Source organism: Clostridium phoceensis (assembly GCF_001244495.1).
GTDB classification, from domain to species: domain Bacteria; phylum Bacillota; class Clostridia; order Oscillospirales; family Oscillospiraceae; genus Lawsonibacter; species Lawsonibacter asaccharolyticus.
This window is the reverse complement of the sequence record NZ_LN866274.1, coordinates 624,570-670,989: the sequence shown is the minus strand read 5'-3', so window position 1 is coordinate 670,989 and position 46,420 is coordinate 624,570. Positions and strand designations below refer to the sequence as shown.

The following is a 46,420-nucleotide window of genomic DNA, read 5'->3' as shown; positions in this document are numbered from 1 at the left end:
CCCGCCCTGCTGCTGGAGATGCTCAACCAGGGGGTCCGGGGGCCCACCATCCCCGGCTGCCCCCCGTTCAAAAAAAACCGGGGCTGTTTTTCCCGCTTTTTCCACAAGCTGAACCGGCGCCCCCGCCTGTGGCGGGGGCGCCGTCTATTTCAATTTTCAAGGTCCGGCTGGCGGGTGGAGGTCCGCCGGCCGGGCCGGTTTTCATTGGCTCTGTGCTCTCTTTACAGGATCGCGTCCAGGATCACGTCTTCCAGCTGGAGGGGGTCCAGCTGGCCCCGGTTGCACCGATCGGCCAGCCGGTCCATCTCTCCCCGGTCAATGGAGACGTCCCGGTACTGCGCCACCGGCGGCGCGTCTTTCCTGTCCCGCCGATAGCAGTCGATCCCGTACACCTGCCGTGCCCCTGCCTCCTGAAAGGTCATCTGGCACTCATTCGGGCGGTAGAGATACTGCATGAGTCCCTCTCACCTCGCTTTTCAACACATCTAAACTGATATTTGATTCGCTGGCGATATGGATCACCGTGGACAGCTTGGGGTTGACCCGGCCGGCCTCCATGTCCAGATAGTGCCGGGGGGACACCCCGCACCGCTCGGCCGCTTCCTCCTGGGTCAGCTCGTTCTCCCTCCTCCAGGTGTACAGGAGCCTGGAAAAGCGCCATTTTAGCGCCATCAGCTCCCCGCCGGTCTGAAGGATCAGCCCGTCCTCCGGCCCGCACCCGTCTGCCACAGAAGCAGCACAGACAGGACCAGAACGGTCTGTCCGCTCCACCTCCGTGTCACCAGCGGGGCGAGTCCGCTCCATATGGTGTACCATCCGTCATCTTTTGGCCGTCACCTCGTTGGTGTAGACGGAGCGGCCGTCGCTGCCGCCATTCCGCTCGGCGTACACACCAACCAAGGCACGGTAGTCCCGCCCGATAACGGTATCTTCAAAATCGAAGGTCCCATAATATGCGGGAGTATCTTCTTCATACATATCTAAATCTTCTTTAGTGAAGGTTTCTAATGTTGTCCACGTCTTTCCTCCATCTTTGGATTCTTGAATTGTCATGTAAGCCACACCGACCTCATCCGAGGTGCGAACAGCTTCCACATCTGCATGAATCCGAATTACGCCGTCGCTCTTGGCACTCGCCCACACACTGTATATGGCCAAATAGTCGCTGGCACGGGCAAAGGCGGTGGTCATCAGCAGTCCGGCCAGCATGGCACAGGCCAGCAGCACAGCGCAGCCGCGGGAAATCTTCTTTTTCATCGGTTCTCTTTCCTCTCTGTTCTCTTTTCTAAGTATAAATGGAGTCGATCATCTGCTCCAGCTCCTCCTCCGTCACATCTCCTATAATCGATACTATATTGAGCCCATTGGTCCATGACGCGGTATAAATCGCTCTGTTTTGAGCAAGAGAATGTTCCACACCGCCTCTAATGTATTTTTCATCCTGCTGCCCGTTTTCTTTTTCAACAGATACCCTATCAAGTGCTTCCTCTGAATTATATCGGCGAATTGTTATTTTAACTTGTCGCTCGTTATATTCATATATCGCAATAATTCTTAAAAACTCAGAATCAAAGTTGGTCATAACTTCGCTACATTCAAACCCCTCCGGCACCCACTTGGGCGCCAGCGGCTCGGTGATGCCATACGCATCCAGCGCCTCCTGAAGAGAGGTGAACTCCAGCTCCTCCAGGGGCGGCTGGGCAGAGGTCTGGCCGGACTGGCTGGCCCCGGGGGGGACGATCTGAAGCGTGCCCTGGGTCAGATGGACCACGGACTCCCACAGCCTGGAACTGCCGGCCATGCTCCCCAGGCCAAAGAGGACGGCGACCACGGCGGCAGCGATCAGTGTGCGCGGAAAATGGCGGAAACGGCGGAGGCCGGCAGGACGGGACACTGCCGCTTGGGCCGCCGGCTCCTCCGGCGGCGTGGACCTGCTTTCCTCGCCGGCGCGCTCCTCCAGGAACCGCTGGAGGGATGCCTCCGGGTCCAGTTCCAGGCCCAGGGGCTCCTTCTCCTCCAGGACGTCCAGATAGAGGCGGATCAGCTCCGGGTCACAGCTCTGATCCGTCATCTCCTCCATCCGCGCGTCCAATTCCTCCAGGATCTCGCCGGCAGATAAATTTTCCAGATGCCGCTGGATTAAAACCAAGTCCCCACTCCCCCCGTCCGGCGGGGCGACTCGCTTTTCCGACATCTCGACACCTCCTTACTTTTTATATCCTTAAAAAACTTCATTTCGTTACAGGTTCCCCAAAGTTTCTTCAAATTTTTTCAGCTTCTCCCTCAGACGAAACAGGCGTACCCGGCACTGGATCTCCGTCATGCCCATCTTTTCCGCGATCTCCTGATAGCGGTAGCCCTCCAGCCGGAGGCGGACGATCCGCCGGTCCGCCCGGGATGTGTCGGGCGGAAGGTAGTCGCTCAGATACAGCCTCCGCTCCACAGGTGCCGCAGGCGGGTGGGCCAGCTCGTCCAGCGGCACCGTGCGGACCTTCTCCATGTCCTCCCGCATCTTCTTGAGTTTGATCTTCAGGGCCTCCCAGAGCCAGCCCCTGGGATTTGGATGGTGCTTCACCCGCTGTCCCTGCTCCCAGTTCTTCCAACATTCCGCGAATGTGTCCTGTGCCACGTCCTCCGCCAGGCCGATATCGCCCAGCCTGCGCGCGGAGTAGGCCGTCATTTGCTCCAACATCTCCAGGTAAAGCCTGGAAAACAGCGGATCACAGTCAAAATCCGACACTTTTTACCCTCCCTTCACACAATTGGCGGGGTCCATCATATCATACCTACCCGCGCTTTTCAATGACTCGGGCCGGAAACAGCCCCTTCCGCATAAAATCGCCGTTTTCCCTTGTAAATTAGCGGAAAAGCATCTATAATGAACAAAAGAATACCCGGGACGCCCGCGGCGCCCCGGAGTCACAGAAAATGGAGAGGATCACCTATGAACCGCACCACCATCGCCGCCATCTTCGCCGACCAGGACAAGCTGGGCGGACAGACAGTCACCGTCTGCGGCTGGGCCCGGACCATCCGGGACATGAAGACCTTCGGCTTTATCGAACTGAATGACGGCTCCTGCTTCAAAAATCTTCAGGTCGTCATGGACGCCAACATGATGGACAACTACAAGGACATCGCCGGCCAGAACGTGGGGGCCGCCCTCATCATCACCGGCACCGTGGTCCTGACCCCCCAGGCCAAGCAGCCTCTGGAGGTCAAGGCCCAGACCATCGCTGTGGAGGGAGCCTCCACCCCCGACTACCCCCTTCAGAAAAAGCGCCACACTGTGGAGTATCTACGCACCATCCAGCACCTGCGGCCCAGGACCAACCTGTTTTCCGCCGCCTTCCGGGTGCGCTCCGTGGCCGCTCACGCCATCCACTGCTTCTTCCAGGACCGGGGCTTCGTCTATGTCCACACCCCCATCATCACCGCCAGCGACTGCGAAGGGGCGGGCGAGATGTTCCAGGTGACCACCCTGGACCTGAACAACGTGCCCAAAAATCCTGACGGTACCGTGGACTATACCCAGGACTTCTTCGGCAAGCGGGCCAGCCTCACCGTCTCCGGCCAGCTCAACTGCGAGAACTTCGCCATGGCCTTCGGCAACGTGTACACCTTCGGCCCCACCTTCCGGGCGGAAAACTCCAACACCCAGCGCCACGCCGCCGAGTTCTGGATGATCGAGCCGGAGATGGCCTTTGCCGATCTGAACGACTACATGGACACCGCAGAAGCCATGATCAAGTATATCATCCGCACTGTGATGGAGAAGTGCCCCGATGAGATGAACTTCTTCAACTCCTTTGTGGACAAGGGCCTCAAGGAGCGGCTGGAGCACGTAGCCTCCTCTGACTTCGCCCGGGTGAGTTACACCGAGGCAGTGGAGCTTCTGAAGCAGAACAATGACAAATTCGACTACAAGGTGGAGTGGGGCGCCGACCTCCAGACCGAGCACGAGCGCTATCTGACGGAGCAGGTGTACCAGCGCCCCGTCTTTGTCACCGATTACCCCAAGGAGATCAAGGCCTTCTATATGCGCCAGAACGACGACGGAAAGACCGTGGCTGCGGCGGACTGCCTGGTCCCCGGCATTGGTGAGATCATCGGCGGCTCCCAGCGTGAGGAGCGGCTGGATGTGCTGGAGGCCCGCATCCAGGAGCTGGGCATGAATCCGGAGGACTACTGGTGGTACTGTGATCTGCGGCGGTACGGCTCCTGCCGGCACGCCGGCTTCGGCCTGGGCTTCGAGCGGATGGTCATGTACCTCACCGGCATCAGCAATATCCGGGACGTGGAGCTGCACCCGAGAACGGTGGGCAACGCGGAATTCTGATCGGCCCGTTTTGACCGGGACCGCCCCCGCAGGGGCGGTCCCGTCCTTTTTGTCTGGAGCCTTTTACTCCGCCAGCCGCTTTTCGTATTTCTTGAGCAGGTCCTCGATGGCCTCATCGAGCAGTCTGGATTTGGGGATCCGGGTCTTTTGAGCAAGGATATCAAAATCCTTCATCAGCTCATTTTTCAGGGAAGAGGTGAACCGGGTCCGGTTCACCAAAATTGCCTCAGCCATGCTGCGCCTCCTGCACCATTTTATTCTGCGCCCCATTCCGCTCTGCGCTCCCGGGGCGAAGTCTCCCTCTGCCGGTCCCCCTTGGCAGGGGCCTCAAAGGGGCGGGGTTCTCTCTGCCTTATAGTATATAGACAGCGGAGGGAAAAAACAAGGACTGAAATCACCAATTAGCGACACAAAATAACTCTTTATCAACAGGGGCCGGCGGAAAAAGGCATCGGTACTGTCAAAAGAGTGACTGTGCCGCTTTTTCGAAAAAGCACCAGTCTGCCGTGCGCAGGGTTTGTGCGCCTGCGGCGGACAAACCCCACACTTACAGCCTGAGAAATGTTTTCCCCAGCGCACATGCCGCCGGGGAAAACAGATCAGGTCTTGATCCGCGCCTGCGGGTGCGGACTCTGGGAGGCTTTTTCCATAAGCTGAGGCGCCGCGGTCTCCCTGACGGGAGACCGCGGCGCCCTGCACAGTTGGAAGGGGGATCAGGATGAGGAAATCGGGATCAGAAGATGCCCTGAGCCATCATGGCGTCGGCCACGCGCTGGAAGCCCACGATATTGGCGCCGGCCACCAGGTCATAGCCCAGGCCGTAGCGCTCGGCGGCCGCCACAGAGGAGTGATAGATGTTCGCCATGATCTGATGCATCTTGGCGTCCACTTCCTCGGCGGTCCAGTACAGCCGCTCGGCGTTCTGGGCCATCTCCAGGGCGGACACGGCCACGCCGCAGGCGTTGACGGCCTTGGAGGGGGCGATCACCATGTGCTTCTGCTCCTTCAGGAACTCCAGAGCGTCGTTGGTGGTGGGCATGTTGGCAACTTCGATGTAGTACTTGATGCCGCTGGCGGCGATCTTCTTGGCGGAGTCCATGTTGACATCGTTCTGGGTGGCGCAGGGCATCATGATGTCCACCTTGTCGGCGCCCAGGCCCCAGGGCTTCTCCCCGGCATGGAACTCACAGCCGAACTTGTCGGCGTAATCCTGGACCTTGTCGCGGCCAGAGGCGCGCATCTCCAGCAGATAGTTGATCTTTTCGTCGGTGACAGCGCCATCGGGATCGTAGATGTAGCCGTCGGGGCCGGCGATCGCGACCACCTTGCCGCCCAGCTCGGCAGTCTTCTTCACCACGCCCCAGCCTACGTTGCCGAAGCCGGAGATGGCCAGCCGCTTGCCCTCGATAGACTCGCCCTCGTGCTTGAGGACCTCCACCAGATAGTACACGGCACCAAAGCCGGTGGCCTCCGCGCGCATGATGGAGCCGCCGGTGGTCACGGCCTTGCCGGACAGAGCGCCGAACTCGGAGGCGCCCACCAGACGGCGGTACTGGCCATACATATAGCCGATCTCACGGCCGCCGCAGCCCAGGTCGCCGGCGGGGCAGTCGATGTCCTGGCCGATGTGGCGGTACAGCTCGGTCATGTAGGCCTGGCAGAAACGCATGACCTCGGCGTCGCTCTTGCCGCGGGGATCAAAGTCAGAGCCGCCCTTGGCGCCGCCGATGGGCAGGCCGGTCAGGGCATCCTTGTACACCTGCTCAAAGCCCAGGAACTTGATGATGGACAGGTTGACGGAGGGATGGAACCGCAGGCCGCCCTTGTAGGGGCCCAGGGCGCCGTTGAACTGGACGCGGTAGCCGCGGTTGACCTGATAGTGGCCCTGGTCATCCAGCCAGGTGACACGGAACTCGATGGTCCGCTCGGGCTCGATCATCCGCTCCAGAAGGGATGCCTTCTCATACTCGGGATGGGCGTCGATCACGGGGGCCAGGGAGGTCAGGACCTCCTCCACGGTCTGCAGGAACTCAGGCTCGCCGGCATTCTTCTGACGGCACTCTTCCAGAACTCGGTCGATATACTTGCTCATTGCACTCATTCCTCCTAATTGATATATGTGTGTGTTTGGTCAAAATCTGACGGATTCCCTTCATTTCAGGGAAGGGGCTCCGTTTTGCCCTCTTCATGTATAGCATAACACAATTCCAGCAGAGCGCAAGCACGTTTTTTGTGGATGTTACCACAACAAAAAAACTGTGGTATGAGAAAAACAAAACATCCCATTTAAAAAATCGATCGATTTTCCCAAAAAAGGCCGCGGCCTCATAAGATGGCCGCGGCAGCGGAGAAAATGCAGGATTTTAGTCAAATGCCAGTCCAAGATAGGCGGTGCGGGACCAGTCCCAGGCCTCCTCCCGATCCGGGGAGAGCCACTTGAGCATCCCAAACTGCCAGCCGCCGGACGCTGCCGGACGCTGGGCCAAAGGGCCCCGCACCAGAAAGCGCTCCCCCGGGACCATCCGGGGCAGATGGGGCAGAACGGTCCGCAGTTTCGTGCCCAGCAGCTCCTTATACACCACCAGCCCCGCCCCGTCCCCTTCGGCGCAGGCGCAGACAGGGCCGTCCTCCGTCTCCCCCGCAAACAGGCCTCCGCCGGACAGGGCGCAGCATCCGGCCTGATAGGCCAGCGCCTCCTCCGGGTAGGCGATGTGGGGGCAGTCTGCCAGGATCTTCTCCCGCACGGCCCCGTATTCCGCCGGAGAGACGGGGCGCAGGGGGTTGTCCCAGGCGGGGGCAGGGAGCTCACCTGGGTCCAGGGCCTCCTGGAACAGGGTAAAGCACTCTCGGAAGCCGTTGGCCCCGAAGAAGTTGTGGAGGGAGGGCTCCGCCGGGACGGTGGTCACCGCAGGGATGGCCAGACCGCGGAAGTATTCGTCCGCCCCCGCCAGCAGCCGGCCCGCCAGCCCCCGGCCCCGGGCCGCCGGGTCGGTGGCCACGGCATAGAGGTACGCCGCCCGGAAGCGGCCCTCCCCGGGGAGGACCAGCTGAGTATCGAACCAGGCGGTCATGGACTGGACCACGCCGTCCTCCTCCAGCAGGAGCATCCGCTCCGGCTTGTAATAGGTCTGGTAAAAGTTGTCCACATAGGCCCCGTCATCCCCGAAGGCCAACTGCCAGAGCTCACGCTCCCGGGCGGCATCGCCTGGGGTCCCAAGACGTATCTGCGTCATGCCGTATCCTCCTCTTTTTCAGACAGACATACCGCCTGCCCTCTCTCAGTGAGGGGCAGGCGGCCCTGTGCTCCTCAGTATCCGGGGTACACGTCGCTTTTACGAGGCATGATGACGGCACAGGCCAGATAGACCCAGAAGGCAGTGGAGAAGGTGACAAAGGTGGCGATCACCCAGCCTACCCGCACCAGAGTGGGGTCGATGTCAAAGTACTCCGCGATGCCGCCGCACACGCCGCACACCATCTTATAGGGCCCCTCTGTCTTATACAGCTTCTTTTTCTCCATGACATGCTTCACTCCATTTCCATGAGATCGCCGAAACGTTCTTTCTGTGGATAGGATACTACACAGAACCTGAAAAAATCATAGGGAACGGATTAAAAATGCTTTAATTTTTTCCACCGCCCCGCTCCAGATACCACAGCCGCCGGGCCAGCACGGTAGTGGAGAGGACGAAAAAGATCTCCAGCGCGCTGCTGATGATCCCCACCATCGCGAACAGCACCAGGGAGAGCAGCACCGTCACTCCCAGCCACTTCATACAGTCCCAATAGCGCTGCCGGTCCTGCCGCGCTTTCTGGAGCAGGAGCAGAAACAGGGACAGCACCAGCAGGCAGCTGGCCGTAAAGGCGCATATCACATGCAGATCCGCGATCTTCGGCAGCTCATCCGGGGTATAGGGCAGCACCACTGCCGACAGCAGCAGCAGGAAGCCTCCCAACAGGCAGAGCCGGGGCCACAGCGGCCTGGGCAGCGCGGCCATCACCGGCAGCAGGACGCACAGCAGATAGACCCCCACCAGCATCCCCCACAGGAAAAAGCCGTGCCGCTGGTCCCGGGCGGCGGCGATCACGGAAAAATTCGTAGTGAACCAGCGGGTGTCATGGGTAAAGAGCAGGGTGTAGAGCGGGATCAGAAAACAGGCGAACAGATCCAGCAGACGCGCCCGCCAGTCCGGCCGCAGCCACTTTCTCACCCGTTCCCTCCCACTTCCTCCAGCTCCCCCGCCTCGTTGAAGCGGACGGCCCGGATTTCGTTGCCGGTGTTCTTGCGGATGTCATCCAGCCGGATGCTCTCAGTGATGGTGGACACCAGGGTATAGGCCGCCCCGCGGCGGCGGGCCCGGCCCGTCCGGCCGATGCGGTGGATATAATACTCGTTCTCGTCGGGCACGTCGTAGTTGAACACCGCGTCCACATCGTCGATATCCAGTCCCCGGGCGGCCACATCGGTGGCCACCAGCACCCGCAGCTCCCCGTTTCGGAAGCGCTGGAGGGTCTTCTCCCGCACTCGCTGCTGGATGTCCCCGTGGATGCCCTCGCAGGAGATGTCCCGCATCTTCAGCAGACCGGTGAGGCGGTCGGTCATGTTCTTGGTATTGCAGAAGGCGATGACCCGGTCATACCCCCCCAGCTCCATCAGGCGTACCATGGTGTCCACCTTCCGGTTCCGTTCCACCTCCAGGCGGTACTGGAGGATGTCCGGCTTGTTCTCCTGGTCGGCGCGCACCGTGATCTCTACCGGGTCCCGCTGGTACACCCAGGAGATATCCATCACTTCCCGGGAAATGGTGGCGGAGAACATGCCCAGGTTCTTCCGTTTGGGCATCAGGTCCAGGATGCGGGTCACATCCCGGACAAAGCCCATGTCCAGCATGCGGTCGGCCTCGTCCAGCACCACCGTCTCCACCTTATCCAGCCGGACGGTGCGCCGCTTCACATGGTCCATCAGGCGCCCTGGGGTGGCCACCACGATCTGGGGGGCCTTTTTCAGCTGGAGGATCTGTTTGTCGATGGGCTGCCCGCCGTAGAGACACACGGTGCGCACCCCCTCCTTGAACGCGCACAGGTCCCGCAGCTCGTCCCGGATCTGGATGGCCAGCTCCCGGGTGGGGGCCAGCACCAGGCCGGTGACCTGGGTCCCCTGGGGATCGGCGTGCTCGACCATAGGGATGCCGAAGGCAAAGGTCTTGCCCGTTCCGGTGGGGGCCTTCGCGATCACGTCCTTCCACTCCATGAAGTAGGGGATGGCCCCCGCCTGGACCGGGGTTGCCTGGACATAGCCCTTTTTGTCGATGGCCCGCATCAGCTCCGGGGACAGGTTCAGGTCCGCGTACCGGACCTTGTCGTTGACGATCTCGCCGTTGATTTCCATATCTCTGTTCATCCTTTTCCGCATGTCTGGTCCGATCCAAGGCCCCCTCTCACCGCCCGCGGTGCTCCGCGGACCAGACACGCCCTTTCCCCGGCGCGGCCTCAAATCAGCTGGGGAGGTCTGCCCTCCCCCCAAAAGCCCGCTCCTGTGCGGGAATTTGTATCATTTTATCATAGTCTGCCCCAAGAAGCAAGCGAAGCGCCGCCCCTGCGGCCCTTTCCAGCCGATTTTCCCCATTTCGCTGTTGTGCTCCCGGCCGCGAGGTGCTAAAATAAAACAAAAACTCCCGCTTTTCGGGAGCTGTCCAAAGGAGGACCACCATGCCCTACGCCGTGCTCGCCGCCGCCCTTGTCGCCTTGGACCAGCTGGTGAAATATCTGGTCAGCCACAACATCCCCCTGGGGGGCCATGTCCCCTTCCTCCCCCACCTGGTGGAGCTGACTTACTTTCAAAATACCGGCGCCGCTTTCTCCATGCTGGAGGAGCACACCTGGCTGCTCACCCTGATCTCCGCCGTCATGTCCGTGGTGCTGGGCGTGGCGGTGTGGAAGAAGTTCTTTGCCCACCCCTTCGGCCGCTGCGCCCTCACCCTGGTCCTGGCAGGCGCGGTGGGCAATCTGATCGACCGGGCGCTCCAGGGCTATGTAGTGGACATGTTCAACGTCCTTTTTATGGACTTCGCCATCTTCAATGTGGCCGATATCTGCGTGGTGGTGGGCGGGATCGCCGCCTGCGTCTATTACGTCTTTTTCTATGAGAAGCTGGAAGGAAAGGGGACCCTCCATGAGCACGCTGACGCGGACCGCTGACCGTCCCGGCGAGCGGGCGGACGCCTTCCTGGCCCGGGTGGTGCCTGACCTGACCCGTTCCGCCGCCCAGCGGCTGCTGGAGGCCGGCGCGGTTCGGCTGGCAGGCAGGCCGGTGCGGAAAAACTACCGCACCGCCCCCGGAGACGTGCTGGAGGTGGACATCCCCGCCCCCCAGCCGGTAGACCTGGTCCCCCAGGATATCCCCCTGGACATCGTGTACGAGGACGGGGACGTGATCGTGGTCAACAAGCCGGTGGGGATGGTGGTACACCCCGCCCCCGGCCATTCGGACGGCACGCTGGTCAATGCCCTGCTATATCACTGTGGAAATACCCTCTCTGGGATCAACGGCACCCTGCGCCCCGGCATCGTCCACCGCATCGACCGGGACACCAGCGGCCTGATCATCGCCGCGAAGAACGACCGGGCCCACCTGTCCCTGGCCGCCCAGCTCCAGGACCACAGCCTGTCCCGGGTCTATGAGGCGGTGGCGGTGGGCGGGCTGCGGGAGGATCGCGGCACCGTGGACGCCCCCATCGGCCGACACCCTGTGGACCGGAAGAGGATGGCCGTCGACCGGCAGAACGGCCGGGAGGCGGTGACCCACTGGCGGGTGCTGGCGCGCTACCCGGGCTTCACCCATGTGGAGTGCCGCCTGGAGACGGGACGGACCCACCAGATCCGGGTCCACCTGGCCTCCATCGGCCACCCTCTGCTGGGCGATGTGGTCTACGGCAGCAAAAAGCCGGTGCCCGGCCTGGCCGGCCAGTGCCTGCACGCCCGGCGGCTGCGGTTCACCCATCCCTCCACTGGACAGCTTGTGGAGCTGGAGTGTCCCCTCCCCGGCTGGTTCCAGGATGTGCTGGACCGGCTCTCCCGCCTGAATTGACTGCGCCTCCCCGGTCCTTCAGCCAGGGAGGCGTTTTTTTCACCTGCTCCCCATGGGCGGCATAGGATAGAGGGCTGTAAAACATGGTGGAAACGGGGGTGCCGGGCTTGGAGCAGACGGGATGGGACGCCCTGCGGGGCCAGCTGAACACCCTGGACACCTCTCTGCTGTTCCTGGCTCTCCTCACCGGGGCTACCGCCCTCTCCTGGGCCATCCTCTCCCGGCAGCGCGGAGCCATTCTCTCCCTCCTCTCTGGAGAGGACATCCCGGAGCCGGACCTGATCCCGGCCCGGCTGGCCGTCTCCGCCCTGGTGGTTGGCTCCCTGAGCTACTTTTTTCTGCTGTCCCTGGAGACTCTCTGCACCGCTCGATCCCAGGGGGCGGCAGCCTGTGCCTCGGCCGGGCGCAATGCCCGTGCCTCCCTGCTGGTGCTGGCGGCTGCTCTGATCCGGCTGTATGACCTCAACATCCTCCGATGCACCGCTCCCGCCCTGGAGTCAGAAGAGCTCCCTGCCTAGCGGACCGCCGCAATAGAAAACACCGCGCCTCCTCGGCTCTGGGCCGGAGGGCGCGGTGTTCTCGTTTCAGTTGATGACAGTGCCGTTCCAGTAGTACTCCGCCTGGGGCAGATCCAGATCCTCCTCGGTCAGCGGCTGGTCGTAGGGGTTGACCAGCTCGTTCAGGGTGGGCAGGATGTCCTCCGCCTGGAAGACAAAGCAGTATTTGTATCCCCGGACCACGCCCTCGCCCCGGCCCTTCAGAGTGCCCTGGGTGATGCCGGTATCCAGGTCCACTCCCACTGCCTGGCTGGCGAAGTAGAGCATGTCGGTGGTGGACAGGTCTGTCTTGACATACTCCTGGAAGATCTCCACGAACTCCTGCACCTTGGTCAGGGAGTTCCAGGAGACCACTTTCTTGGCCAGGGCCACCAGCACCTGGCGCTGCATCTCCGCCCGACCCACGTCGGTGTAACCGCTCCCGTCGTTGTTGTGGCGGAAGCGGACCACCTCCATGGCCTGCTGACCGTTCAGGTGGTGCTGGCCCTTGGTGTAGTGGATGTGCAGGTCCTGATAGGGGTCGTCATAGTTCATCTCCTCCGGGATATAGACGTCCACCCCCTCCAGCTCGTCCACCAGGGCCACGAATCCCTTCAGGTCCACATAGATGTAGTAGTCGATGGGGATGCCGAAGGTCTGCTCGATCTCCTCCTTCAGCACGTCCACCCCCGCCCCCGCGTAGGCTCCGTTGATCTTGGGGTCCTTTCTCCAGTCCCGGTTTACCGCCGNCCGGGCTCCCCCAGCGGGACCGCCCCACGCGGGGGGTGTGGGCTTGCGCGCTCCCCCTGCCCCGGCCCAGAAGGACGAAATGGCCCCCACCCCCCCGCCGCTGCCGTCCTGCGGGCTGCTCCTGTTCCACCGGCTCCGCCGCCTGGCTCCCGCTGCCGGCGGGGGGGGCCGGGTCGGGCTCCTGGGGGATCTCAGGCGGCCGGACCGTCAGGTTCCACACCGCGTACACCCCCACGATCACGGCGGATAAAGCCACCAGTATTCCGTAGAGCACCATTCCGATCCGAAAAAGCGGGCTGCGCTTTCGGCGCTTTCCTCCCCGCTGTGTCTGTATGCGTGCCAGAGCTGTTCCCCTCTTTCCTGTTTCGGCAATATACCTGTCCAGTATAACCAGTTCGCCCCGATTCGGCAAGAGGGACTTTTTCTCTTTTAAAAATTTTAAAAATTGGTTCCTCCCTTCAGGAGATCATCTCCGCCCCCACGGCATAGCTCCAGCCGTCCCCCTCCTGCTGGGCGGTGCAGTCATAGAAACAGTAGGCCCCCAGGCTGGAGCGGTATTTCTGGAGCGAAAAGGTGTGTCTCCCGTCCGCCTCGATGCTGTCCTCCACGGTGAGCAGCAGCCCGGCGGGGAACTCCTCAAAGCCGCTGTCCGGGTCCGCCCGGATCAGCCCCTCCTCCGCCAGCTCCTCCAGGGTGCCCCGGCGGGTGTCCAGCCCCAGTTCGGCACCTAAGGTCTCCATGACCCCCTCCTGCTCCCGCTCCGTCAGGCCGGTGCAGCCGGTCCAGTCAAAGGCCAGCAGCTCCGCGCCGCTGTTCAGGCCCGGATCAGTCTCCCACAGGTCCCTCAAGGCCCGGCAGTACAGCTCCGCCAGGCCAGTCAGGGGCTCCGGCCGGGTCTGGGGTCGGGTGCGGAACACATAGCTGGCTGAGCCCACATCACCCCACTGGGCGCAGATCTCATACACGCAGTCCCCGTCCCCCGGGAGCAGAACGGTCCCGTTCTCCGCCTCCAGGGCCTCCGCCTGGTCCTCCCTCTCCTGGGTCCGCCCCATATATTCAGCGGGCCAGCGGCGGAGGGTCACCTGTGTGGGCTGGATCTCGAAGGCCAGCGTCAGCGCCGGGGCGAGGGAGGCTACTCCTCCCCCCTCTGTCTGTCCCGCCCCCGCGGGGATGCCGGTATAGAGGACCGGGTATTCCTGACTGTCCAGGGGGTGGAGGCCGCAGGCAATCCAGGTCTCCCCCTCCCCATCCGGTCCCGCTTTGCTCCAGCTGGCGTTCCCCGACCAGGACAGGGTGATCTGGTCCCAGCCGCAGGATACGGTGAGCGCCGGCGGCTCCGCCAGCTCTTCCAGGGCCTTCTCCCCATCGGAGAGGACCTGGGTCCCGGTGGTCTCCCCCGCTCCGCTGCTCTCTCCCCCCGCCGGGGCCCGCTCTGAAACGCAGGCCGGAGCGCAGGCAGCCAGCGCCAGCATCAACACCAGCGCCGCCGGAACGATCCATTTTTTCATCTCTCTCCGCTCCTTTCTTACGGCTCCGCCTCCAGCAGATGGTCCAGCGTCAGGGCGTCTCCTTCCCCCTGCAGAACGGCGGAGAGGAAGCTGTCACTCCATCGCGCGGCCTCCTCCCAGGGCTCCTCCGCCCCGGCAGACGCCCGGCTCTCAGTCTCCAGGACGACCCACATGTCTCCGGTCAGAAACTGGCTGTGACACAGCCCCTCTGCCCTGCCGTCCCCGTCCAGGTCCCCTGTCAGTCGCCAGGCAGTGACCTCCGTCCCGTTCACCTCCGTCACTGTCCCGCCGGGGACGGCCTCCCCTGGGGAGGGCAGGTCTCCCGGAGCCAGGGTGAGGGCGAAAGAGGTCTGCGCCTCCTCCCCGACTCCGCCCCCCCGTACCGTGACCCGGAGCAGGGCCCCCGAAGCGTCATACAGGACCTCTCCCCCCAGCTGGCCGCAGTCCCAGCCCAGCTCCCGAAGCAGATCCTCCCGAAAGAGGGCGGTCAGCTCCTCTGGAGTCAGCGCCCGGCTCCGTGTCTCCGCTGCCGGGGCCTGGTCTGTCAAGGCTGCCCCCAGGCCCTCCTCCCCCCGGTACAGCGTCCCAATGTCCGGGTAGTTCACCGCCCACACAGGGGGCGAGAGCTGCTTTTCATCCTCCTCCATGGCCTCGGAGCTCCCCTGGTGCGCGGCCCCGCTCTGGGCGGACTGCATCCCGGCACTGTCCATGCTGTAAGCCTGGGCGGCCCCATCCGGCTGCCGGACGCCGCCGGCCCAGGCCAGTCCTGCTGCCAGCACACAGCAGGCAGCCAGTATTCCCCACCGGTACCGGTGGGGAGCCCGCCCCGCAGGGGCGGGCCCGTCACCCTCCGCCAGCGCTGTCAGCCGGGCGCGGAGCGACGGGGATACCCCCTGCCGGTCCATATACTTTTTGTATTGATTCATTTTGTTTCTCCTTCTAGCAATCGCCTGAGCCGGGCCCGGGCCCGGGAGAGCCGGGACCGGACGGTCCCCTCCGCCTGTCCTGTGAGCCGGGCGATCTCTCCGGTGGAGAGTCCCTCGTAGTAAAACAGATGGATGACAGCCCGGTCTGCCGGCGGGAGGGAAAAGATCTCCTCCAGCTCCTGCCGCTCCTCCGGCTCTGGGGCGGGGAGGGACTCCCACAGGGGGGCGCTTCGCCGCCGCCAGGCGGCCCGCAGCCGGTCCCGGCACCCGTTCACCAGCACCCGCATCAGCCAGGCGGGAGGACTGTCCAACTCCGCCGGAGCCTTTTCCAGAAATTTTAAAAAGGTGTCCTGCACCGCGTCCTCCGCCTCCTGGGCGTCCCCAAGGATGGCCAGCGCCGCCCGGTACAGGCGGTCCTCATTCTCTTTCACCAGCGTCTCCCAATCCACCGGCCGGTTGGATATCTGAGACATCCCCTGCTCCCCCCTTTCTATCCCTTCAGACGGATGAGCCCGCCCTTTTGCTGCACGGAACGGAAAATTTTCTGCCTGCTGTCTCTGCTCCTTTAGACGTCCGCGCTCCCAAAAAGTTCCGGCCCCCCTGCCGGGGGCAAAAAAACGGGGGCCCGGTCTCCCGGCCCCCCGTCCCTGTTCCGCTCTCCTCACCCCTGTCCGGACGCCCCGCCCTCCAGGCGCTCCACCGGCCTGACGTATTTGAAGCACCGCCCGGGGTCATAGTAAAAATACATCAGCCGCCCGGGGGTGAGATCCAGGCGGCAGCCAGCCCCGGTGTAGTCGAAGCCGGCCATGGCGGCCTCGATCCGCTCTTCCACGACACGGTTCTCTCCCTCGTAGTCAAAGGGCCCATGCTCGAACACCACGTACTCCCCCTCCGGCACGTCCATCAGCCGCAGCTGGGGCGGCACCCCGCCCCCGTAATCCGAGGGGAGCCTCACCCCCCAGCACTCGGTCCGGGGGATCCCCCAGCCGCACAGACGGCCTTTCGGGTCGTTCCGGTAGGCCATGATCTGGCCGCTCCCGCAGTTGGCCTCGCTCCCGCCGCTGTCGTCCAGCTTTCCCTTGATGCTGTCCAGCAGGCCGCAGACGGTGTCGTAGTCCTGCCCCGGGATCTCGGCCTGTCTCTGCCAGAAGTCCCAGTAGCCGTTGCTCTCCCGGTCCTCCAGATACAGGAATTTGTGGGCAGGGATGGTGACAAAGTAGATCTTCACCCCCTGGCAGGAGCCGATCATGCCTATCTCCTCCGTACCGAAAAAGTACCGGTCAATGGGGCGCAGCTTGGTACGCAGCACCACGGGCCTGGGGTTGCGTCGGTACTCCCCCGGGGGCACGCCATAGGCTCGCCGGAAGGCCCGGGTGAACGCCTCTTGGGAGGAAAATCCATACGCCAGCGCAATGTCCAGCAGGCTTTTCTCGCTGTCCCGCACCTCCTTCAGGGCAAAGGCCAGCCTCCTGCCCCGCAGATAATCCCGAAGCCGCATGCCCGAGATCTCCCCGAACTTTCGGGTGGTATAAGATTCTGAGTAGCCCAGCCTACGGGACAGGGCCTGCAGGGTCAGCGCCTCGCTGTCCTGCTGCCGGATACACCGGTCTATCTCGTCCACGATGCTCTGGATCTGCCGCTCCCACTGATACATTTCCACCGCTCCTTCCATTAATGTGTCTTCCCCCTTATGATACCCCATTTCCTCCGCCGCCGCTTGATCCCAGCTGCTCAGTTCCCCTTTCCAGATATAAAAATCCCCGCCGGTCAGAAGGCCGGCAGGGAGCGCACTTACAGGGGCAGGATCCAGGTGGCGAAGAAGAAATAGATCAGCAGGGAGAGTGCGTCCACAATGGTGGTGATGAAGGGGGAGGCCATCACCGCCGGGTCGATGCCCAGCTTCTCCGCCGCCATGGGCAGAGTGCAGCCCACCACCTTGGCGCACAGCACGGTAAAGACCAGGGTCAGGCAGACCACCAGGGCCACCAGGGGGGTGACCTCCGGGTTGTGCATCAGCCACCGGTCTACCACCATCATCTTGACGAAGTTGGCGGCAGCCAGGCACACGCCGCACAGCACCGCCACACGGATCTCTTTCCACACCACGGCCACCAGGTCGGAGAAGTCGATCTCATCCAGGGACAGGGCGCGGATCACCGCCACCGACGACTGGGAGCCGGAGTTCCCGCCGGTGCCCGAGAGCATGGGGATGAAGGAGGTGAGCACCACACAGGCCGCCAGGGCGCTCTCAAAGCTGGTGATGATGATGCCGGTGAAGGTGGCGGAGAGCATCAGCAGCATCAGCCAGGGGATGCGGGAGCGCCAGGTCTCCAGCACGCCGGTCTTCAGGTAGGGCTTATCTGAGGGCAGGATGGCCGCCATCTTCTCGAAGTCCTCGGTGGTCTCCTCCTCAATGACGTCCATGGCGTCGTCAAAGGTGACGATACCCACCAGCCGGTTGTCGCCGTCCACCACCGGGATGGCGGACAGGTCGTACTTGTTCAGCAGCTGGGCCACGTCCTCCTTGTCCTCATGGGTGTTGACCGAGAGGACGTTAGTCTCCATGATGTCCCGGATGCAGGTCTCATAGGAGGACAGCAGCATCCGCCGCACCGTGACCACCCCCAGCAGCACCCGGTTCTGGGTGACATAGCAGGTGTAGATGGTCTCCTTGTCAATGCCCACGCTGCGGATGCGGGCAAAGGACTCCTCCACCGTGGCGTCTGGATGGAGAAAGACGAACTCCGTGGTCATGATGGAGCCGGCGGAGTCCTTGGGATAGTTCAGCAGCTGGTTGATCTGGCTGCGGGTGGAGGCGTCGGTGTTGCGCAGGATCCTGGAGACCACGTTGGCAGGCATGTCCTCGATGATGTCCACCGTGTCATCCAGGTACAGCTCGTCCAGCACCTCCCGCAGCTCCCTGTCGCTGAGGGCCCCGATCAGCTTCTCCTGGTCCTCGGTGTTCTCCAGGTAGGTGAACACCTCCGCCGCCGTGTCCTTGGGCAGCAGGCGGAAGACCAGGATCTCCTGCTCCACGTCCAGCTCGTCCAGGAACTCGGCGATGTCCACCTCGTTCATCTGGGACAGCAGCTCCTTCAGGCTGCGGAACTTCCGCTGTTCCACCAGCTCCAGCAGCAGGTCCAGGTCATAGTTTTCGTGCATGCGTTATTTCCCCCTTTTGTTCATCGCTTGGAACAATTCGGGACGCAAAAAGGCCACAAGGGCGACGGACATCTGGAAAACGGCAGGCTGGGCGGAGCCCCGCTTTCGGCTCCTGCCGTCTTTCAGATGCACTTCGACCCTGTGGCCGCACACGAAAGGGGCGGGGGCTTCCCATCCCCCGATCTGTTCAGATACCGGCGGCGCGGCGGGACCGCAGCAGGCCCCTGTTCTGCGCCGCCCCCCGTTCGTGACAGCGGTCGTCCCGATCCCGATGGCGACTTCGGCCTTCCATGCGTTCCCACATCCTCTCCCGGCATATGCTCAGGGGGCTCCCCCTTCTGCCTGTATGGGTCCCCGTCCGCTCCGGGCGGTGACCTGTATCTATCTCTCAGTATAGCATTCCCATCCGCATTTTTTCAAGTAAAATCTTTGCTCATCCGGCCTCCTCCGGGCTTTTTGCCGCCCAAGTCACCTCCGTGCCGGTCTTGACGATGTTGATGTAGCTGTGGCCCACGCCCAGAGCCGCTGGCTGGCCGTCCTCCCGATAGAAGGAGAGCCGGTCGCTCTCTCCCTCCCGCTCCCAAGTGATGGGCCAGGCCAGGCCGTCCCGCACCAGCAGTCCGCCGCCGCTGCCGGTAGTGCGCACCTTCAGCCGGCCCGCGCTGTCCCCTGAGAGCTGGGACACATCGGTATAGAGCACCAGCACGTTTTTCACCGCCACCTGCTCTCCGGTGTTCCCGTCCACATAGGGCTCGCCGTACTCCTCCACCAGATACAGCCCGCTGTCCGGGTCGTATTCAAACACGCCGGTCTTATAGGTGGAGAAGGGGACGGTGAGGATCTCCGCCGCCTCTCCTCCGGCCTCCGGCCCCTCCTGGAAGGTCCAGCCCACCTGGAACCCCCCCTCGTGGTCCAGACGCACCCGCTGGTAGGTGGGCAGCAGCTCCTGGATGGTCTCGCTGGAGGTGAGCACTGAGTGCTCCAGGCCGGCGCTCCGCCGGCGCTCCTGGTCCCGCCAGAACAGGGTGCCCTCATAGGGGCCGTTGACGCAGTCCAGGGCAGTGACGCCCCGGCTCTTGATGAACTCATATGCCTGGGGGCTGCCCCCGGCGTGGAGGTAGACCGCATCGTGTCCATAGGCCAGGGAGGCATAGTAGTCCCGGGCGGAGCGGACCGTTCCGATCTCTCCCGCCCCCGCCACATCCTGGAACACGGCCATCATTCGGGTGATGCCCCCCTCCGCCAGGATCTCATAGATCACATCCGCCTGGGATACCCCCACCTGGGGCAGTGCCTTCTTCAGGTTATTGAGCATGACAGCGATGGGCCGCCGGGCGCCCACATCCACCTCGCAGCCCTCGCCGGTGAGGGGGTTGGTGTAGGGCAGGACGGGCTCCGGTTCGGGCTCCGGCTGGGGCGCCAGGACCGACACCGCGGGCTCGTTGGGGCCCTCGGGCTCGCTGGCAGCCCCCTTCCCGCCGCAGGCGGGCAGCGTCAGGACCAGGAGCAGGCAGGTCAGCAGGCAGGCCAGGCGTTTGGTGGGCATCTCAGATCTCCCCCTCTTGCTTTCTTTCCTTTATCATACCCGCCCCAGGGGCGGGNTATCCACACCGAGAGGTGAATAAAAGAAGGCGTCAGGACCGGGAGCAGGCAGGTCAGCAGGCAGGCCAGGCGTTTGGTGGGCATCTCAGATCTCCCCCTCTTGCTTTCTTTCCTTTATCATCCCCGCCCCAGGGGCGGGTGTCAATCTCATGCGTGTCGATGGAGGGGGAAAACTTGCCGGCGGGGTCCAAAATACACAGCGGGCCGCCAAAAGGGCGGCCCGCTGTCAAACTGGGCGTTCAGTTGAACTTATAGATCTTCCGAGCCAGCCGGTAGAGGCCCACCGACAGCCGCCGGCCCTGATAACCCGGGAAATTGGTAAAGGCGGAGACGGCCCGGTACTTCATCTTGTGATAGATCCCGGTGTCCACCGTCCGCAGATATTCCCACAGCTGGGTCTTCTTCCCCAGGCACTCGGGGGTGTCGGCGATGGTGAGGAAGATGGAGGAGATGGCCATCATCATGGCCAGATAATTGAACATGTACCGCCCCAGCTTGGGCTGCTCTGCAGTGAGGACCCGCAGGTCGTGGGAGTCGATCATCTGATAGGTGACCCGCAGCTGCTGGTCCACCCGGCCCACCATCACCGTCTCGTTGACGGACTGGTCCGCCCGGCCGATGAAGTAGCGGTACAGGTCCACATCCAGATAGTAGATGTTCCGCACCGAGGGCAGGGGCTGATACACGAAGATGTTGTCCACATAGAAGGTGTGCTTGGGCAGCTCCAGCCCGCAGTCCCGCAGCAGCTGGGTGCGGTAGATCACCGAATGCATCAGCAGATACTGGGAGGGGCGGAAGCGCCCGATCTGCTCCCAGCCGAATACCCGGTTGCGGGGAAACACATTGCGGTAGTGCATCACCCGCTGGGTGTTGTCCTCCACATGCTCATAGACGTAGTTGCACACCAGCATATCCACCAGCTTGCCGTCCCGCACGAACTGACGCAGCTTGTCCAGGGCCTTCTTCAGAGCGGGCACGTCCACCCAGTCATCGGAGTCCACCACCTTGTAGTAGACGCCCCGGGCGTTCCGGATACCCTGATTGACTCCCTCGCCGTGGCCGCCGTTCTCCTGGTGGATGGCCCGGACGATATCGGGGTACTGCTGGGCATAGCGGTCGCAGATGGCGGGGGTGTCGTCTTTGGTGGAGCCGTCGTCCACCAGAATGATCTCGATGTCGTCGCCCCCCTGGAGCAGCGTCTCCACACAGTGGTCCATATAGGCCGCCGAGTTGTAGCAGGGGACGGCAAAGGTGATCAGCTTATCCATACTTCTTTCTCCTGTCTGTCAGGTTTTGGGCGCGGTCCGGGCCGCAGGGTCAGATCAGCTGTCCGGCCAGCTCCAGCGCCCGGGCCACGATGGCGTCCATGTTGTAGTATTTATATTCCGCCAGGCGGCCCAGCAGGTGCAGGTTGGGGAACCGCTCTGCCAGCGCCCGGTATCGGGCATACAGTGCGTTGTTCTCCCCATTGATGATGGCGTAATAGGGCGTCTCCTCCGGCGCGCCGGTGTAGGCCCGGGAGAACTCCTTCACGATAGTGGTCCTGCCCTCCAGCTCCTGGCCCGTCATGTGCTTGAATTCGGTGATGCGGGTGTAGGGCTGGTCCACAGTGTAGTTCACTGTGCCCCGGCTCTGGAACCAGGTCTGGTCCAGGGTCTCGAACCGGAAGTCCAGGGTGCGGTAGGGCAGGGGGCCGAAGCGGCGGCCGAACAGCTCATCCGCCGCGCCGGTGTAGACCACCGGCCCCTGGAACGGGACGCCGTCCACCGTCAGCACGTCCCCGTCCAGTCCCAGGCGGGGGATGGCGTCCTCCCCCAGCCGGACAGTAATGTTGGGGTGGTCCAGCATGGCCTCAAAGAGGGGGGTGTAGCCCTTCAGGGGCATGCCCTGATACTCGTCCTGGAAATAGCGGTCGTCCTCCGACAGGAAGACAGGCACCCGGGCAGTAGTGTTGGGGTCGATCTGATCCGGGGTCTGGCCCCACTGCTTCATGGTGTAGTGGACGAACACGTGCTCATAGACGTAGTCGGCCACCTTGGCCAGCTCCGGGTCCTGATTCTGGCGCAGCTCCAGGATGGTGACCTTCTTCTCTGCGCCGTAGGCGGCGATCAGCTTCTCCCCCAGACGCTTCCCCTCCTCGGGCCCAAAAGCCTTCCGCAGGGAGGTCAGGTTGAAAGGTACCGGCATCTGCATCCGGCCGCCGTCCGGGGCCGGCAGGTCGGCCACCACCCGGTGCTGGTAGTCCCGCCACCGGGTGAAGCGGCACAGATAGCGGAATACCGCCTCGTCATTGGTGTGGAAAATATGGGGGCCGTACTGGTGGATCAGCACGCCCGCCTCATCCAGCCGGTCATAGGCGTTGCCGCCGATGTGGTCCCGGCGCTCCAGCACCAGGACCCGCTTTCCGCCCCGCTCAGCCAGCTCCCGGGCACACACCGCGCCGGCATAGCCCGCACCCACCACCAGGGCGTCAAAATTCAATTCCAAGGGGTCTCCCACCTTTTTCTGTTTTTTGGGGACAACGCCCCATGCCGGGACAGTATATCATAAATTTCCCTGAAAGGAAATAAAGAATCGATTAAATCTCCCGCTTTCCCGGTCCTCCGCCTTCAAAAAGGAGCTCCGCGGTCTGTTGGGACCGCGGAGCTCCTCTTCTTGTCATGTCCACCCTGCCGTTTTAGTGGAAGGGCACCATCTCCATGCGCACGAAATAGCCCTGAGGGTGGTGGCACACGGGGCAGCTGGCAGGGGCCATGGTGGACTCCACCACATAGCCGCAGTTCAGACACATCCACTGACAGGTCACGGAGGAGACGAACAGCTCCTCCCGCTCCAGCAGATCGGCGAAGCGGCCGAACCGCTCGCCGTGGATGCGCTCGATGCCTGCAATGGAGTCGAACAGCTTAGCCACCAGGGGAAAGCCCTCCTCGCTGGCTGTCTTGGCGAAGTGGGCGTAGTCGTGCTCCCACTCCTGGAACTCATTGTGCTGGGCCGCCCGCAGGTGGGAGAGCAGGTCGGGATACAGGTCCACCGGATAGGTACCGTCCGCCCGGATGGTCTGGCCGGACAGGTCCGCCAGCTGCCGGTAAAACTGCTTGGCGTGGGTCAGCTCCTGGTCTGCGGTGAACAGAAAGACCTGCTGGACCACGTACAGGTTTTTCTCTCTGGCCATACCGGCGGCGATGGTATAGCGGTTCCGGGCCTGGCTCTCCCCCGCGAAGGCCCGCATCAGGTTGATGTGGGTCTCACTGCGGGCGAAGGTCTCTGCTTTGTTTGGCATGAGATTACCTCCTTTTCTGAACTGGTTCCCGTTCAGTATGCCCGCGGGGGAAACTCCTTATTCCAGTATCAGGAAGAGCCTCCCTGTCCGACATGGCATCTGCCGCACCACCTTCCGGGGGAGGTTTGGAGAGATATCCCCCCGCTGAAGCCGGGCCCCGCGCCCTTTTCCCTTGCCTTTTCCCTCTTTTCCAGGTATAATAATGAAAATACACACGGGTGTTGACACCCGCGGGGGCGGGAGCGGAGCATCCCCTCCCCGAAGAGGAGGCATCCCCAGGGATGAAAGAAAAGACAAATCTGACCATGCTGTGCGACTTCTATGAGCTCACTATGGGCAACGGCTACTTCCAGACCGGACTGGGCGAGCGCATCTGCTACTTTGACGTGTTCTTCCGCTCGGTCCCGGACCAGGGAGGCTTTGCTATAGCGGCGGGGCTGGCCCAGGTCATCGAGTATATCCAGAAGCTGCGCTTTGACGAGGAGGACATCGCCTACCTCCGCTCCAAGGGCTGCTTTGCCGAGCCCTTCCTGGACTATCTGCGCCAGTTCCGTTTCACCGGCGACATCTGGGCCGTGCCGGAGGGCACCCCCATCTTCCCCGGGGAGCCCATCCTCACCGTGCGGGCCCCGGCCATCCAGGCCCAGTTCATCGAGACCTTCGTGCTGCTGTGCCTGAACCACCAGAGCCTCATCGCTACCAAGTCCAACCGCATCGTCCGGGCGGCGGAGGGCCGTCCGGTGGCCGAGTTCGGCTCCCGCCGGGCCCAGGGGGCGGAGGGAGCCATCCTGGGCGCCCGGGCCTCCTACATCGCTGGCTGCTCCGCCACCGCCTGCACCATGGCCGACCAGCACTACGGCTCCCCCGCCACCGGCACCATGGCCCACTCCTGGGTGCAGATGTTTCCCGACGAGTACACCGCCTTCAAGACCTACTGCCAGCTCTACCCCAACAATGCCACCCTGCTGGTGGACACCTACAATGTACTGCGCTCCGGCGTGCCCAACGCCATCCGTGCCTTCAAGGAGGTGCTGGAGCCCCTGGGCGTCACCAAGTGCGGCATTCGGCTGGACTCCGGCGACCTGACCTATCTGTCCCGGAAAGCACGGGAGATGCTGGACGAGGCCGGCCTCACCGGCTGCAAGATCGTGGCCTCCAACGCCCTGGACGAGTACATCATCCGGGATCTGATCCGCCAGGGAGCCCGCATCGATTCCTTCGGGGTGGGCGAGCGGCTCATCACCTCCCGCTCCGAGCCCGTCTTCGGCGGCGTGTATAAGCTGTCCGCCATCGAGGATGACCAGGGGCACATCCTCCCCAAGATCAAGATCAGCGAAAACCCCGCCAAGATCACCACCCCCCATTTCAAGAAGGTGTACCGCATCTTCTCCCGGGACACCGGCAAGGCGGAGGCCGACCTGATCTGCGTCCACGACGAGGAGATCGACTTCACCCATCCCCTGGAGCTCTTTGACCCGGCCGCCACCTGGAAGCGGAAGGTGTACACCAACATCGAGGCCCGGGAGCTGCTGGTCCCTATCTTCCGGGGAGGCGAGCTGGTCTATCAGGTGCCGGAGCTCCAGACCAGCCGGGCCTACTGCCAGCGGCAGGTGGACGCCCTGTGGGATGAGGTCAAGCGCTTTGAGAACCCTCACAATTACTACGTGGACCTGTCCCAGAAGCTGTGGGACATCAAGCAGTCCCTGCTCACCAGCCACGAGATGGCATAAGAGGACCCCCGGCGGCGGGAGCTTCCCGCCGCCGGGGGTTTTTTGCGCCTTTTGGGGAATGAGGAGCCCCCTGTCACCTGCCGGTCACAGACAGCTCCAGGCCCGGATAGGCGGCCGCCGGGTCCGTGGGGACGCCGTTCTCCGCCAGCTCCAGGTGCAGGTGGGGGCCGGTGGCCCTCCCGGTGGCGCCCACATAGCCGATGACCTCCCCCTGCTCCACCGTCTCCCCCGTCACTGCCGTGATTTGGGAGAGCTGGCCGTAGGTGGTGGTCCAGCCGCCCCCGTGGGCCAGGATCACCCGGTCACCCAGTCCGCCCTCCCCGTCCCAGCCCGCCGCTTCCACCGTGCCGGAGGCGGCGGCCAGCACCGGCGTCCCCTCCGGAGCCGGGATGTCGATGCCGGTATGGTCTGTCCTCTGTCCGGTCACAGGGTGGACCCGGCCGCCGAACAGGGCGGACAGGGTATGATACCCCTCCACCGGCCAGAGCCAGCCGCTCCCGGCGCTCTGGGGCTGTGACGCCAGGGCCAGCAGGTCCGCCTCCCCGTCCCAACTGTCCTCCCCTCGGACCAGAGATATGTGGAGGGTCAGCTGGGTGTAATATCCCTCTCCCTCCGCCTGCCTCAGCCTGGGCTTTATTGGGATCTCATAGGAGCGCCCCGGTTCCCAGACGCCCGGCGTGTCCAGGTGGACGCTCATGGAGACCTGGTCCGCCGCCACGTAGCGGCCGGAGATCTGCACCCTCCAGTCCTCTCCCTCCTCCAGCTCGGGCAGAGTGAAGCGCACCTGGCTCCCTTCTTCGTTGAGGGTCACGCTCTCCGTCACCTGCTGGAGCCGCGCCGCCGCCTCCTGGGGAAGGTCCTGGGCCCCGGCGGCGGAAGAGGGCCCCCAGGCCACCGCGCCGCCGCAGAGCAGTGCGGCGCACACCACAGCCGCCACCAGAGCGGTCCCCTTCTTTTTTTGTAAAAACAGGTTCATGATCCTTCCTTTCATCTCCGTGCCCCCCAGCCGGGTAGTCAGGGCCGCGGTCACGCCCCCTGACGATGCCTGCAGGAGCACCTGTCCATAGCGGCGGCGGAAGCCGTTGTCCTGTCCCTCCACCACCGCCTCGTCACAGTACAATTCCAGATCCCGGCCCGCCTGTCCGGCCATCCGCCACACCAGGGGGTTGAACCAGTGGACCGCGTTTGCCAGCAGCATGAGTCCCTTGTACCACAGGTCCCTCCGCCGGATATGGCAGAGCTCATGGCGCAGGATCAGGGGCAGGTCCGCCTCCGGCACCTCCGGCGGCAGCACGATCACCGGGCGCAGCAGGCCCAGGGTCATGGGGGTGTCCACCCCGGCTCGCAGCACCGGCACCGTCCCACCCAGGGCCTCCAGCGCCGCCTGGTCTCCCGCCCGCGCCTGGCTGCCCTCTAGGATCTTTCTTCGGGCCCGCAGGTAGCCCCCGCCCTCCACGCCGAGGAAGAGGACCGCCCCCGCCGCCCAGAGCCAGGAGAGCGCCTCGGTCAGTTCGGCGGCGCCTCCCGCTCCGCCTGCCTGCGGTCCCCGGACGGACGCGGGACCCGAGATCCCCGGAAGGGGGACGAGTGTTTCCTCCGCCGCCGGCGCAGGGACCACCTGGGACAAAGCGGTCCCCACCGGGACCGGGACGGGCAGGGGGATCAGCAGGCGCAGGGCCAGCACCAGCCACAGCAGGTAACAGCTCCCTGCCCGGTAGCGCCTGCGGATGGCGCCGCTCAGCCCCAGCAGCGGGAGCAGGAGCAGGGAGGTGGCGAGGGAGACCCAGACCACCCGCTCCACCAGCGCCGTCATGTCTCCTCTCCCCCGCTCAGGCGGTCCAGCAGTGCCTGGAGCTCCTCCAGCTCCGCCGGTTCCACCCTCTTTCCGTCGTAGAGCGCCGCCGCGAACCGGGAGATGGAACTGCCGTAGAGCTTTTTCAGAAAGCTCTCTCCCTCGCTGCGTTGATAGTCCTCCCGGGCCACCATTGCTGTATAGGTATTTACCTTACCAGTTTTTTTGCAGGATAGAAAGCCCTTCTCCTCCAGCCGCTTCAGATAACTGTGCAGGGCACTGGCCGTGAGCGGGCGCTCCAGCCCCTCCAGAATGGCTGGGGCGGACACTGGGCCCCCCGTCCCCCATACCACCAGCATAATGTCCAGCTCCGACTCCGGCAGATGACGGTTCTCCCCCATCTGGTTCCCTCCTTTTTTGCAAATGCAGAATATTCTGTGTCTATATTCTACATTTGCAGAAAATATTTGTCAAGGCATTTTTGCATTTGCAAACAATTTTATTTTAAAGCACGGCGGCCGGCAGTCAACACATCTCATCCAGAGATGCCTGACGCCGGCCGCCGTGCTGCTATTTCAATAATCCTCTTTGTACTTTAATAGCCTTTCAATTACAATAAGTATGCTATTTTCTGTTATTTTGCGATCTCCTCGCAGAACTGCATCAGTATAACTGCAAACTGAGCCCGTGTGGCACTGCCCTGGGGCACGATCGTGTTGTTGCCCATGCCGGAGATCAATCCGGCGCCGGCAGCCCAGCTCATAGCCTCCTGTGCATAGGTGCTGACACTGGACATGTCGGCAAAGGAAGACAGGCTGGCCTTCTCGGACACATCGTATCCCTTGGACTTGGCAAAGCTGTACAGGATCATCGCCACTTGTTCCCGGGTAACGTTGTCGTTGGGGCCAAAGGTCCCGTCTCCGTAGCCGCTGACCACACCGTTGGCAGCGGCCCAGTTGACCGCACTGGCATACCAGGTGCCCGCAGCCACATCGGTAAAGGTGGATGTTCCACCAGCCGGAGCTCCCTCCATGCTGTACAGGACCTGCGCCACCATGGCTCTGGTCAGGGTCTGGTTGGGGCTGAAGGCAGCGGCGCCAGTGCCGGACATCAGTCCGTTCTCATAGGCATAGAGAACCGCATCATAGAACCAGTCTCCGGCCTTGACATCGGAGAAGGTCATGGTATCAGGCTCCTGTACCGTCTCCCCTGTCTTCACAAAGCTGACCTCCACCTCTACCTTGGAGTCAGGCATGGTAAAGGTATAGCGGGTATCGCTCTGTTTGGTGACACGTACATCGTCTCCGTCCCGGTCGGTCACGGTGACGTCGTCCACCTCATAGCCGGAGGCGGGAGTCACGGTGATGGTCACTCTGGTGCCCTCGGATGCATTTTGGGGACTGACGGACACGGTCCCCTTTCCGCTGCCGGCGCCGACAGAAACGGTGTATCTGCTGGAGCTGGAGGAACTGCTGTCGTCATCATCGTCATCGTCATCCGGGGTCACTGCGCCGGGGATATAGTCGATCTTCACCGCGTCATTTTTCTCAAAGGCGGAGGGGCTGTAATACCGGGTGAGAGAGCCATCGCTGCCCTTCACAAAGCTGAAGTGCTCCATGAAGTCCCACAGGACGGGCATATCACTGGGATAGCAGTTGTGGGGACGCAGCAGGCACTGAGACCACTGAAGCAAGGGAACATCAATATTTTCAATTTCCTTAGTCCAAGAGTACACCTTATGACGAGTATCGGCTTGAGTCACAACTGCACTTTCAGCGTTGAAATCAGCGGTTATTCCGTTTGCGTTCATCATATACTCAGCCCAAGCCAAGATACGAGTGGAATCGAAACCAAGGGCCAAGTCGTTATTATCCATCTGTCCAGATATCATCATACTTGGAATAAGTTTGTTAACAGCATTTTCCCCTGGCGCAGGTACAGAAGATGTAGAGCCAACTGCCGCAAAGAACTCAGGATTCGTCATCGCAAAGCCCTGGGTCGCAGAGGAACCGGCAGACTGGCCGGAACCATAGATCCGGTTGAAGTCCAGGTCGGCATAGCTGCCGTCGATCTTCTCCTCCATCAAGGTGACAAGAGACTGATAGAACTTGTCGGAGTCGGCGTGGGACACGCTGCTGGGACTGGAACTGTATGTCTCGCACACAAAGGCCAGAGCAATGCCCTCTTTCTCCGCGAGCTGCCACCACAGGGTGGAGTCCATGAAGATGGAGTCAGTCTGGCTGTTGCCGGGATAGAGCATCAGGATAGGCAGTTCCTTGCCCTCAAAGCCCTCAGGGATATACAGGATATACTCCCGGGGGTCCCATTTCCCGTCGCCGTTGTTGTCACTGAACGCGATCACGCCTGCCTGAACGGTGCCGTGACCGGCGATCTTTACATCCTCCTGGCCCCAGATCTGGGTGCCGTCGGACAGAGTGGATTTCACCTGGCCGTCCTTGGCATCCTGCTGGGCAGCTACCCGGGCGGAGGTGTAGTCCAGACGCTGGGCAATGGCGTTGGAATAGGGGAAGGTGTTGTCATAGCGGGTATAGTCGGACAGCCACTCATAGATCGCCTGCGCGTCTGCACCTGTGCCCGCGATCTCTACCTTGGAGATGCCGTGCCCCGCGCCTTCCTCCTTCAGCTGGCCGTTGGCGTATTCGGTGGCATAGGCCTTGGAAGCAATATCCTGCCAGTACACACCGGCACCGGTCCCCGTGGTCGCGCAGTCGTTGGCGGACTGCCAATAGTTCTCGCTCCCTGTGTAACCCGCCAGATAGGTGGGAACGGGCACATCCTTGGGGGCGATCTGTCCGCCGATGCCTACCTGCTCCAGGGTCTCATCCAGCACATCGGTAATATCGCCGTTGGAGCTCTTTCCGTCATAAGGAGTGCTGGCCACGGCGGTGAGGGCATCCACACCGGCACTGGTCCCGTCCACATAGGCCTGGCTGATGACAAAGATGGGGTTGGCGGCCGCCCACAGCTCCAGCGCCGCGGCGCCCTTGCCGTAGCCTGCCAGGTAGAACTCACCGAAGGTGGAGAACACGTTCTGCTTATGGATGTTGTTGCCGCTCTTCAGGAAGGCGATAGCGGCCTCCACATAGGCGCTCTCATCCTGGGCAGAGCCCCAGCCCCCCGCGCCGGGCTCCAGCACGAACAGGCCCTCGCCCTTCTCGTTGGCCAAGTCGATCCAGCCCTGTTCCTTCAGGAAGTCATAGGTATCGACACCCTCCGGCACAGCCACCACAGTGAAGTAGGAGCGGATGGATGCCTCAGGGGCGATGTACACCTTTACGGTGCGGGCGTCATTGGCAATGTCGCCATCGCCGTCCACGTCGATGTTCTTGGTGTACCAGCCGGTCAGGGGCAGCTGAGCCGCCTGGGACCAGTCTTTCTCCAGGTTGGTGATGCTGTCAAAGTCAGAGGCTGCACCTGTACTGGTCTGATCCACCTTAACGGGTGTTCCATGACCAACACCATCCTTATAGTACAGGAGGGTCTGGTCATCTGCGCCTCTCTCCCACTTGCTGAACCAGTTTTCCCACAGCTCGTTCAGGTCACTGGGGACCAGGTTGTGGCCCCGGCCGTAGCACTGGCTCCATACAAAGATGGGCACCTCGCCGCCGCCGAAGTCCCTGGACCAGATGTAGTTTTTATAGCGGTTTGCCGCCTCAGTTGGATTGACGATCAGGCTGATGGGGGCCTGCTGGGAGCCGATCTGTTCCTCTGTGATGCCGCTCTCCACTTTGGGCGTAGCTACCAGCTCGTCCAGGGTCTTGCCCAGCAGCCTCTGCGCCCAATAGGTCTGGGTGTCGGTCGTCCAGGTGCACTGTTTGGCTCCCTGAGAACCGGTCCACTCCCCAGCCTCCAATGCGCCCAGCTTCATGGGCCAGTAGTCGTACTCGCCGTAAATGGCGTAGAAGGGCACCACCAGCTGTGAGCCGTTCTCCTGGGCCGTAGTCCGAACGCCGGAGGTAATGCCGAATGCGGCAAACAGCTCCACAGTTCTGGGGTCCTGGGCCAGAGTGTTGGCGGTGGCTCCGCCGCCGGCGGACTGACCGTAGCCATAGATCCGGTCCTCATCCACCGTCACGCCCGCCTTTTTACAGTCGTCCTTGACCAGCTCCAGCAGGTCCAGCATATAGTCGGCGTTGCCGGTCAGGTCGTAGGTGACCGCGATAAATCCGTACTTGTCGGCGGCCTCCTTGATGTCGGTGGCCTCCAGGAATACCATGGCGGTCTGACCGGCGCCGTGGGTGGTCACCACCAGGGGCGCGGGAGAACCGCTGGACTTCACGCTGTCGGGGATATAGATGATGTAGGTCCGGTTGGTGCCCTCCCACATGTGGTCCCGGTAGAGCACATTGTCGGTGTCCTGGTTGGTGTAGGGCAGGCGCTGGGTGATGAAGTGGCCGTACACCGAGTTGTTGTCATAGCCGCTGTAGTAGGTCAGGAAGGAATTGATGTTCTCCGTCAGCGCGGGGTCGGCCATGTCGGAGACAGGCTCACTCTGCACCGCCACCTGGGTCTTTACATCGCTGAAGGAGGTAGCGATGGCATTAGAGTTTGCCTTGTCCTGCCAGTAGACCTGGCCGTAATCGCTGTCGGGGTCTGCGGTCGGCAGGCAGTCATTGACATCCTTCCAATAGGCGATCAGGGATTCGCTGGTATTGCCTACGAACCAGGTGGGGATGGGGATATCGTTGTAGTTCTGGGCCTCAAAGGTCCGTTTCTGGGTAATTTGATTACCGTCCTTGTCGGTGTACCCCTCGAAATCCATATGGTTGGGCTGGGGCGTCTTTCCCACCTGGGTCTCACCGGCCGCGTTCAGCAGGGTGTTGTACGCCTCGTCCGCCTGAGCATCCACATAGACCTGGCTGATCATCTTCAGGGGGTTCTGGGCGGCCCACAGCTGCAGGGCGGGGGCACCGTCTCCGTAGCCCACCAGATAGTGGTAGGTGAAGGCGGAGTAATAGGTCCCGCTGCTGACCAGGGTGCCCATAGCCGCGTCCACATAGGCCAGCTCGTCTTCCGCACTGCCCCAGGTCCCGTTCTCGGGCTTCATGATCAGCAGGCAGGCCAGCGTCTCGTCCGCGATGTCAAACCAGCCGGACTTCTCCAGGAATTCCGTGCTGTCCACGCCGGAGGGAAGCGCCATGCTGATCCAGTACTCCCGCTGACGGGCTCCCTCAGGGATGTAGACCTCGATCTCCCGGCTGTCCGCCCCGCGGGCGCTGTCGTTTACGCTGATCTGGTAGGTAAAGTATCCATTGATCCGCTGATAGGAGCCGATGCTGGCGTCCGCTTTCTCAGTGTCTTCAATGGGGGTGGGCTCGCTGACGGAAGAGCTTGTTCCTTCATTCAGTTCCGACTTATTTTTTGACAGGAGCCAGTCCACCATTCCGTCATAGCCGCCCGGATCGTTGTCGCCATACTTGGTATCAAAGTACTTACCCAAGCTGCTGTCGTCGTCACTGTAATTCTCGTTGTACGCCTCATCATTATAGTAGGCATACCACAGATAGGTAGGCTTCATAGTGGAGTGGAAGCTGCTCTCGTTCATATCCGTATAGAGCTTATCATTCAGATAGGTAAAACGGACATTATCTTCCAGCCACTCAGTATCTTTCCCTGCTGCTTTATAATCGTTTACAAATGCCTCATACATCACTTCCGCAGTCAGGGGCGGAGAAATAAAATCATTGACACCCTGGAAGAACCAGAGAGCTACATTATTATCCGCTGCAAACTGGAAAATCTCCTCATGCATCTCCACGGCATTTTCCTCTTTGGAGAGCTTGGAGCTGTATCCACCGTTTTGGATCACTACGGCTGTAATATAATCGGCACAGTCTCGAAGCAGAGCGGTGGTGCGCCCAGCCCCTTGGGATGTTCCGGATACATAGACGCGGTCTCTGTCCACTGCAAATTCACTTAGTGCGTAGCACAACGCAACGCGGAACGCATCGTCACGCTCATAACCATCTTCCCGGGGCGAGTTCCCGGTGTAATACTGAGGTGCAACCAGGATCACGTCGTCATATCCCATGTCCTCCGTGGTTGCCCACACACCGTCCATCATGCTGATGTTGAAATGGACTCCAGCATTGGTCAGTTTTTCACCTTCCTCAGTCTCAACTGTAGTAAGACATTCGCCAGTACCATGGGCAAACAGAACCAGAGGGTACTCTTTGTCCTCATCATAGTTGTCTGGGAGCTGGTACCAAATATTTACACCCAAACCAGCTAGTGTGGCCTCATTCAAATCTCCAAGGAGATCATCTTCCATGAGGTTTTGATGGTCATTCTTGTCAGTGTTACTACTAATCGAGTACTTGAAATGATTGTTCTTGAAAGTGAATTCCTTCAAATACGCATTTGCCTCAGCATCATCCAAATGAACATATTTGAATTCGTCTAATACCTCATGATCAATCTTATCCTGCTCGATTTTGATCTCGTTGTCAGCATCACCAGGGACTACAGCCTCTTCCTCAGCTGCCAGGATGTCCTCCTGCTGAACCAAGCGCACATCGTAGCAGTTCATCAGGTCCTTACGGACGGAGATGCTTTCTGTGTCTCCGTTTGTATCCTCATAGTAGTACAAATCAGCTACTAAGCCGACCTTATCAAAATCATCGAGCTCAATGACGACGTACTCGCCCTCAACGCTGCCGGAAGTCAGCAATTCCGGTTCATTATTGGTATAAACCCGTGCAATTTTGGCATCAGCTGTTTCTTCTGTCAGATTGTTACTGACTACGCGGACCACAAAGGCATCTTCATTCAGATTCTTTGAATCCACAGTCCAGGGATACTCCACTATAACGGCCTTCAGCTTCTGCCCAAAATGCCCTGGCATGGTCAAGGCCTGCACACTGACAATCTCCATCTCTTCAGGCTGTGCCAGCGGCTCCAGACCATTGCTTACCGGCGGCTGACTGCCCTCTTGAGTCAGCTTCTCTCCGTCTTGGATAAGTTCTTCCCCGTCTTGAGGCGGTCCAGATGGCTCTTCTTCGTCCTCAGGCTGCTCGTCCTCAGAGGTCGGCTGCTCCTTTTTCATCTCCATCCAGGGTTCCCCCCTGCTCATCAACAGGGCGGAATCCTCTTCCTCCCAAGTATGGCGCAGGCGGAGGTCCATCCCTTCCTCTGTGCCCTCAGAGATATCGTGGTTGGTGGTGAAGCCACCAACCACGAGGAGAGCGCTCTCCTCGTCGACTGTCACTTCCTGGATCTGGATCTCTGTAAATTCCTCGTCCTGGGGACCGCGCCCTTCCAACAGGTAGCTCTCCCCATTCAGTCCGCTGAGATCTGTCCCCTCTTCATAGACGATCTCGATCTGCTTCAGTTCATTTCCGGTCTCGGTCTCCTCTGTGTAAGCCTGGATGCTCACCACGTCGCTCATGACCGGCTGCCCAGATCTTACTTCCTCTTCCGGGCCCCCCTCCGGCTCCACCGCCAGCGCGCTACCACCCAGCAGCGACAACAGCATGGTGCCGGTCAGCACGGAAGAAATGATCCGCTTTGACAATCGCTTCATTTTTTACATTTCTCCTTTCACCGTTTTCCTCTGCTTCAACTGTGCCTCTCTCATCCGCTCCCTTCCACTGCACGTTCAGGCCTCAGCAGGTCTGAAAATTTTGTGCAAAATTTTCCCAAAAGAAAATTTGTTTCTTTTGACCACTTTTTTCTTTTGAAGTTAACTCAAATTGTAATATTAAACAATTTTAACTTCCAATACGACTTTCTCATGTATTCATGTGACATTTTCATGTTTTCTTTTAACCAGACAGCGCCCCGCCGCGGACTCTCTCCACGGCGGGGCGCTGTCTTTCTCTTGCGTCTGTTGTCAAAGGAAGTTTTCCACCGCCTCCAGCATGGGGAGAGGGGCCTCCTCAGGGATAAAATGGCCGCAGGGCAGGTTGTGTCCCTGAATGTGGTCTCCAAATTTGGCCCAGCACTCCAGGGGGCGGAAGAACCGCTCCACCAGTCCGTTTGCCCCCCACAGCACCAGGGTCTCGGCCCGGATCTTCCGCCCGGCCCGCAAATCCTCCTCGTCCAGCGCCAGATCCACCGTCTCCCCCGCCCGGTACTCCTCACAGATGGCGTGGATGGTTTCCACGTTGTAGTGCCTCAGATACTCGTCGTAGACGTCCTGGGGAAATGCCTCGGCTGAGGTGTCGTTCTCCGAGTGATACCGGGCAATGTGCAGGGAATAGCGGAAAAACTGCTTCCGGCTGGACAGGATCATGTCCTCCGGCAGCGGGGCCTCCTGGGTAAAGAAATACCACTGGAACAGCGCCTTGGCAAACTCCCGGGTGGAGAGGCTGTACATGTCATAGGTGGACACGATATCCAGCAGCACCAGTTTATTTACCGCCTCCGGATGGTCCAGCGCCATGCGGTAGGCCACCCGGGCCCCCCGATCATGCCCCATGACGTGGAAGCGTTCAAAGCCCAGGGCCCGCATCACCTCGATTTGGTCCTCCGCCATAGTCCGCTTGGAGTAGTTGCTGTGGTCAGGCAGCCCCTCCGGCTTTCCGCTGTCCCCGTAGCCCCGCAGGTCGGTGGCCACCACTGTGAAGCGCTCCGCCAGCTGGGGCGCCACCTTGTGCCACATCAGACAGGTCTCCGGGTGCCCGTGGAGGAGGAGGAGCGGCTCCCCCTGCCCCATCCTGACCCCGTGGATTTCCACACCGTTGGCCTGGATGTTGAATTCCTCTCCCTGCATCCGCATCGGTCTCTTCACCCTTTCCTCTATATTGAGCACTCTGCCCAATTTTAAGTTTCTTCTGCCCCCTATTTTAGCAGATGTCCCCACGTTGGACTATTTTGCTTTTTTCATAGACCTATGGCCTCCATGCATACCGGCCCTTCAAACAAAGCAGCGGGCCCCGGACCATTTGGTCCGGGGCCCGCTCTCTGTTCTTTGATCAGCCCAAAACACTCTTGGTGCGGGCCACCTTGCGGTCCTCCATCTTGGAGACCACCACTGCGCAGGCCGCATCGCCCGTGATGTTGATGGTGGTGCGGCCCATGTCAAAGATCCGGTCGATGCCGGCCACCAGCGCGATGCCCTCCACCGGGATATTTACGCTCTGGAGCACCATGGCCAGCATCACCATGCCGGCGCCGGGGACGCCCGCAGTGCCGATAGAAGCCAAGGTGGCGGTGAGCACGATGGTGGCCATCTGGCCGATGGTCAGGTCGATCCCATAGCAGGATGCGATGAAAACGGCGCACACCCCCTGGTAGATGGCAGTTCCGTCCATGTTGATGGTGGCGCCCAGGGGCAGCACGAAGGAGGCGACCTCCTTCCGGGCCCCCAGCCGCTCGGAGCACTCCAGGGTGAAGGGCAGGGTGCCCACCGAGGATGCGGAGGAGAAGGCCATCATCATGGCAGGGGCCATCCCCTTAAAGAAGGCGATGGGGGATACGCCGCCCAGGGCCTTCACCGTGCTGGAGTACACCACCACGGCGTGGACGATATAGCCCACATAGGCCACCGCCAGCACCGCCACCAGCTGAGCCAGGATCTTGGGCCCGTTTTCCACGATCACCGGGCAGATCAGGCAGGCCACGCCGATGGGCGAGAGCTTGATGATCAGGTCCATGATCTTCATGGACACCTCATTGAAGCTGTCCACCACCTGGGCGGCCACCAGCCCCTTTTCCCCCGCCAGCAGGATGCCGAAGCCCACCAGGAGAGAGATGACGATGACCTGGAGCATGGAGGCATTGGCCAGCGGCGTGATGGGGTTGGAGGGGAAGATGTCGATGATGGTCTGCATCAGCGACTGGCCCGCCGGGGGTTCATAGGCCAGACCGGAGGTCTCCATGGCCGCAAAGATGTGCATCCCCTTGGCCGCGCTGGCCAGCACCAGGGCCAACACCACGGCAAAAGCGGTGGTGCACATGTAATACACGATGGTCTTGCCTCCCACCGAGCCCACCCGGCCGATGTCCTGCATAGAGATGACACCGGAGGCGATGGAAAACAGCACGATGGGCACCACGATGAATTTCAGCAGGTTCAGGAAGATCGTGCCCCAGGGCAGAATGTAGTTTTTCGCGATGTCCAGTCCGTTGGGCACCATCATCAGGGCCAGGCCCACTGCGATGCCGACCACCAGCCCGATGAAGATCCAAAATGCAAGGGGAAGTTTCTTCTTGTTCATTGACAGCTCTCCTTTCCGTCCATGCAGCCCTTTCCTCACTTTGGGCCGCATCTGTTTACAGCTCCCTCTCTGACTGCTCTCTTTCAGTATATATGATATGGAGGAAACTTACAAGGTCTTTCTTTCCTTTTTCTCCCCCTGCAATTTCCCGGGCCAAGCCCTTCTTTTTTCAACTTTTCCACTGGATTTTCCACAACTGCGACAGAATCCAACTTTCTTTTTATTTTTTTATGGTAAAATATGGATATCAAGACAAGCTGTTTTATAACAGCGGAAGGATCAAAGGGGGTATCCAGAATGCAGCTGCTGCGAAAGAAGGGATTGCTGGACAGTCCCCGGGTGCTGTTCCTCCCTGTAGACGCCATCTCACCCAATCCCAATCAGCCCCGCCGGGTCTTTGGCACCCAGGAACTGGAGGAGCTGGCTGGTTCCATCCAGGCTCTGGGGCTGCTCCAGCCCCTGACTGTGCGCCGTCGGGCAGACGGCTGGGAGCTGGTAGCCGGGGAACGGCGGCTCCGGGCCGCCAAGCTGGCAGGACTGGAAGAGGTCCCCTGCATCTCTCTCCAGATCGACGACCAGCGCTCCTCCCTGCTGGCTCTGGTAGAGAACTTGCAGCGCAAGGACCTGGACTTCTGGGAGGAGGCCCTGGCCCTGGACCGGTTGATCTCTGTCTACCATCTCTCCCAGGAGGAGGCTGCCCGGCGCATCGGCAAGAGCCAGTCCGCCGTGGCCAACAAGCTGCGCCTGCTGAAGCTGCCGGAGGACACTCTCCGGGCCCTGCGGGACGGCGGCTGCACTGAGCGCCATGCCCGAGCCCTGCTTCGGCTGGAGGACCCCAGCCTGCGCCAGAAGGCCCTGGAGCAGATCCTGTCCCGGCAGCTCACCGTGGCCCAGACAGACGCCTTGGTAGATCAGCTTCTCTCCCCTCCTCCCCGCACCAGAACCAAACGCACCTTTGTGGTGAAGGATGTCCGCCTTTTTCTTAACACTCTGACTCGGAGCATGGCCCTAATGCGGTCTGCCGGGGTGGATGCCCGCTGTGACCGCCAGGATAAGGATGGAGAGATCCTGCTCACCATCCGTATTCCCCAGGCCATTCGGTAAAAATGTTTCACGTGAAACATTCTCTTTTCCTATCTCCCCTTTCCTCCCCATCGCCTGCCGAAGCCAGATCTCCTGGAGGCAGGCCCGGTCTCGGCTCTCTCCCTCTGTCTGCACCTCTCCCCTTGCGGCGGGCCGCCCCTGTGCGGTCCGCCGCCTTTTCTCGCTACCAGGCCGGAAAAACGGGAAAAAGAGTTGAAATGCGTTCCCTCGGTTGATATAATAAAGCTCTGCGGAAGTCTGCTGTACACCCGTCCGCCATTTCGACTCAGGAGGCACCCCATGGCCAAGATCATCGCTATCGTCAATCAAAAGGGAGGCGTGGGCAAGACCACTACCACCGTCAACCTCACCGCCGCCCTGGCCGCGCTGGGAAAGCGGGTACTGCTGTGCGACTTCGACCCACAAGCCAACGCCACCTCCGGTATGGGAGTGGACAAGAACACCGCCTCCCCAAATGTCTACGACGTGCTCATCAATGGGGCCGATCCCCGCCGCGGCGTAGTCACTACCCACTACGGGGACGTGCTTCCCTCCAACAAGGCGCTGGCCGGAGCGGGCGTGGAGATGATCGCCCTGCCGGACCGGGAGCATCTGCTCCGAAAGGCCCTAGAGGTCCTCTCTCCCGGCTACGACTTCATCTTTGTGGACTGCCCCCCCTCTCTGGAGCTGCTGACAGTGAACGCCCTGTGCGCCGCCGACTCCCTGCTGGTCCCGGTCCAGTGTGAGTACTACGCCCTGGAGGGACTGAGCGATCTGCTCTCTACCGTCCGCTTGGTCAAACGCTCACTGAATCCCCGGCTAGTGTTAGAGGGCGTGCTGCTCACCATGTTTGACAGCCGCACCAATCTCTCTCTTCAAGTGGCGGAGGAAGTTAAACGTCACTTTCCCGGTCAGGTCTACGCCACGGTCATCCCCCGCAATGTGCGCTTATCCGAGGCCCCCAGCCACGGGAAGCCCGTTACCGCCTACGACCCCTACTCCCGGGGGGCGGAGGCCTACCGGCTGCTGGCGGAGGAGATCGCAGCCAAGCACCCCACGGCGGCCCCTGTCTGAGTTCTCCCCCGCTTTTTCGCCGGGGCCGTAAGTCTGGCCCCGACGGCTGAATTTTGATCTCCACTGTTATTTTTATAAGGAAGGAGCTACTATGGCAAAGCGAACCAAAGAGCTGGGCCTGGGCCGGGGGCTGAACGCCCTGCTGGGCGACCCGGACCTGCAAGCGCAGGGAGAGGGCTCCGTCTCCCTCCCCATTTCCCAGGTACAGCCCGGCCTGAATCAGCCCCGGAAGCGCTTTGACCAGGATGCCCTGGCCGATCTGGCAGAGTCTATCCGGGTCCACGGCATCATCCAGCCGCTGACAGTGCGCCGTCTGTCCTCCGGCTACTACCAGATCATCGCCGGTGAGCGCCGCTGGCGGGCCGCCAAGCTGGCCGGCCTGGCGGAGGTGCCGGCAGTCATCATCGAGGCGGATGACCGCAAAGTGATGGAGCTGGGCCTGATCGAGAACCTCCAGCGAGAGGACCTGAACCCGGCCGAAGAGGCCCGGGGCTATCAGGTGCTGATGGAGGAATACGGCCTCACCCAGGAACAGGTGGCGGATCGGATGGGAAAATCCCGGCCTGCCATCACCAATACCCTGCGGCTGCTGGCCCTCCCGGAGGACCTCTTGAAGCTGGTGGAGGAGGAACAGCTCTCCGCCGGCCATGCCCGTGCCCTGCTGGGCGCCCCCACGGCGGAGCTCCAGCGGCAGGCCGCCAAGAAGGTCATTGCCGACGGGCTCTCCGTCCGCCAGACGGAGGCACTGGTCAAGGCCCTCCAGCGGGAAAAGAAGGCCCCGCCTAAGCAGGCGGGGGACAGTCTGGCCCTCTACCTCGGGGAGGCGGAAAAGAATCTCTCCGGCCGGTTGGGCCGGAAGGTCCACATCGCCCACCGAGGCAAAAAAGGCAGGATCGAGTTGGAATACTACAACAGCCAGGATCTGGAGCTTCTGCTGGAGGCTCTGGAGCGGCTGAACGCCGGGGAGGTGCAGGGCCATGGCTGATCCCCAGAAGCCGGCGCAGAACGCCCCCCAGGCAGGCGGTCCTCCCAAGGAGGAGCGCCCTGGCCAGCAGCGGCGGCGCAGGCAGTCGGTGGTGCTCTACATCACTATCCTCTTTGCAGCGGCCTTTGCCCTGCTGCTGATGACCTACGCCATGGACCAGCGCCGCAGCAATGAGACGCTGGGGGACTTGACCTCCTCGGTCTCTGATCTGAAGGACTCCCTCTCCGGGATGCAGACCGCCCAGAGCGCCCTGGAGGAGAACGGCGCCCTGAAAAATGAGATCCAAGACCTCCAGGAACAGATCGACACCCTGCTGGGGACCATCGACAGCCTGACCGCCGCCGGGGAGCAGCAGGGACAGGTCCTGGAGCGCACCAAGGAGGCCATGGACTACTTCTGGCAGATCGATGAGGCCTATGTGCGGGGCCGCTACTCCCTCTGCCGTGATCTGATCGCGGTACTGGAGGACACCTCCTCCGGAGAGGCCCCCCTGAAGAGCTATCTTCCCCAGGAGAGCTACACCGATAACGGCCGCTTCTCCCCTGCTGACCGGTATCAGGAGATCTGGGACGCCCTGTACTGACCGGCTTTAGGCCGGATGGCAGGACATCTCCGCCGGCCAGGTTTCACGTGAAACATTTTTATTTTCGCCCAATTTCCCCACAGGAGCTCATCCCATTCTGTTAAGATAAAAAAGGAGTGCGATCCCCATGCTGGATATCAAATTTATTCGTGAAAACCCCGATGCAGTGCGGGAAAATATCAAGAAAAAGTTTCAGGATGCCAAACTGCCCCTGGTGGACCAGGTACTGGCATTGGACGAGGAGAACCGGGCCGCTGTCAGCGAAGCCAATGAGCTGAGAGCCAACCGGAACGCCCTGTCCAAGCAGGTAGGTATGCTGATGGGCCAGGCCAAAAAGGACCCCTCCAAGCTGGAGGAGGCCGAGGCCGTCAAGGCCCAGGTCAAGGCCAACGCCGACCGGCTGGCTGAGCTGGAGGCCAAAGAGACTGAACTGGCGCAGCAGATCCGTCACATCATGCTACAGATCCCCAATATCATTGATCCCTCCGTCCCCATCGGCCCTGACGACAGCTGCAATGTGGAAGTCCAGCGTTTCGGTGAGCCTGTGGTCCCCGACTTTGAGATCCCCTACCACACCCAGATCATGGAGTCCTTCAACGGCATCGACATGGACTCTGCCGGCCGGGTCTCCGGCAACGGCTTCTACTACCTCATGGGGGATATTGCCCGGCTCCATGAAGCGGTGCTGGCCTATGCGCGAGACTTTATGATCAACAAGGGCTTCACCTTCTGTATTCCCCCCTTCATGATCCACGGCAACGTGGTGGAGGGCGTCATGTCCCAGACCGAGATGGACGCCATGATGTACAAGATCGAGGGCGAGGACCTCTATCTTATCGGCACCAGCGAGCACTCCATGATCGGCAAGTTCATCGACCAGATCATCCCCGAGGAGTCTCTGCCCCAGACCCTTACCTCCTACTCCCCCTGCTTCCGCAAGGAGAAGGGGGCCCACGGCATCGAGGAGCGGGGCGTCTACCGCATCCACCAGTTTGAGAAGCAGGAAATGGTGGTGGTGTGCAAGCCGGAGGACTCCATGAAGTGGTACGAGCAGATGTGGCGCTACTCGGTAGAGCTGTTCCGCTCCCTGGATATTCCGGTCCGCCAGCTGGAGTGCTGCTCCGGCGACCTGGCTGACCTGAAGGTAAAGTCCTGTGACATCGAGGCCTGGTCCCCCCGCCAGCAGAAGTATTTTGAGGTCTGCTCCTGCTCCAACCTGGGCGATGCTCAGGCCCGCCGCCTGAAGATGCGGGTCAAGGGGGAGAAGGGCACCTACCTGCCCCACACCCTGAACAACACTGTGGTCGCCCCGCCCCGGATGCTCATTGCTTTCCTGGAGAATAACCTCCAGGCGGACGGCACTGTGAAGATCCCCGCCGTCCTCCAGCCCTACATGGGCGGCACCCAGATGCTGACCCCCAAGCAGTGACCCCAGCTCTTCTCTCCGGCTATATCGCGTGTCCGTGCCCCAATGGGGCCGATGACTGCCTTTAAAATTTCGTTTTGTAATTTTTTCAAGGAATATAACGTTTTGTTTTACCCGTCTCCAGCGGACAGCGCATCCCCGCCCCTGGCTTTGGATCATTTTCGCCCCTGGAAATCGCTCCAGAACGGTCTGCACCCGGAAACCCTTGCGGCGTAAGGGTTTCCGGGTGCAAAGAGGCAGAGGCTTTCCCCCTCTCCCCCGCCCTCTCCGGCTGCTCCCTATCTCAGAGCCTCAAGAAATAGAAAGGAAGCTTTTTGCTTATGAGAGCCTTCATCCAAGAGTTCAAGTCCTTTATCGCCCGGGGCAATGTGATGGACCTGGCCGTAGGCGTCATCATCGGCGGCGCCTTCAGCAACATCACCACCTCCCTGGTCAACGATATTCTCAACCCCATCCTGGGCATCATCGCCGGAAACAACACCGCCCTGGCCGCCATGGCCGTGGAACTGCCCGGGGGCGGTGCCCTGATGGTCGGCAATTTCATCAACGCCATCTTGAACTTTCTCATCATGGCCTTCGCGGTGTTCTGCCTCGTGAAAGCCCTCAACCGCCTCCACCGGAAAAAGGAGGAGACCCCCGCACCTCCCCCGGTGCCCTCCCAGGAAGAGCTGCTGCTTACAGAGATCCGGGACCTGCTGAAAGAGAGGACCTGATGGAAGAAAAAAAGATCCCCCCGCAGGAGGAGCAAAACGCCACGGCACCCTATACCCCCGCCTCCCCGGTGAAGCGGACCATGGCCTGGATCGGTGTGGTCTATATGGTGATCCTGGTGGCCATGATGACCTATTACTACTTTACCGGCTCCATGCTGGTGAACATGGCCCCTCTCCTGGCCGTCCCCGGCCTGATCGGCCTGGGCATCCTGGCTTTGGTCAGCTGGCGCACCACCGGCCGCCCCGGCAAATGGCCCGCCATCGCCCTGGCTGCGGTGTGCTTCCTGGCGGCGCTGGCCACCCTCCCCCTGGGCATCGTGGGCCTGCTGTCCAATTTCAGCCTGGTGGGCGTCTTCGTCACCGGGGCGCCCTGATTTTTGGAGGAACGAGCCATGCGTGACATCATTGCCGCCGGTCTGGCGGATCTGGGCCTGCTGGACCGGGTGCCGGAGCAGGCCCCCAGCCAGCTGGCGGAATACGGCCATCTCCTGCTGGAGAAGAACCAGGTGATGAACCTGACTGCTATCACCGACCCGGTAAAGGTGGCCCAGCTCCATATGCTGGACTGCGCTGCCCTGCTCACCTGCGCCGACTTTCAGAACAGGGCCCTCCTGGACGTGGGCACCGGGGCCGGCTTTCCGGGTCTGCCCCTGAAGATCCTGGTCCCCTCCCTCCAGGTCACTCTGCTGGACAGTTTGAACAAGCGGGTGGACTGGCTGGCTCAGGTCAGCGCCCAGCTCTCCCTCACCGGCATCCGGGTCATCCATGCCCGTGCGGAGGAGCAGGCTCTGGAGAAGGGCTTCCGGGACAGCTTTGATCTGGTCACTGCCCGGGCGGTGGCCGAGCTCCGCCTGCTGTGTGAGCTGTGCCTGCCCTATGTCAAGGTAGGGGGCGCTTTTCTGGCCATGAAGTCGGTGGACTGCGGCCGGGAGCTGGAGGAGGCCGCCCACTGCATCAAGCTGCTGGGTGCCCGTCTGGAGGAGTGCCGGGACTACACCATTCCCGGCACCGACGTCATTCACCGTCTGGTAGTCCTGCGGAAGGTGGCCCCAACCCTGAAGGGCTATCCCCGGCGGTGGGCCAAGATCCAGAAAGCCCCGCTGTGAGACCGGAGCGATGTCTCCGCCAGCCCCCCAGGATCGATACCCTCAGTGTACAGAGGGTAGGGCTTTACCTGGATTTTCGGCTCCATTTTTCAAAATTTCTCATAAACCCATTGACGTGGGTGGGATTTGTGATACACTTAAAATGGTGTGATGGGAGGTCTGCGCACACATGGGAACCGCAATCGTCGTCACCTCCGGGAAGGGCGGCACCGGAAAAACCTCCATTACCGGGGGTGTGGCCGGCAGTCTGGCCCGCCTGGGGCACAGCGTGCTGTGCATCGACATGGACATCGGCCTGCGCAACCTGGACATCTCCCTGGGCCTCAGCGACCGGGCCCTGATGGACTTCTCCGATGTGGCGGAGGGACGCTGCCCTCTGGTCCGCGCGGCGGTGAACCACCCCGATCTGCCGGGTCTGGCCCTGCTCACCGCGCCCATGACCCTCTCCCCTGCCCTGACGGAGGAGGCTGTCCGCCGCATGCTGGATACCGCCCGATCCCTGTATGACTATGTCCTCATCGACTCCCCCGCGGGCCTGGGCGCCGGCTTCCGGATGGCCTGCTGCGGGGCCGACCGGGCCATTGTCGTCTCCACCAACGACGCTTCTTCCCTTCGGGACGCCCAGCGCACCGTGGGTGAGCTGGACTTTCTGCGGCAGATTCATCTGGTGATGAACCGCATCCAGCCCAAGCTGCTGCGTCAGCTGCGCACCACCATTGACGACGCCATGGACACCGCCGGCCTGCCACTGCTGGGCGTAGTGCCGGAGGACCCCCAGGTGATGCTGTCCGCCAACCTGGGGCGGCCCCTGATCCTGGGCGGACGGCAGGGGGCGGCCAACGCCTGCCTGAACATTGCCAAGCGTCTGGAGGGGCGCCGGGTCCCTATCATGCGGATCCGCTGAACTCCCTTCCGGCATCTGTATAAAGGAGGTTTGCCACACCATGAACATCGCACTGATGAGCCACGACCATAAGAAGGAACTGATGGTCCAATTCTGCACTGCTTACTGCGGCGTCCTGTCCAAGCACACCGTATGCGCCACCAACACCACCGGCCGCATGGTCGCGGAGGCCACCGGTCTTCCTGTCAATCTGTTCCTGTCCCACGCCCACGGCGGCATCGAGCAGATCGGTCAGCGCATCATCTACAACGAGATCGACATGGTGCTGTTCTTCAACGACCCCCGCTCCGGAGAGCTGGACGACAGCGTGCTGTCCATCTCCAAGCTGTGTGACCAGCACTCCGTCCCCATGGCCACCAACGTGGCCACCGCTGAGCTGCTGATCCACGGTCTGGCCCGGGGAGACTTGGACTGGCGCGAGGTGATGAACCCCAACCGCATCCCCTTCGCCATCTGAGGGAGACGTTCTCCCCATTCCCCCGGCCCGCCCCCGCGCGGGCTGCGGACAGCGTCCACCGCCAAGACGGCGCATGAGTATCCGGGACACCGCCGGACAGAGAGAGGTCCCTCGGCTGAAAGGACCTTACGGAGACGGCCCCGGAGAAGACAGCGCCACCAGCGGGCCCGGAGACGGGCGCGGTCCCCCTGCCGCAACACAGGGTCAAAGGGGCGTGTCCGCACGCCTGAATTTGGGTGGCACCACGAAGTGTTTGAAACGCTCTCGTCCCAATCGCAGGGGACGGGAGCGCGTTTTTGTCCCCCGCTCCCCTTCCCCGCCGGAGAGGAGGTCCAGCATCAGCAGGGCCCCCAGGCGGAAGCCCCGGAGGAAGCATTCCTCCCGGCCAGCGGCCCCCGCTGACAGCGCCGCGTCCCAGATGTCCTCCGCCTCCTGGGGCGGGAAACGCTGGCAGAGCCGGTCAAAATAGGGCTCACCGGCCTCACCGGCTGCGGTCTCCTCCGGCGTGGCCCAGGGCGGGACAAAGGCTTCATACAGTTTTTCATATATCTGCTCCATTATGTCAACCCCCTAAAAGTAGCATTTTAAACTACTTTTAGTATAGTGGTTTCATTTGCTACTGTCAAGCAAAAATTGGGAGGAACTATGGCCAATTTCGCAGAGCGGATCCGAGCCCTCCGCAAAGAAAAAGGACTCTCTCAGGAAGAGGTCGGCAGCGTCATCGGGCTGAAAAAATATGCGGTCTACTCCTATGAAAAGGGCCGGGCCTGTCCCGATATGCGGGGCCTCATCGCCCTGGCGGACTACTTCAACGTCTCCATGGACTACCTGGCCGGCCGCACCGACAACCCCGACGTCAACCGCTGACCCTGCACCCTGATCTGTTGTTTGACTCCCCCAACCATTCCAAAAAGGAGAATCGATATGGCAAACGTACAACCCCGCACCCTGTCCGGCTTTATGGAGCTGCTCCCCGCCCGGCAGGTCCAGTTCGACCGGATGGTCTCCATCCTGCGGGAGACCTACTCCCTCTACGGCTTCACCCCCCTGGACACCCCCCTCATCGAGGCCAGCGAGGTCCTGCTGGCCAAGGGCGGCGGCGAGACGGAGAAGCAGATCTACCGCTTTCTCAAGGGAGACACCGACCTGTCCCTCCGCTTTGACCTCACCGTCCCCCTGGCCAAGTATGTGGCGCT

General features: G+C 61.7%; 44 protein-coding genes (1 of these 44 running past the window's edge). 17 read left to right on the top strand and 27 right to left on the bottom strand.

Features of this window, described 5'->3' with window-relative positions; all coding sequences use genetic code 11:
• Nucleotides 1-221: 221 nt before the first annotated feature.
• From BN1969_RS03965 to BN1969_RS03945, 5 genes are read right to left on the bottom strand one after another with little or no spacing between them, the layout of a single operon-like run.
• Nucleotides 222-455: a DUF6514 family protein gene (locus tag BN1969_RS03965; RefSeq protein WP_207642592.1), complete on the bottom strand. Its 234-nt coding sequence runs from the start codon at nucleotides 453-455 to the stop codon at nucleotides 222-224.
• Nucleotides 430-804, bottom strand: a complete 375-nt coding sequence (locus tag BN1969_RS03960) for a helix-turn-helix domain-containing protein (RefSeq protein WP_050623116.1) — start codon at nucleotides 802-804, stop codon at nucleotides 430-432. The genes BN1969_RS03965 and BN1969_RS03960 overlap by 26 nt, the downstream gene beginning before the upstream one ends.
• 15 nt (nucleotides 805-819) lie before the next feature.
• Nucleotides 820-1,257: a hypothetical protein gene (locus BN1969_RS03955; protein ID WP_050623115.1), complete on the bottom strand. Its 438-nt coding sequence runs from the start codon at nucleotides 1,255-1,257 to the stop codon at nucleotides 820-822.
• 28 nt (nucleotides 1,258-1,285) lie between these two features.
• A complete protein-coding gene (locus BN1969_RS03950) occupies nucleotides 1,286-2,194 on the bottom strand; it encodes a DUF4367 domain-containing protein (RefSeq protein ID WP_050623114.1) in 909 nt (302 codons plus the stop codon).
• Between the two features lie 45 nt (nucleotides 2,195-2,239).
• On the bottom strand, nucleotides 2,240-2,740 hold the full coding sequence (locus BN1969_RS03945) for an RNA polymerase sigma factor (protein ID WP_050623113.1): 501 nt from the start codon (nucleotides 2,738-2,740) through the stop codon (nucleotides 2,240-2,242).
• Nucleotides 2,741-2,944: 204 nt separating this feature from the next.
• Between BN1969_RS03945 and asnS the strand changes: the two genes are divergently transcribed.
• Nucleotides 2,945-4,339: an asparagine--tRNA ligase gene (gene asnS, locus BN1969_RS03940; RefSeq protein ID WP_050623112.1), complete on the top strand. Its 1,395-nt coding sequence runs from the start codon at nucleotides 2,945-2,947 to the stop codon at nucleotides 4,337-4,339.
• Nucleotides 4,340-4,402: 63 nt separating this feature from the next.
• Here the strand turns inward: asnS and BN1969_RS16945 are convergent, their stop codons facing one another.
• From BN1969_RS16945 to BN1969_RS03915, 6 genes are all read right to left on the bottom strand, one after another.
• A complete protein-coding gene (locus BN1969_RS16945; protein WP_077138689.1) occupies nucleotides 4,403-4,573 on the bottom strand; it encodes a ribbon-helix-helix domain-containing protein in 171 nt (56 codons plus the stop codon).
• A gap of 499 nt (nucleotides 4,574-5,072) precedes the next feature.
• Nucleotides 5,073-6,431, bottom strand: coding sequence for an NADP-specific glutamate dehydrogenase (gdhA, locus tag BN1969_RS03935; protein ID WP_050623111.1), 1,359 nt, complete (start codon nucleotides 6,429-6,431; stop codon nucleotides 5,073-5,075).
• Nucleotides 6,432-6,702: 271 nt separating this feature from the next.
• Nucleotides 6,703-7,572, bottom strand: a complete 870-nt coding sequence (locus BN1969_RS03930; RefSeq protein ID WP_050623110.1) for a GNAT family N-acetyltransferase — start codon at nucleotides 7,570-7,572, stop codon at nucleotides 6,703-6,705.
• A 74-nt stretch (nucleotides 7,573-7,646) separates the two neighbouring features.
• The gene (locus BN1969_RS03925; RefSeq protein ID WP_050623109.1) at nucleotides 7,647-7,859 is read right to left on the bottom strand and encodes a PspC domain-containing protein; all 213 of its coding nucleotides are present in this window, start codon (nucleotides 7,857-7,859) and stop codon (nucleotides 7,647-7,649) included.
• Nucleotides 7,860-7,962: 103 nt separating this feature from the next.
• Complete coding sequence (locus tag BN1969_RS03920; RefSeq protein WP_082203492.1) at nucleotides 7,963-8,550, bottom strand: hypothetical protein; 588 nt, start codon at nucleotides 8,548-8,550, stop codon at nucleotides 7,963-7,965.
• A complete protein-coding gene (locus BN1969_RS03915) occupies nucleotides 8,547-9,728 on the bottom strand; it encodes a DEAD/DEAH box helicase (RefSeq protein ID WP_050623108.1) in 1,182 nt (393 codons plus the stop codon). Before BN1969_RS03915 ends, BN1969_RS03920 begins: the two co-directional genes overlap by 4 nt.
• 320 nt (nucleotides 9,729-10,048) lie before the next feature.
• Here BN1969_RS03915 and lspA point away from each other — a divergent pair, with 320 nt between their 5' ends.
• From lspA to BN1969_RS03895, 3 genes are all read left to right on the top strand, one after another.
• Nucleotides 10,049-10,537, top strand: coding sequence for a signal peptidase II (gene lspA / locus BN1969_RS03905; RefSeq protein ID WP_050623106.1), 489 nt, complete (start codon nucleotides 10,049-10,051; stop codon nucleotides 10,535-10,537).
• Nucleotides 10,512-11,426 (top strand): RluA family pseudouridine synthase, encoded by a 915-nt coding sequence (locus BN1969_RS03900; RefSeq protein ID WP_050623105.1) that lies wholly within the window; start codon nucleotides 10,512-10,514, stop codon nucleotides 11,424-11,426. Before lspA ends, BN1969_RS03900 begins: the two co-directional genes overlap by 26 nt.
• 83 nt (nucleotides 11,427-11,509) lie before the next feature.
• Nucleotides 11,510-11,944, top strand: a complete 435-nt coding sequence (locus BN1969_RS03895; RefSeq protein ID WP_050623104.1) for a hypothetical protein — start codon at nucleotides 11,510-11,512, stop codon at nucleotides 11,942-11,944.
• 66 nt (nucleotides 11,945-12,010) lie between these two features.
• Here the strand turns inward: BN1969_RS03895 and BN1969_RS03890 are convergent, their stop codons facing one another.
• From BN1969_RS03890 to BN1969_RS03845, 10 genes are all read right to left on the bottom strand, one after another.
• Nucleotides 12,011-12,802, bottom strand: coding sequence for an LCP family protein (locus BN1969_RS03890; protein WP_050623103.1), 792 nt, complete (start codon nucleotides 12,800-12,802; stop codon nucleotides 12,011-12,013).
• Between the two features lie 368 nt (nucleotides 12,803-13,170).
• Complete coding sequence (locus BN1969_RS03885; protein WP_050623102.1) at nucleotides 13,171-14,220, bottom strand: hypothetical protein; 1,050 nt, start codon at nucleotides 14,218-14,220, stop codon at nucleotides 13,171-13,173.
• A 17-nt stretch (nucleotides 14,221-14,237) separates the two neighbouring features.
• Nucleotides 14,238-15,146, bottom strand: a complete 909-nt coding sequence (locus BN1969_RS03880; protein ID WP_050623101.1) for a hypothetical protein — start codon at nucleotides 15,144-15,146, stop codon at nucleotides 14,238-14,240.
• Entirely contained in the window at nucleotides 15,143-15,619 is a 477-nt protein-coding gene (locus BN1969_RS03875) for an RNA polymerase sigma factor (RefSeq protein WP_050623100.1), read from the bottom strand. Before BN1969_RS03875 ends, BN1969_RS03880 begins: the two co-directional genes overlap by 4 nt.
• Nucleotides 15,620-15,807: 188 nt before the next feature.
• A complete protein-coding gene (locus tag BN1969_RS03870) occupies nucleotides 15,808-16,800 on the bottom strand; it encodes a helix-turn-helix transcriptional regulator (protein WP_050623099.1) in 993 nt (330 codons plus the stop codon).
• Between the two features lie 137 nt (nucleotides 16,801-16,937).
• Nucleotides 16,938-18,308: a magnesium transporter gene (gene mgtE, locus BN1969_RS03865; protein WP_050623098.1), complete on the bottom strand. Its 1,371-nt coding sequence runs from the start codon at nucleotides 18,306-18,308 to the stop codon at nucleotides 16,938-16,940.
• A 433-nt stretch (nucleotides 18,309-18,741) separates the two neighbouring features.
• Nucleotides 18,742-19,854, bottom strand: coding sequence for a DUF3048 domain-containing protein (locus BN1969_RS03860; protein WP_050623097.1), 1,113 nt, complete (start codon nucleotides 19,852-19,854; stop codon nucleotides 18,742-18,744).
• A gap of 295 nt (nucleotides 19,855-20,149) precedes the next feature.
• Nucleotides 20,150-21,178, bottom strand: coding sequence for a glycosyltransferase family 2 protein (locus BN1969_RS03855; RefSeq protein ID WP_050623096.1), 1,029 nt, complete (start codon nucleotides 21,176-21,178; stop codon nucleotides 20,150-20,152).
• A 49-nt stretch (nucleotides 21,179-21,227) separates the two neighbouring features.
• Entirely contained in the window at nucleotides 21,228-22,397 is a 1,170-nt protein-coding gene (gene glf, locus BN1969_RS03850; RefSeq protein WP_077138688.1) for a UDP-galactopyranose mutase, read from the bottom strand.
• A gap of 190 nt (nucleotides 22,398-22,587) precedes the next feature.
• Nucleotides 22,588-23,190 carry a rubrerythrin family protein gene (locus BN1969_RS03845; protein WP_050623094.1) on the bottom strand — a complete coding sequence of 201 codons (603 nt, stop codon included), beginning with the start codon at nucleotides 23,188-23,190 and terminating at the stop codon, nucleotides 22,588-22,590.
• 281 nt (nucleotides 23,191-23,471) lie between these two features.
• Between BN1969_RS03845 and BN1969_RS03840 the strand changes: the two genes are divergently transcribed.
• Nucleotides 23,472-24,920: a nicotinate phosphoribosyltransferase gene (locus BN1969_RS03840; RefSeq protein ID WP_050623093.1), complete on the top strand. Its 1,449-nt coding sequence runs from the start codon at nucleotides 23,472-23,474 to the stop codon at nucleotides 24,918-24,920.
• Between the two features lie 73 nt (nucleotides 24,921-24,993).
• Here BN1969_RS03840 and BN1969_RS03835 read toward each other — a convergent pair whose 3' ends face one another.
• The 5 genes from BN1969_RS03835 to BN1969_RS03815 form a co-directional block, all read right to left on the bottom strand.
• A complete protein-coding gene (locus BN1969_RS03835; protein WP_050623092.1) occupies nucleotides 24,994-26,733 on the bottom strand; it encodes a M23/M56 family metallopeptidase in 1,740 nt (579 codons plus the stop codon).
• Nucleotides 26,730-27,113, bottom strand: a complete 384-nt coding sequence (locus BN1969_RS03830) for a BlaI/MecI/CopY family transcriptional regulator (protein WP_050623091.1) — start codon at nucleotides 27,111-27,113, stop codon at nucleotides 26,730-26,732. Before BN1969_RS03830 ends, BN1969_RS03835 begins: the two co-directional genes overlap by 4 nt.
• Nucleotides 27,114-27,346: 233 nt before the next feature.
• Nucleotides 27,347-34,255 carry an S-layer homology domain-containing protein gene (locus BN1969_RS18190; protein WP_050623090.1) on the bottom strand — a complete coding sequence of 2,303 codons (6,909 nt, stop codon included), beginning with the start codon at nucleotides 34,253-34,255 and terminating at the stop codon, nucleotides 27,347-27,349.
• A 309-nt stretch (nucleotides 34,256-34,564) separates the two neighbouring features.
• Nucleotides 34,565-35,464, bottom strand: a complete 900-nt coding sequence (locus BN1969_RS03820; RefSeq protein ID WP_202973706.1) for an alpha/beta fold hydrolase — start codon at nucleotides 35,462-35,464, stop codon at nucleotides 34,565-34,567.
• A gap of 184 nt (nucleotides 35,465-35,648) precedes the next feature.
• Nucleotides 35,649-36,893 carry a dicarboxylate/amino acid:cation symporter gene (locus tag BN1969_RS03815; RefSeq protein ID WP_050623088.1) on the bottom strand — a complete coding sequence of 415 codons (1,245 nt, stop codon included), beginning with the start codon at nucleotides 36,891-36,893 and terminating at the stop codon, nucleotides 35,649-35,651.
• Nucleotides 36,894-37,190: 297 nt separating this feature from the next.
• On the opposite strand from BN1969_RS03815, the gene BN1969_RS03810 reads away from it, so the two are divergent.
• From BN1969_RS03810 to BN1969_RS03765, 10 genes are all read left to right on the top strand, one after another.
• Nucleotides 37,191-37,997 carry a ParB/RepB/Spo0J family partition protein gene (locus BN1969_RS03810; protein WP_050623087.1) on the top strand — a complete coding sequence of 269 codons (807 nt, stop codon included), beginning with the start codon at nucleotides 37,191-37,193 and terminating at the stop codon, nucleotides 37,995-37,997.
• Nucleotides 37,998-38,276: 279 nt separating this feature from the next.
• Nucleotides 38,277-39,050, top strand: coding sequence for a ParA family protein (locus BN1969_RS03805; RefSeq protein WP_050623086.1), 774 nt, complete (start codon nucleotides 38,277-38,279; stop codon nucleotides 39,048-39,050).
• Nucleotides 39,051-39,141: 91 nt separating this feature from the next.
• Entirely contained in the window at nucleotides 39,142-40,035 is an 894-nt protein-coding gene (locus BN1969_RS03800; protein WP_050623085.1) for a ParB/RepB/Spo0J family partition protein, read from the top strand.
• Complete coding sequence (locus BN1969_RS03795) at nucleotides 40,028-40,618, top strand: hypothetical protein (RefSeq protein ID WP_050623084.1); 591 nt, start codon at nucleotides 40,028-40,030, stop codon at nucleotides 40,616-40,618. Before BN1969_RS03800 ends, BN1969_RS03795 begins: the two co-directional genes overlap by 8 nt.
• A 127-nt stretch (nucleotides 40,619-40,745) precedes the next feature.
• Complete coding sequence (serS, locus tag BN1969_RS03790; RefSeq protein ID WP_050623083.1) at nucleotides 40,746-42,047, top strand: serine--tRNA ligase; 1,302 nt, start codon at nucleotides 40,746-40,748, stop codon at nucleotides 42,045-42,047.
• 317 nt (nucleotides 42,048-42,364) lie between these two features.
• Nucleotides 42,365-42,757: a large conductance mechanosensitive channel protein MscL gene (mscL, locus tag BN1969_RS03785; RefSeq protein ID WP_050623082.1), complete on the top strand. Its 393-nt coding sequence runs from the start codon at nucleotides 42,365-42,367 to the stop codon at nucleotides 42,755-42,757.
• Nucleotides 42,757-43,131: a hypothetical protein gene (locus BN1969_RS03780; protein ID WP_050623081.1), complete on the top strand. Its 375-nt coding sequence runs from the start codon at nucleotides 42,757-42,759 to the stop codon at nucleotides 43,129-43,131. Before mscL ends, BN1969_RS03780 begins: the two co-directional genes overlap by 1 nt.
• 18 nt (nucleotides 43,132-43,149) lie before the next feature.
• Nucleotides 43,150-43,863, top strand: coding sequence for a 16S rRNA (guanine(527)-N(7))-methyltransferase RsmG (gene rsmG / locus BN1969_RS03775; RefSeq protein WP_050623080.1), 714 nt, complete (start codon nucleotides 43,150-43,152; stop codon nucleotides 43,861-43,863).
• Nucleotides 43,864-44,032: 169 nt separating this feature from the next.
• On the top strand, nucleotides 44,033-44,767 hold the full coding sequence (gene minD, locus BN1969_RS03770; protein ID WP_050623079.1) for a septum site-determining protein MinD: 735 nt from the start codon (nucleotides 44,033-44,035) through the stop codon (nucleotides 44,765-44,767).
• 40 nt (nucleotides 44,768-44,807) lie between these two features.
• A complete protein-coding gene (locus BN1969_RS03765) occupies nucleotides 44,808-45,224 on the top strand; it encodes a methylglyoxal synthase (RefSeq protein WP_050623078.1) in 417 nt (138 codons plus the stop codon).
• A gap of 204 nt (nucleotides 45,225-45,428) precedes the next feature.
• On the opposite strand, the gene BN1969_RS03760 is transcribed toward BN1969_RS03765, so the two are convergent.
• Nucleotides 45,429-45,782 (bottom strand): hypothetical protein, encoded by a 354-nt coding sequence (locus tag BN1969_RS03760; protein WP_050623077.1) that lies wholly within the window; start codon nucleotides 45,780-45,782, stop codon nucleotides 45,429-45,431.
• An 87-nt stretch (nucleotides 45,783-45,869) separates the two neighbouring features.
• Here BN1969_RS03760 and BN1969_RS03755 point away from each other — a divergent pair, with 87 nt between their 5' ends.
• A complete protein-coding gene (locus tag BN1969_RS03755; protein WP_050623076.1) occupies nucleotides 45,870-46,091 on the top strand; it encodes a helix-turn-helix domain-containing protein in 222 nt (73 codons plus the stop codon).
• A gap of 57 nt (nucleotides 46,092-46,148) precedes the next feature.
• Nucleotides 46,149-46,420 carry the start of a histidine--tRNA ligase gene (gene hisS / locus BN1969_RS03750; RefSeq protein WP_050623075.1) on the top strand. Its footprint extends 1,087 nt past the window's final position, so 272 of the gene's 1,359 nt are visible here — the first part of the coding sequence; it begins with the start codon at nucleotides 46,149-46,151; its stop codon lies beyond the right edge, outside the window.

Excerpts from the sequence above, each read along its gene's own strand:
- BN1969_RS03805 (WP_050623086.1), top strand. The coding sequence starts at position 38,277 with ATGGCCAAGATCATCGCTATCGTCAATCAAAAGGGAGGCGTGGGCAAG.
- BN1969_RS03780 (WP_050623081.1), top strand. The coding sequence starts at position 42,757 with ATGGAAGAAAAAAAGATCCCCCCGCAGGAGGAGCAAAACGCCACGGCA.
- rsmG (WP_050623080.1), top strand. The coding sequence starts at position 43,150 with ATGCGTGACATCATTGCCGCCGGTCTGGCGGATCTGGGCCTGCTGGAC.
- BN1969_RS03855 (WP_050623096.1), bottom strand. The coding sequence starts at position 21,178 with ATGGATAAGCTGATCACCTTTGCCGTCCCCTGCTACAACTCGGCGGCC.
- BN1969_RS03830 (WP_050623091.1), bottom strand. The coding sequence starts at position 27,113 with ATGGGGGAGAACCGTCATCTGCCGGAGTCGGAGCTGGACATTATGCTG.
- BN1969_RS03760 (WP_050623077.1), bottom strand. The coding sequence starts at position 45,782 with ATGGAGCAGATATATGAAAAACTGTATGAAGCCTTTGTCCCGCCCTGG.
- BN1969_RS03835 (WP_050623092.1), bottom strand. The coding sequence starts at position 26,733 with ATGACGGCGCTGGTGGAGCGGGTGGTCTGGGTCTCCCTCGCCACCTCC.
- BN1969_RS16945 (WP_077138689.1), bottom strand. The coding sequence starts at position 4,573 with ATGGCTGAGGCAATTTTGGTGAACCGGACCCGGTTCACCTCTTCCCTG.
- lspA (WP_050623106.1), top strand. The coding sequence starts at position 10,049 with ATGCCCTACGCCGTGCTCGCCGCCGCCCTTGTCGCCTTGGACCAGCTG.
- serS (WP_050623083.1), top strand. The coding sequence starts at position 40,746 with ATGCTGGATATCAAATTTATTCGTGAAAACCCCGATGCAGTGCGGGAA.
- BN1969_RS03810 (WP_050623087.1), top strand. The coding sequence starts at position 37,191 with ATGCAGCTGCTGCGAAAGAAGGGATTGCTGGACAGTCCCCGGGTGCTG.
- BN1969_RS03895 (WP_050623104.1), top strand. The coding sequence starts at position 11,510 with ATGGTGGAAACGGGGGTGCCGGGCTTGGAGCAGACGGGATGGGACGCC.
- BN1969_RS03795 (WP_050623084.1), top strand. The coding sequence starts at position 40,028 with ATGGCTGATCCCCAGAAGCCGGCGCAGAACGCCCCCCAGGCAGGCGGT.
- BN1969_RS03765 (WP_050623078.1), top strand. The coding sequence starts at position 44,808 with ATGAACATCGCACTGATGAGCCACGACCATAAGAAGGAACTGATGGTC.
- BN1969_RS03930 (WP_050623110.1), bottom strand. The coding sequence starts at position 7,572 with ATGACGCAGATACGTCTTGGGACCCCAGGCGATGCCGCCCGGGAGCGT.
- BN1969_RS03860 (WP_050623097.1), bottom strand. The coding sequence starts at position 19,854 with ATGCCCACCAAACGCCTGGCCTGCCTGCTGACCTGCCTGCTCCTGGTC.
- BN1969_RS03950 (WP_050623114.1), bottom strand. The coding sequence starts at position 2,194 with ATGTCGGAAAAGCGAGTCGCCCCGCCGGACGGGGGGAGTGGGGACTTG.
- gdhA (WP_050623111.1), bottom strand. The coding sequence starts at position 6,431 with ATGAGCAAGTATATCGACCGAGTTCTGGAAGAGTGCCGTCAGAAGAAT.
- BN1969_RS03840 (WP_050623093.1), top strand. The coding sequence starts at position 23,472 with ATGAAAGAAAAGACAAATCTGACCATGCTGTGCGACTTCTATGAGCTC.
- BN1969_RS18190 (WP_050623090.1), bottom strand. The coding sequence starts at position 34,255 with ATGAAGCGATTGTCAAAGCGGATCATTTCTTCCGTGCTGACCGGCACC.
- mscL (WP_050623082.1), top strand. The coding sequence starts at position 42,365 with ATGAGAGCCTTCATCCAAGAGTTCAAGTCCTTTATCGCCCGGGGCAAT.
- BN1969_RS03965 (WP_207642592.1), bottom strand. The coding sequence starts at position 455 with ATGCAGTATCTCTACCGCCCGAATGAGTGCCAGATGACCTTTCAGGAG.
- asnS (WP_050623112.1), top strand. The coding sequence starts at position 2,945 with ATGAACCGCACCACCATCGCCGCCATCTTCGCCGACCAGGACAAGCTG.
- BN1969_RS03755 (WP_050623076.1), top strand. The coding sequence starts at position 45,870 with ATGGCCAATTTCGCAGAGCGGATCCGAGCCCTCCGCAAAGAAAAAGGA.
- BN1969_RS03845 (WP_050623094.1), bottom strand. The coding sequence starts at position 23,190 with ATGCCAAACAAAGCAGAGACCTTCGCCCGCAGTGAGACCCACATCAAC.
- BN1969_RS03915 (WP_050623108.1), bottom strand. The coding sequence starts at position 9,728 with ATGGAAATCAACGGCGAGATCGTCAACGACAAGGTCCGGTACGCGGAC.
- BN1969_RS03960 (WP_050623116.1), bottom strand. The coding sequence starts at position 804 with ATGGAGCGGACTCGCCCCGCTGGTGACACGGAGGTGGAGCGGACAGAC.
- BN1969_RS03880 (WP_050623101.1), bottom strand. The coding sequence starts at position 15,146 with ATGAATCAATACAAAAAGTATATGGACCGGCAGGGGGTATCCCCGTCG.
- BN1969_RS03925 (WP_050623109.1), bottom strand. The coding sequence starts at position 7,859 with ATGGAGAAAAAGAAGCTGTATAAGACAGAGGGGCCCTATAAGATGGTG.
- BN1969_RS03885 (WP_050623102.1), bottom strand. The coding sequence starts at position 14,220 with ATGAAAAAATGGATCGTTCCGGCGGCGCTGGTGTTGATGCTGGCGCTG.
- mgtE (WP_050623098.1), bottom strand. The coding sequence starts at position 18,308 with ATGCACGAAAACTATGACCTGGACCTGCTGCTGGAGCTGGTGGAACAG.
- BN1969_RS03900 (WP_050623105.1), top strand. The coding sequence starts at position 10,512 with ATGAGCACGCTGACGCGGACCGCTGACCGTCCCGGCGAGCGGGCGGAC.
- BN1969_RS03815 (WP_050623088.1), bottom strand. The coding sequence starts at position 36,893 with ATGAACAAGAAGAAACTTCCCCTTGCATTTTGGATCTTCATCGGGCTG.
- BN1969_RS03800 (WP_050623085.1), top strand. The coding sequence starts at position 39,142 with ATGGCAAAGCGAACCAAAGAGCTGGGCCTGGGCCGGGGGCTGAACGCC.
- minD (WP_050623079.1), top strand. The coding sequence starts at position 44,033 with ATGGGAACCGCAATCGTCGTCACCTCCGGGAAGGGCGGCACCGGAAAA.
- BN1969_RS03875 (WP_050623100.1), bottom strand. The coding sequence starts at position 15,619 with ATGTCTCAGATATCCAACCGGCCGGTGGATTGGGAGACGCTGGTGAAA.
- BN1969_RS03870 (WP_050623099.1), bottom strand. The coding sequence starts at position 16,800 with ATGTATCAGTGGGAGCGGCAGATCCAGAGCATCGTGGACGAGATAGAC.
- BN1969_RS03955 (WP_050623115.1), bottom strand. The coding sequence starts at position 1,257 with ATGAAAAAGAAGATTTCCCGCGGCTGCGCTGTGCTGCTGGCCTGTGCC.